The organism is Mycolicibacterium peregrinum (assembly GCF_001665625.1).
GTDB classification, from domain to species: domain Bacteria; phylum Actinomycetota; class Actinomycetes; order Mycobacteriales; family Mycobacteriaceae; genus Mycobacterium; species Mycobacterium peregrinum_B.
In genome coordinates this window covers 1-47,497 of sequence record NZ_LZSY01000017.1, presented here as the reverse complement: position 1 = coordinate 47,497, position 47,497 = coordinate 1, and the positions used below count along the sequence as shown (strand labels likewise).

At 67.4% G+C, this 47,497-nt stretch carries 38 protein-coding genes; 15 read left to right on the top strand and 23 right to left on the bottom strand.

The features are described 5' to 3' along the window. Positions 1 to 344 precede the first annotated feature (344 nt). On the top strand, positions 345 to 716 hold the full coding sequence (locus A5779_RS02240) for a J domain-containing protein (RefSeq protein ID WP_064878500.1): 372 nt from the start codon (positions 345 to 347) through the stop codon (positions 714 to 716). A 34-nt stretch (positions 717 to 750) separates the two neighbouring features. Beyond that, complete coding sequence (locus A5779_RS02235) at positions 751 to 978, top strand: hypothetical protein (RefSeq protein ID WP_064878499.1); 228 nt, start codon at positions 751 to 753, stop codon at positions 976 to 978. Here the strand turns inward: A5779_RS02235 and A5779_RS02230 are convergent. Beyond that, positions 959 to 1,357 carry a hypothetical protein gene (locus tag A5779_RS02230; protein WP_064878506.1) on the bottom strand — a complete coding sequence of 133 codons (399 nt, stop codon included), beginning with the start codon at positions 1,355 to 1,357 and terminating at the stop codon, positions 959 to 961. The two genes, A5779_RS02235 and A5779_RS02230, sit on opposite strands and share 20 nt — an antisense overlap. A gap of 100 nt (positions 1,358 to 1,457) precedes the next feature. On the opposite strand from A5779_RS02230, the gene A5779_RS02225 reads away from it, so the two are divergent. Next, positions 1,458 to 2,534 (top strand): asparaginase, encoded by a 1,077-nt coding sequence (locus tag A5779_RS02225; RefSeq protein ID WP_110776800.1) that lies wholly within the window; start codon positions 1,458 to 1,460, stop codon positions 2,532 to 2,534. 1 nt (position 2,535) lies between these two features. Here A5779_RS02225 and A5779_RS02220 read toward each other — a convergent pair whose 3' ends face one another. Both A5779_RS02220 and A5779_RS02215 read right to left on the bottom strand, forming a co-directional pair. Continuing rightward, positions 2,536 to 4,161: an AMP-binding protein gene (locus A5779_RS02220; RefSeq protein WP_064878502.1), complete on the bottom strand. Its 1,626-nt coding sequence runs from the start codon at positions 4,159 to 4,161 to the stop codon at positions 2,536 to 2,538. Between the two features lie 8 nt (positions 4,162 to 4,169). Continuing rightward, on the bottom strand, positions 4,170 to 5,867 hold the full coding sequence (locus tag A5779_RS02215; RefSeq protein WP_064878497.1) for an AMP-binding protein: 1,698 nt from the start codon (positions 5,865 to 5,867) through the stop codon (positions 4,170 to 4,172). A gap of 59 nt (positions 5,868 to 5,926) precedes the next feature. Here A5779_RS02215 and A5779_RS02210 point away from each other — a divergent pair, with 59 nt between their 5' ends. The 4 genes from A5779_RS02210 to A5779_RS02195 all read left to right on the top strand — a co-directional run bounded on the left by A5779_RS02210 (position 5,927) and on the right by A5779_RS02195 (position 9,739). After that, complete coding sequence (locus A5779_RS02210; protein WP_064878495.1) at positions 5,927 to 6,766, top strand: LuxR C-terminal-related transcriptional regulator; 840 nt, start codon at positions 5,927 to 5,929, stop codon at positions 6,764 to 6,766. Between the two features lie 112 nt (positions 6,767 to 6,878). Continuing rightward, positions 6,879 to 7,997: an epoxide hydrolase family protein gene (locus A5779_RS02205; RefSeq protein WP_165609735.1), complete on the top strand. Its 1,119-nt coding sequence runs from the start codon at positions 6,879 to 6,881 to the stop codon at positions 7,995 to 7,997. A 17-nt stretch (positions 7,998 to 8,014) separates the two neighbouring features. Continuing rightward, positions 8,015 to 9,325 (top strand): DUF1214 domain-containing protein, encoded by a 1,311-nt coding sequence (locus A5779_RS02200; RefSeq protein ID WP_064878491.1) that lies wholly within the window; start codon positions 8,015 to 8,017, stop codon positions 9,323 to 9,325. 6 nt (positions 9,326 to 9,331) lie between these two features. Next, complete coding sequence (locus A5779_RS02195; RefSeq protein ID WP_064878489.1) at positions 9,332 to 9,739, top strand: FixH family protein; 408 nt, start codon at positions 9,332 to 9,334, stop codon at positions 9,737 to 9,739. 89 nt (positions 9,740 to 9,828) lie between these two features. Here A5779_RS02195 and A5779_RS02190 read toward each other — a convergent pair whose 3' ends face one another. Genes A5779_RS02190 through A5779_RS02180 form a run of 3 tightly spaced genes read right to left on the bottom strand, consistent with a single transcriptional unit; the run spans position 9,829 to position 15,497 of the window. Further along, positions 9,829 to 11,673, bottom strand: a complete 1,845-nt coding sequence (locus tag A5779_RS02190; protein WP_064878487.1) for an ABC transporter ATP-binding protein — start codon at positions 11,671 to 11,673, stop codon at positions 9,829 to 9,831. Beyond that, positions 11,670 to 13,568 carry an ABC transporter ATP-binding protein gene (locus A5779_RS02185; protein ID WP_207549012.1) on the bottom strand — a complete coding sequence of 633 codons (1,899 nt, stop codon included), beginning with the start codon at positions 13,566 to 13,568 and terminating at the stop codon, positions 11,670 to 11,672. Before A5779_RS02185 ends, A5779_RS02190 begins: the two co-directional genes overlap by 4 nt. 36 nt (positions 13,569 to 13,604) lie before the next feature. After that, positions 13,605 to 15,497, bottom strand: a complete 1,893-nt coding sequence (locus A5779_RS02180; RefSeq protein ID WP_064878483.1) for an ABC transporter ATP-binding protein — start codon at positions 15,495 to 15,497, stop codon at positions 13,605 to 13,607. A 97-nt stretch (positions 15,498 to 15,594) separates the two neighbouring features. Here A5779_RS02180 and prrA point away from each other — a divergent pair, with 97 nt between their 5' ends. Together prrA and A5779_RS02170 are read left to right on the top strand one after the other, a co-directional pair. Beyond that, on the top strand, positions 15,595 to 16,314 hold the full coding sequence (gene prrA / locus A5779_RS02175) for a two-component system response regulator PrrA (RefSeq protein WP_082449097.1): 720 nt from the start codon (positions 15,595 to 15,597) through the stop codon (positions 16,312 to 16,314). Positions 16,315 to 16,327: 13 nt separating this feature from the next. Continuing rightward, positions 16,328 to 17,668, top strand: coding sequence for a sensor histidine kinase (locus A5779_RS02170; RefSeq protein ID WP_064878480.1), 1,341 nt, complete (start codon positions 16,328 to 16,330; stop codon positions 17,666 to 17,668). Positions 17,669 to 17,756: 88 nt separating this feature from the next. Here the strand turns inward: A5779_RS02170 and arfC are convergent, their stop codons facing one another. The 4 genes from arfC to A5779_RS02155 form a co-directional block, all read right to left on the bottom strand. After that, positions 17,757 to 18,374 (bottom strand): channel accessory protein ArfC, sunset domain variant, encoded by a 618-nt coding sequence (arfC, locus tag A5779_RS02165; RefSeq protein WP_131811552.1) that lies wholly within the window; start codon positions 18,372 to 18,374, stop codon positions 17,757 to 17,759. Continuing rightward, a complete protein-coding gene (arfB, locus tag A5779_RS33950) occupies positions 18,371 to 18,520 on the bottom strand; it encodes a channel accessory protein ArfB (RefSeq protein WP_003884620.1) in 150 nt (49 codons plus the stop codon). Before arfB ends, arfC begins: the two co-directional genes overlap by 4 nt. Before the next feature lie 11 nt (positions 18,521 to 18,531). Further along, positions 18,532 to 19,587, bottom strand: coding sequence for a channel-forming protein ArfA/OmpATb (arfA, locus tag A5779_RS02160; RefSeq protein ID WP_064878476.1), 1,056 nt, complete (start codon positions 19,585 to 19,587; stop codon positions 18,532 to 18,534). Positions 19,588 to 19,703: 116 nt separating this feature from the next. Beyond that, positions 19,704 to 20,066: an FKBP-type peptidyl-prolyl cis-trans isomerase gene (locus tag A5779_RS02155; protein WP_064878474.1), complete on the bottom strand. Its 363-nt coding sequence runs from the start codon at positions 20,064 to 20,066 to the stop codon at positions 19,704 to 19,706. Positions 20,067 to 20,097: 31 nt separating this feature from the next. Here A5779_RS02155 and A5779_RS32720 point away from each other — a divergent pair, with 31 nt between their 5' ends. Next, positions 20,098 to 20,346, top strand: coding sequence for a DUF2630 family protein (locus A5779_RS32720; protein ID WP_064936130.1), 249 nt, complete (start codon positions 20,098 to 20,100; stop codon positions 20,344 to 20,346). Positions 20,347 to 20,361: 15 nt separating this feature from the next. Continuing rightward, complete coding sequence (locus tag A5779_RS02145; protein ID WP_064878470.1) at positions 20,362 to 21,918, top strand: phytoene desaturase family protein; 1,557 nt, start codon at positions 20,362 to 20,364, stop codon at positions 21,916 to 21,918. A 10-nt stretch (positions 21,919 to 21,928) separates the two neighbouring features. Here the strand turns inward: A5779_RS02145 and A5779_RS02140 are convergent, their stop codons facing one another. Beyond that, positions 21,929 to 22,705 carry a TetR/AcrR family transcriptional regulator C-terminal domain-containing protein gene (locus tag A5779_RS02140; protein WP_064878469.1) on the bottom strand — a complete coding sequence of 259 codons (777 nt, stop codon included), beginning with the start codon at positions 22,703 to 22,705 and terminating at the stop codon, positions 21,929 to 21,931. Between the two features lie 79 nt (positions 22,706 to 22,784). On the opposite strand from A5779_RS02140, the gene A5779_RS02135 reads away from it, so the two are divergent. Continuing rightward, positions 22,785 to 23,195: a hypothetical protein gene (locus A5779_RS02135; RefSeq protein ID WP_064878467.1), complete on the top strand. Its 411-nt coding sequence runs from the start codon at positions 22,785 to 22,787 to the stop codon at positions 23,193 to 23,195. 12 nt (positions 23,196 to 23,207) lie between these two features. On the opposite strand, the gene A5779_RS02130 is transcribed toward A5779_RS02135, so the two are convergent. Both A5779_RS02130 and A5779_RS02125 read right to left on the bottom strand, forming a co-directional pair. Then, positions 23,208 to 23,636 (bottom strand): MarR family winged helix-turn-helix transcriptional regulator, encoded by a 429-nt coding sequence (locus tag A5779_RS02130; RefSeq protein ID WP_064878465.1) that lies wholly within the window; start codon positions 23,634 to 23,636, stop codon positions 23,208 to 23,210. Further along, positions 23,626 to 25,080, bottom strand: a complete 1,455-nt coding sequence (locus A5779_RS02125; RefSeq protein ID WP_082941488.1) for an MFS transporter — start codon at positions 25,078 to 25,080, stop codon at positions 23,626 to 23,628. The genes A5779_RS02130 and A5779_RS02125 overlap by 11 nt, the downstream gene beginning before the upstream one ends. A 170-nt stretch (positions 25,081 to 25,250) precedes the next feature. On the opposite strand from A5779_RS02125, the gene A5779_RS02120 reads away from it, so the two are divergent. Further along, positions 25,251 to 25,715, top strand: a complete 465-nt coding sequence (locus tag A5779_RS02120; RefSeq protein ID WP_064878462.1) for a YbaK/EbsC family protein — start codon at positions 25,251 to 25,253, stop codon at positions 25,713 to 25,715. Between the two features lie 79 nt (positions 25,716 to 25,794). Here the strand turns inward: A5779_RS02120 and A5779_RS02115 are convergent, their stop codons facing one another. Continuing rightward, entirely contained in the window at positions 25,795 to 27,099 is a 1,305-nt protein-coding gene (locus A5779_RS02115) for a citrate synthase (RefSeq protein ID WP_064878460.1), read from the bottom strand. Between the two features lie 287 nt (positions 27,100 to 27,386). Here A5779_RS02115 and A5779_RS02110 point away from each other — a divergent pair, with 287 nt between their 5' ends. Together A5779_RS02110 and A5779_RS02105 are read left to right on the top strand one after the other, a co-directional pair. After that, complete coding sequence (locus A5779_RS02110; protein WP_131811551.1) at positions 27,387 to 28,502, top strand: DUF4878 domain-containing protein; 1,116 nt, start codon at positions 27,387 to 27,389, stop codon at positions 28,500 to 28,502. Between the two features lie 27 nt (positions 28,503 to 28,529). After that, a complete protein-coding gene (locus tag A5779_RS02105; RefSeq protein WP_064878456.1) occupies positions 28,530 to 29,510 on the top strand; it encodes a DUF8017 domain-containing protein in 981 nt (326 codons plus the stop codon). 6 nt (positions 29,511 to 29,516) lie between these two features. On the opposite strand, the gene A5779_RS33945 is transcribed toward A5779_RS02105, so the two are convergent. Genes A5779_RS33945 through A5779_RS02060 form a run of 9 tightly spaced genes read right to left on the bottom strand, consistent with a single transcriptional unit; the run spans position 29,517 to position 47,325 of the window. After that, positions 29,517 to 30,608 carry a sensor domain-containing protein gene (locus A5779_RS33945; RefSeq protein ID WP_064878454.1) on the bottom strand — a complete coding sequence of 364 codons (1,092 nt, stop codon included), beginning with the start codon at positions 30,606 to 30,608 and terminating at the stop codon, positions 29,517 to 29,519. A 1-nt stretch (position 30,609) separates the two neighbouring features. After that, positions 30,610 to 31,599, bottom strand: coding sequence for a sensor domain-containing protein (locus A5779_RS02095; RefSeq protein WP_064878452.1), 990 nt, complete (start codon positions 31,597 to 31,599; stop codon positions 30,610 to 30,612). Continuing rightward, entirely contained in the window at positions 31,600 to 32,754 is a 1,155-nt protein-coding gene (locus A5779_RS02090; RefSeq protein WP_064878450.1) for a TRAFAC clade GTPase domain-containing protein, read from the bottom strand. It lies immediately after the preceding gene. After that, positions 32,751 to 33,677, bottom strand: coding sequence for a hypothetical protein (locus A5779_RS02085; protein ID WP_064878449.1), 927 nt, complete (start codon positions 33,675 to 33,677; stop codon positions 32,751 to 32,753). Before A5779_RS02085 ends, A5779_RS02090 begins: the two co-directional genes overlap by 4 nt. Continuing rightward, positions 33,677 to 36,163, bottom strand: coding sequence for a GAP1-N2 domain-containing protein (locus tag A5779_RS02080; protein WP_064878447.1), 2,487 nt, complete (start codon positions 36,161 to 36,163; stop codon positions 33,677 to 33,679). The genes A5779_RS02085 and A5779_RS02080 overlap by 1 nt, the downstream gene beginning before the upstream one ends. Next, entirely contained in the window at positions 36,160 to 38,262 is a 2,103-nt protein-coding gene (locus A5779_RS02075) for a SaeA-related protein (RefSeq protein ID WP_064878445.1), read from the bottom strand. Before A5779_RS02075 ends, A5779_RS02080 begins: the two co-directional genes overlap by 4 nt. 2 nt (positions 38,263 to 38,264) lie before the next feature. Beyond that, positions 38,265 to 40,931, bottom strand: a complete 2,667-nt coding sequence (locus A5779_RS02070; protein ID WP_064878443.1) for a hypothetical protein — start codon at positions 40,929 to 40,931, stop codon at positions 38,265 to 38,267. Positions 40,932 to 40,933: 2 nt separating this feature from the next. Then, positions 40,934 to 44,482 (bottom strand): tubulin-like doman-containing protein, encoded by a 3,549-nt coding sequence (locus tag A5779_RS02065; RefSeq protein ID WP_064878441.1) that lies wholly within the window; start codon positions 44,480 to 44,482, stop codon positions 40,934 to 40,936. Then, positions 44,482 to 47,325: a VWA domain-containing protein gene (locus A5779_RS02060; RefSeq protein ID WP_064878439.1), complete on the bottom strand. Its 2,844-nt coding sequence runs from the start codon at positions 47,323 to 47,325 to the stop codon at positions 44,482 to 44,484. Before A5779_RS02060 ends, A5779_RS02065 begins: the two co-directional genes overlap by 1 nt. Between the last annotated feature and the right edge of the window lie 172 nt (positions 47,326 to 47,497).

The window sequence follows — 47,497 nt, the reverse complement described above, 5'->3', positions numbered from 1 at the left end:
GCGGTCTGGTACTGAAACGCGTTGACGGGCAACGGCGGTGATATCCGGCCGATGTCTCGGCTACGCCATCGACGCCGGTGTCGCCCACACCTGTGAAGAGAGTGCGGCGTCACCGCGAACCGACATCGACGCCGGATGTCCGGTTCGCGCACGCACCGCCACCGCACGTGGCACACCCGACCGTGGCGCGTACACACGGCGTCGTGGCACCCTCATCCCCGACCAGTGCGGGAACCAACCCCGCCCCGCACCGGTCGGGGTGGCTCAAGTCCATTTCCCGCGGTGGCTCCCGGATTCGCCCGAAAGCCCGGGGGTCACCGCCCCACACCTGTGAGGGAGCATCGATGGGGTGCGCCCAGACCGATCCCTACCGGGTGTTGGGCGTGTCGCCGGCGGCCACCCAAGCCGAGATCACCCACGCCTACCGCACCCGGCTACGCGCCCAGCATCCCGACACGCGCCCGGCATCCTCCCCACACACCGCCGATCAACAGCTGCAAGCGCTACTGGCTGCCTATGCCCTGCTGCGCGACCCCGCTCGACGCGCCGACTACGACCGCGCCACCGCCCGTACCACCACACCAGCGCAATCCACCCCCGGCGACCGCTCCACCACAGGCCCTGTGGGGATTCCGGTGACCCACCGGCACACTCCCGCTGCTGCAAACAACCCGGTGCCCCCATTGCAGGCCGGGCCTGTGCGCTATCACCGCTAACCCATTGCGCCAACCGAATACCCACCCACAGGCAGTGGGGAGCCTTCACGATCACCACCTGCAGCAGCGCTGCGGGACCGACGACAACCCCACTGGCAGGGTATTCGCGGTGGCGAACGGTGACGAATCGGCGAAACTGGCCGAAACGCTCGGCGCCGCTGTGGTTTCCAGCGCGGATACAGAGTGGACGAACACCGCCCTGATCAAGGATCCGCAAGGCGCGCCGTTGGTCCTGAGCCAATTCATCCCGCCGCCGGGCTGATCACCGAACGGTGCCGGGTGCGCATGGTCAGCACCGCCGCTGCGATGAGGACTTCCGCCAGCGCCAGCAGTGTCGCGGTCGACATCATCGCCGAGGCCTGGGCGGGGGCCGTGACGCCATGGTGATGCATGGGCATCGGGGTGTGCAGCGCGATCATCGCGAGGCTCATCAGCGCGATCGTGCACCAGACGCCCGAGGTGCCACGCCGCCACAGATGACCGGCGCAGTACAGGCAACCGACGATCATCGCCGCGAGCACCGCAGCGGCCACCGGATTGGCAGTGGCGCCGAACATCGCCACATGCAGCCCGGCCGAACTCACGGCCAGAAGCGCACACGTGCGCCGCCCGAGAACACCGCAGGCTTGTGCAGCCGACATGACCACCATCGTCGCAGCAATCGCGGGCGACCGCTGCCGAAACCCGGGTGAGCTGCCAAAACACCGGTGCGTATTCGCCTCTCGCCGTAGCGTCTGCCGTATGACGAACTTCGCAGCCCGTCCCGCCCGGTCGCGACTGGCGATCGGCACATTTTTTCTCGCCGTCGCGCTGACAGCATGTTCGACGAACACCAACTCGACCGAAGCAACGACAAACCCGGACAGCGCCAAGGGCGAATCGGCACCGGGGCGGGTCGTGGTGATCACCACCGGCGGGACCATCGCGACAAGCACCGATGCCAACGGCGTGCGCCGTCCGACGGTCAGTGGATCCGACCTGGCGGCAGGCCTCGACGTCGAGGTCATGGATGTGATGAAGAAGGACAGTTCACAGCTCACCCCGGCCGATTGGGACGTGATCGGGGCGGCGGCCAGGAAGGCGGTGGCCGACGGGGCGTCCGGCGTGGTCATCACCCACGGCACCGACACGATGGAAGACACCGCGATGTGGCTGGACGTCACGTACAACGGGCCGGCGCCCATCGTGCTGACCGGGGCGCAGCGCAGCTCCGACGCCCCGGATGCCGACGGGCCGACCAACCTGCGAGACGCACTCACCGTCGCCTCCAGTCCCACCGCCCGCGATCAGGGCGTGATGATCATGTTCGCCGGGGACGTCTTCCAGGCATTGGGGACCCACAAGGTGAACACCCAGGATCTCCACGCGTTCGGCGGCACCCCACCGATCGGGTCCGTCGCCGACAACACCTTCACACTGGACCACCCCGCGCAGCGGCCGTTCCTCGGTGAGGTGCCTGCTATCAGCGCCCCGCGCGTCAACGTCGTCGCGGCCTACCCCGGTGACGGCCCCGGCCCCATCGATGCCGCGGTGGCCGCGGGAGCGCGCGGAATCGTCGTGGAGGCACTGGGATCCGGCAACGCGGGCGACGGCGTGGTCGACGCCGTACGCCGCCACGCACCGGCTGGGGTGTCCTTCGGAATCTCCAGCCGTGTCCCGACCGGGGACGTCATCGCCGAATACGGCCCCGGCGACGACATGGTGAAGGCCGGCGCGGTCATGGTCCCCCATCTTCGGCCGAGCCAGGCGCGGGTGCTGATCATGGCGGCACTGGCCACCGGCAAGCCGGTGGCCGAGGTGATCAAGCGGTGGGGCTGAGTTATCCCGGTTGTCCCGGGTCGAGCCCGAGCAGCTTGACACTCTCGTCGCGCATGTCGACCTTGCGGATCTTGCCGGTGACCGTCATCGGGAACTCTTCCACCACATGCACATAACGCGGGATCTTGTAGTGCGCCAGCTTGCCCGACGCGAATGCCCGCACCGCCTCGGCATCCACCGGCGCGCGGCCCGGCTTCATCCGGATCCACGCACAGATCTCCTCCCCGTACTTCGCATCGGGAACCCCGATCACCTGCGCATCGTCGATGTCAGGGTGGGTGTAGAGGAACTCCTCGATCTCGCGCGGGTACACGTTCTCCCCGCCGCGGATCACCATGTCCTTGATCCGGCCGACCACCGTGCAGTAGCCGTCCGCACGCATCACCGCCAGATCCCCGGTGTGCATCCACCCCTCGGAGTCAATGGCTTCGGCGGTCTTGGCCTCCTCATTCCAGTAGCCCAGCATCACCGAATACCCGCGGGTGCAGAACTCTCCGGACTGCCCGCGCTCGACGGTCTCACCGGTATCGGGGTCGACGATCTTGACCTCGAGGTGCGGATGGACCCGGCCGATGGTCGCGGTGCGACGCTCCAGATCGTCGTCGACCAGGGTCTGACACGACACCGGCGACGTCTCGGTCATGCCGTAACAGATGGCCACCTCGGCCATGTGCATGTCGGCCACCACCCGTTTCATCACCTCGACCGGGCACACCGAACCCGCCATGATCCCGGTGCGCAGCGAGGACAGGTCGAAACCGGCGAAGTCGGGATGACCGAGCATCGCGATGAACATCGTCGGCACGCCGTACAGCGCCGTGCACTGCTCGGATTCGACGGTGGCCAGGGTGATTCCAGGATCGAATCCGGGAGCGGGGATCACGATCGCCGCACCATGGGTCAACGCCCCGAGATTGCCCATCACCATGCCGAAGCAGTGATAGAACGGCACCGGGATGCACACCCGGTCACCGCGGTCGAAGTTGATCAGCCCGCCGACGAAGAACCCGTTGTTGAGGATGTTGCGATGGCTCAGCGTCGCTCCCTTGGGGAAACCCGTTGTCCCCGAGGTGTATTGGATATTGATCGGATCCGTGTTGGACAGCTGGGCGATCCGCGCGCGGAACTGCTCCTCGCTCACCTGCTCGGTATGCAGCTGGTCCCAATCCAGAGTGCCCAGAAAGATGATGTCCTTGAGCGCCGGGCAGTCGTCCTGCACCTCGGCGACCATGGTCACATAGTCGGAGGACTTGAACGCGGTGGCCGACACCAGGGTCCGAATGCCGGATTGCTTGAGTACGTAAGCCAGTTCGTGGGTGCGGTAGGCCGGGTTGATGTTGACCAGGATCGCCCCGATCTTGGCCGTCGCGAGCTGTAGCATCACCCACTCGGCGCAGTTGGGTGCCCAGATTCCGACGCGATCGCCCTTGGCCACACCCAGCGCCATCAACCCCCGGGCCACCGCGTCGGCCTCGGCGTCGAGTTCGGCATAGGTCCAGCGCCGTCCGGTGGCCACCTCGACCAGCGCTTCGGCGTCCGGCCCGGCCGCCACCATGCGCTCGAAGTTCGCCCCGATGGTCTCTTCGAGCACGGGCACATCGGTAGGGCCGTGATCATAGGACTTCATCGCTGTGTTCATTCCACAAGATCCTCGTATCGGTATTCGGTGGAAATCGGTTGGCCCGCTTCGTGAGCCGCATCCTCGCGCTTGCGCAACTCGACGCGGCGGATCTTGCCCGAAACGGTCTTGGGCAGGTCGAAGAACTCGACCCGGCGCACCTTGAGATATGGCGCGAGGTGATCACGAGCGTAAGCCATCACATCTTTTGCCGTCTGCGCGTTGGCTTCCCAACCCTCGGCCAGCGCGACGTAGGCCTTGGGCACCGCGAGCCGGGTGTCGTCGGGTTGTGGCACCACCGCGGCCTCGACCACCGCCGGATGCTCGATCAGCACGCTCTCAAGCTCGAACGGCGACACCTTGTAGTCGCTGGACTTGAACACGTCGTCGGTCCGGCCGATGTAGGTGATGTAGCCGTCCTCGTCGCGGCTGGCCACATCGCCGGTGTGGTAGTAACCGCCGGCCATCACGGCCTCATTGCGTTGCGGGTCACCGAGATACCCCGTCATCAGGTTGCGCGGACGCTGTGCCAGGTCCAGACAGATCTCCCCCTCCTCGGCAGGCGTACCGGTGATCGGGTCCACCAGCACCACCGGCACGCCCGGCATCGGGCGGCCCATCGAGCCGGGTTTCACCAGCTGCCCCGGGGTGTTGCCGACCTGCAGAGTGGTCTCGGTCTGGCCGAACCCGTCGCGAATCGTCAGCCCCCACGCCTTTTCCACCTGGGCGATCACGTCCGGGTTCAACGGCTCACCGGCGCCGAGGATCTCGCGCAGCCCCTCGGGACGCTCCCCCAGGTCGGCCTGGATCAACATGCGCCACACCGTCGGCGGGGCACAGAACGTGTTGACCCCGGCCCGGCGCAACTGGTCCAGCAGCGCCACCGCATCGAAGCGCGCGTAGTTGTAGACGAAGATCGTCGCCTCGGCGATCCACGGCGCGAAGAAACAACTCCAGGCGTGTTTGGCCCAGCCCGGCGAGCTGATCGCCAGGTGCACATCGCCGGGCCTGACCCCGATCCAGGCCATCGTCGTCAGATGTCCGACGGAGTAGCTCACCTGGGAATGCTCGACCAGCTTCGGCTTGCTGGTGGTTCCGGACGTGAAGTAGATGAGCATCGGGTCGTCGACCGTGGTGCATACGTCGAACCGGCGCGGTGGCACGTCGTAGGCGTCGGCGTATCGGTGCCAGCCGGGCACCGGGGCGCCCACCGCGATCCGCACATAGTCACCGGGCACGTCGGCGAACTTGGCGGTGTCGGTGGGATTGGCGATGACGAACCGGGCGCCGCCGCGGGTGATGCGGTCGGCCAGATCCGCCGGGCCCAGCGCCCCGGTGGTCGGCATGATGACCGCGCCCAGCTTGGCGATGGCCAGCATGGCCTCCCACAACTCGACCTGATTGCCGAGCATCAACAGGACCCGGTCACCCTTGCCCACCCCGAGCCCGTGCAACCAGCCGGCGACACTGTCGGACCGCTGCGCCATCTCGGCAAACGTGACCTGCTGCTCGGAACCGTCCTCCTCGACGATCCACAGCGCTGTGCGGTCGTTGTCCCTGGCGATGGCGTCGAACCAGTCGATCGCCCAGTTGAAAGTGCCGGTGATCTGCGGCCAGGCGAATTCCTCGACGGCCCGCCCGTAGTCCCCGAGGGTGGCAACCAGCTGGTCACGGGCATCGCGGTAGCGACTGGTGTTGCTCGCAGCGACATTCATGACAGTTATGCTCTACGTCACACTCACCCCACCGCTACCCCCGAAAGTGGGTACCTGCAATGCGCCCCTCGCTGCTGCGGCCTCGTGACGCCGACGCGGTGCGCGCAGAGCTGCGCCGAATGGCCGCCGACACCGGCCTGCCGCTGGCCTTCGGCGGGCAGGTACACGAGGACACCCTGCTGCTCAGCGAGTTCTTCGGTACCCGCACCGGGGCGATGCGCGGGCTTGCGGTGCTGCCCCGCGCCGGGTTGGGCGGGGCCAGCGTGGTGTCTCGTCGCCCCATCTCGGTGCCCGACTACCGGCGCGCCTCGACCATCACCCACGACTACGACGCGCCGGTGTTGTCGGAGGGCATCCGCTCGATCCTGGCGGTGCCCGTGGTCGTCGACGGCCAGGCTCGGGCCGTGCTCTACGGCGCGCATCGCACCAGCGCCCCGATCGGCGGCCGCACCGCCGCCGCGATGGTGGCCTCGGCGCAGCGATTGAGTGAGGAACTACGGGTGCGCGACGAGGTGGACCGGCGGATGCGGATGCGCGAGGCGGCCCTGACCACCTTCGCCGACCGGCCAGCCGACACCGAGCAGATCCGCGAGGTGCACGCCGACCTGCGCCGGCTCGCCGCCGACACCCCCGACCTGGCCGGGCCGCTGCGCGAGCTCGCCGACCGGCTGGCAGTGGCACTGCGCGGCGACCCGCCTGCCAGCGCTCCCCTGACGGTCCGCGAGATCGACGTGCTCGCGCAGGTCGCCCTGGGTTGCACCAATGCCGAAGCTGCCCAGCGCCTTTCACTCAAGCCGGAGACGGTGAAGAGCTATCTGCGCAGCGCGGCGGCCAAACTCGGGGCGCGTAACCGCCACGAGGCGGTGTCCAAGGCCCGGCGGCTACGGCAGATTCCCTGAACCGTCGGATCGTCGGAAACACCTGCGTTGAAGATCGCGGTCACCAGGCGGCCACGATCTTCAGCGCAATACTCACCACAGCGCGCCACCCCACGCTGAGAGGATGGCCTACATGACCCTGAGTGACCCGTTGATCAAGCCGTTCCGCATCGCCATCCCCGACGCCGACCTCGAAGACCTCAAACAGCGACTGAACCGGACCCGCTGGCCTGAGGCCGAGTGCGTCGAGGACTGGACCCAGGGCATTCCGCTGGAGTACACGAAGGAACTGGCGGCCTACTGGGCCAACGAGTACGACTGGCGTGCCCGCGAGGCCGCACTGAACCGGTTCGACCACTTCACCACCGAGATCGACGGGCTGGACATCCATTTCATCCATCAGCGATCCGGACGCGAGGACGCGTTCCCGCTGCTGATCACCCACGGCTGGCCGGGATCCATCGTGGAATTCCACAAGGTGATCGAGCCGCTGACCGAGGCCGGATTCGACGTGGTGTGTCCGTCGCTGCCCGGTTACGGGTTCTCCGCCAAGCCCAGCGCGGCGGGGTGGGGCATCGAGAAGATCGCGCAGGCCTGGGACACCCTGATGACGCGGCTGGGCTACGACCGCTATGGCGCCCAGGGCGGTGACTGGGGTGCGGCGGTGACGACGCAGATCGGCCGCAACGTCGGCTCGTGCGTAGGCATTCACGTCAACATGCCGATCGCCCAGCCGCCGGCCGAGGGCATCGGCGAGATGACCGAGGACCTGCAGAAAGCACTGGCCCGCATCGACTATTACCGCAAATGGGATTCGGGCTACATGAAGCAGCAGTCCACGCGGCCGCAGACCGTCGGGTACGGGCTGGTGGACTCCCCCGTCGGTCAGCTCGCTTGGATCGTGGAGAAGTTCTGGTCCTGGATGGACTGCGACGGCAACCCCGAGAATGTGGTGTCCAAAGACGAGATGCTCGACAACGTGATGCTCTACTGGCTCACCGCATCGGCGGCATCCTCGGCTCGGCTGTACTGGGAGAGCCACAACACATGGGGCGGAGGCGAATACGTCAACCTGCCCACCGGAATCGCGTCGTTCCCGCTGGAGATCCTGCGCGCCCCGCGTAGCTGGTGCGAGACGGGCTACAACGTCACGCACTTCACCACGATGCCGCGCGGCGGTCATTTCGCGGCGTTCGAGCAGCCCGAGTTGTTCGTCGAGGATGTGAAGACCTTCTTCGACACCGTGCGCTGAGGTACTAGCGTCAGGGCATGGACCCATTGGTACATGCCCGTGCCGTGCAAGCCGTGATCTGGGGTATGCCCGCCGTCAACTTCGAACTGCTGCGTGAGGCGGCGGCGGGCCTCGGCGCCACCGACAACCAGGTGGTGTTCTGGTCGAAATTGCTGGACTGGAAGAACCAGACCCTGACCCCCAACCCCGACACCCTGTACTTCTTCCCGTTCTACAACACCCAGGACGGGCCCGTCGTGCTGGAAATCCCACCGGCAGAAGGCGGTTCGATCACCGGTTCAGTCGACAACAGCTGGCAGGAAGCGCTCGAAGACGTCGGACCGGCGGGGGCCGACAAGGGTGACGGCGCCAGGTACCTGATCCTGCCGCCCGGATTCGACGGCGCGATTCCCGACGGCTACATCGCGCTGCCGTCGGCGACGTACATGGGGTTCGGGGCGCTGCGGGCGAACATCGCGTCCAGCGCCGACGCCGACGTCGCCGCGGCTGCCGAGTACGGCAAGCGCATCAAGTGCTATCCGCTGACGCAACCCGGCCAGGGGGCCACGTTCGTCGACGCGTCGGAAACCTTGTACGACAGCACAATTCCCTACAATCTGCGATTCTTCGAACTGCTCGACCAGTTCGTGCAACGCGAGCCGTGGCTGCAGCGGGACCGGGTGATGATTTCGGTGCTGGCCTCGATCGGCATCGAGCAGGGCAAGCTGTTCGAACCGGACGACGAGTTGAAGGGAGTGCTCGAGGCGGCCGCCGCCGAGGCACACGAGTGGTTCGACGCCAACTATCCGCGCTTCTTCACCCCGCCGTACTTCGACGGGACCCACTGGGCCGTGCCCGCCTCACCCGAGGTGGTGCAGGGCATGCAGAACGGTTTCGCCGACCCGACCAGCTATCCCGTCGACGATCGCGGTCTGCTGTACTCGTTCATCTACTTCAGCGCCAAACACCTTGGCCAGGGCCAGTTCTATGTGATGACCATTGCCGACGCCAATGGTGAGGCCTTCGACGGCGCAGCCACCTACCGGTTACGGGTGCCTGCCGATCCACCGGTCTCGCTGTACTGGTCGGCGACGGCGTACGACCGCGCCACCCATGCCTTGATCCGGGATCAGCCGTACGGTAGCCGGTCGTCACACCGGCCCGATCTCGGCGTGAACCCCGACGGTTCCGTCGACGTGTATTTCGGCCCGGTCGCCCCAGAAGGCCGAGAGTCCAACTGGATCCCGACAAACCCGGACGGCCAGTTCGAGGTGTTGTTCCGGCTGTACGGGCCGAAACCAGCCCTGTTCGAAAAGTCCTGGGCACTGCCCGACATCGAAAAGCTGTAGCGGATCATGAAACGCCTGCAGTGGGTGGGCATCATCGTGATCGTCGCGGCGGTGGGGGCCGGCATGCTGTGGCTGTTGTGGCCGCAACCGCGACCCCCGATCGTCGCCGAAGCCACCGCAGGCCCGTACCTGGTGCGCTTGAAGGACGAGCCGCCCAAGGTGGGAGTCAGCCCACTCACCGTCGAGGTCCTGGGCAGCGCGGGCGAAACCCCGACCCCGGATTCAGTGCGGTTCGAACCACGCATGCCGCAAATCGGCCTGAGCGCGCCGGCCGTCGAGGCCACGCCCATCGGTAGAGACGACTACCGCGGCGTCATCGACCTGTCCACGCCGGGACGGTGGGACATCACGGTGCGCATCGGCTCGGGCCCGCAGAGCTACGACGCCGTCCTGCGCGTCACCGCCACGCGATAGCGCCTGTACGAGCAGACGTGAAAGTACCTTATTACCAATGATTTAGGGTACTTTTGCGTCTGCTCGCGGAAGGAAAGTAGGCCGGACGCTCAAGCCAGGGAATCCACCCAGGCCCGATGCAGCGCCGCATACGCCCCGTCGGCCCGGCCGATCAGCTCCGCCGGTGCCCCGTCCTCGATGATGCGGCCATGCTCGAGCACCAGCACCCGGTCGGCGATCTGCACCGTGGAGAGCCGGTGCGCGATCACCAGGGCGGTGCGATCGGCCAGCACGGTTTCCAACGCGCGCTGCACCATTCGCTCGCTCGGGATGTCCAGTGAGGACGTCGCCTCGTCCAGGATCAGCACAGCTGGGTCGGCCAGGAACGCCCGGGCGAAGGCCACCAGCTGACGCTGGCCCGCCGAGAGCCGGCCACCGCGCTTCGCCACGTCGGTGTCATATCCGTCGGGCAGCGCGTCGATGAAGCGGTCCGCACCGACCGCCGCGGCCGCCTCCCGAACCTGCGCGTCGGTGGCCTCGGGACGCCCGAAGCGGATGTTGTCGGCGACGGTCCCGGAGAACATGAAGTTCTCCTGGGTGACCATCACGACATGCCGGCGCAGTTCGGACTGGGCCAGCTCACGCAGGTCCACACCGTCGAGCGTCACCGAACCGGCTGTCGGGTCGTAGAACCGGGCGATCAACTTGGCGATGGTGGTCTTGCCCGCGCCGGTGGTGCCCACCAGCGCCACGGTCTGCCCAGCAGGCACCGCGAGCTCAAGCCCGGGCAACACCGGCCGGCCGGATGCGTACTCGAACTGCACATCGTGAAACCCGATGTCACCCTTGGGCTCCGACGGGGAGACCGGCTGCGCCGGATCCGCGATCGCGGGCTGTTGCGCCAGCACGCCTGCCAGCTTCTCCAACGCCGAGGACGCCGACTGGAAGGTGTTGAAGAACTGCGAGATCTCCTGCATCGGCTCGAAGAACATCCGCAGGTACAGCAGGAACGCGGTCAGCGTGCCGATGGTCATCTCACCGTGCAGCACGCGGTAGCCGCCGTAGAGCAGCACCACACCGGTCGTCAGGTTGCCGACCAGCTTGACCCCGGGCATGAAGACGGCCAGCAGCTTGAAGGTCTTCTCGTTGATGGCACGGTACTCGTCGGCGACGTCGTCGAAGATCTCCTGGTTACGCGGCTCGCGCCGATAGGCCTGCACGGCCTTGATACCCGTCATGGTCTCGACGAACTGCACGATCACCAGGGCCGCGCTCTCACGCACGAGCCGGTAGGTCTTACCCGACTCGTTGCGGAACCACCACACCAGGGCAACCAGGATCGGGAACGCCGCCAGGCACATCAGGCCCAGCCGCCAATCGAGCGCCACCAGCAGAACCGCCGTGCCGAACAACGTCAGCACCGCGGTGATCAGGCTGTCGAAGCCCGTTTCCAGCATGTCCTGGATGGCTTCGACGTCGTTGGTGGACCGGCTGACGACCCGGCCCGACGTGTAGCGATCGTGGAACGCCACATCGAGCCTGCCGAAATGGCGGAACACCCGGCGGCGTAACTCCAGCAGCACCCGCTGGCCGATGCGGCCGGAACGGCGCAGGAAGAACATTCGGCTGACCGCCTGCACGATCACCACCACGCACAGAGTGCCGACGACGAGCATCAGCTCACGGGCCGGGCCGCCCTCGAGAATCGGCGGGATGCCGTGGTCGATGCCGCGCTGCACCAGGATCGGAACCGACAGCCGGGCAGCGTTTTCCACGATGACCACCAGAGCCAGCGCCGCAACCGTCCAACGGTAGGGCCGCAGCAGTGACATGAGGAGCTCACGGGCCTCACGGCGCCGGGGCACGCTTTCGTCGATCGGGAGGTTGGACGTGCCGGAGCTGCCGGCTTGATCGTCGTCATCGGTGACCTGTCCGCGCCACTCGGTAGTCGTCATCGGCGCTGCACCTCCGCACCGAAACGCCCCGGCTCGCCCACTTCGTCGATGGCCGTGCGTTCATCGTGCCCGCGCTGCAGCCGGCCCAACTCCTCTTCGTCCTCCCATTCGCAGTTGCGCTCACACGCGTCGTCGAGTTGGTCATCGGCGGCCAGCAGGTAACGGTATTGCGGTACCTGCGCGAGCAATTGGGCGTGGGTACCGATGTGCGTGATGGTGCCGTCCTGCAGCAGCGCCACCTTGTCGGCCAGCAGCACGGTCGATGCCCGGTGCGCGACGATGATGCCCGTCACCCCGCGCAGTACCCGGCCCAGCGCCTCGGTCACGACGGCCTCGGTGTGCACGTCCAGGGCCGACAACGTGTCGTCGAGCACGAGGATCTTGGGTGCGGCCAGGATGGCGCGGGCCAGCGAAAGACGTTGGCGCTGACCACCCGACAGGCTCATGCCCTGCTCGCCGATCCGGGTGTCCAGGCCGAACGGCAGGTCATAGACGAACTGCGCCGCCGCGATCTCGACGGCCTGCGCCAGCTGCTCGTCGGTGGCATCTGCCCGGCCGAGCCGTAGGTTTTCCGCCACCGACATCGAGAACAGCGTCGGATCCTCGAACGCCGTGGCCACGGTCTGCCGCAGCGCCTGCAGGCTCAGCTCGCGGATATCGCGGCCGTCGATCAGGATCTGACCTTCGGTGACGTCATAGAGCCGCGAGAACAACGCGGCCAGTACCGATTTGCCCGAGCCGGTCGCGCCGACCAGCGCCAGCGTCTGCCCCGGCTCCACCACGGCATCGACATGGCGTAGGGCCCATTCATGATCCCCGTCGGGAAACTTGAAGCCCACATCACGCAGCTCCAGCCGGCCACCGCGCGGCGGCTGCGACACCGGGCCGTCGGCGATGTCGACCGGGGCGTCGAAGATCTCGGCGATCCGGTTGGCCGCGGTGAACGACTCCTGCGTCATCGACAACAGAAAGCCCAGCGACGCGATGGGCCACACCAGCGACAGCATCATCGTGATGAACGCGACCAGGGTGCCCATCGTGACGTGGCCATGGCCCGCCGCGTACGCACCGAAACCCAGCACCACGATCAGCGTGAGGTTGGGGATGACCTCAAGCAGCGTCCAGAACTTCGCCGAGACGGTCACCCTCGCGAACTGGGTGTCATAGAGCTGCGTGGCCTGCTCGTCGAACCGGTCGAACACATAATCCTCACGGCCGAACGCCTTGACCACCCGCAGCCCGAGCGCAGCCTCCTCGACATGGGTCGCCACGTGGCCGGTCTGGTCCTGCGCGAGCCGCGACAACCGGGTGTACTCCCGCTCGAAATGCAGCACGGTCAGCGTGATCGGCACGATGGACACCAACACCACCACACCGAGCGGCCAGTACATGGCCAGCAGGATCGACGTCACCACCACGATCTGCAGGGCGTTGAGGATCAGGAACACCAGCCCGAAGGACAGGAACCGGCGGATCGTGGACAGGTCGTTCATCACCCGCGACAGCAGCTGCCCCGACTGCCAGCGGCTGTGGAAACTCATGGGCAGAATCTGCAGCCGGGCGTAGAGATCCTTGCGGATGTCGGCCTCGACACCCATGGTCGCGCGGGCGACCATCCAGCGCCGGATGAACCACAGCACCGCCTCGGAGATTCCGACCGCGACGGCGGCCGAACCCAGCACCCACAGCCCGTGTTGATCCTGGTGACGGACCGGACCGTCGATCACGGCCTTGGTCATCAGCGGAATCGCCACCGTGGCAGCCAGGCTGACCACTGCGACCACGACCATCACGATCCAACGGGCCCGGTATGGCAACAAGTAGGGCAACAGCCGCCACAGATCTGAACTGGTCCGGATCCGCTTCGGAGACGGGGCGATCGCGGGTTGGCTCACTGAATCAATCTTCCCATCACGGGCAAACGAATAACCTCACGCAGCGGGAACCTCCTCGGAGAACTGCGTGTCGTACAACTCGGCGTACCGGCCGGCGCGGGCCAACAGATCGCGGTGGGTGCCGCGTTCGACGATGCGCCCGTCCTCGATGACCAGGATGAGATCGGCGGCCCGGACCGTGGACAACCGGTGGGCGATGACGATCGAGGTGCGGCCGTCCAGTGCCTCGGCCAGGGCTTGTTGCACGGCGGCCTCCGAGGCCGAGTCCAGCGACGCCGTCGCCTCATCGAGCACCACCACCCGGGATCGTCCCAACAGCAGCCGAGCGATGGTCAACCGCTGCCGCTGCCCTCCGGACAGACGGTATCCGCGCTCACCGACAACCGTGTCCAAGCCGTCGGGCATCGCCGCGACCACGTCGTCGAGCCGGGCCCGGCGCAGCGCGTCCCACAATTCGTCCTCGCCGGCCGATGGCGCGGCCAGCAGCAGATTCGACCGGATCGACTCGTGGAACAGGTGCCCGTCCTGGGTCACCATGCCCACGGTGTCCTTGAGCGACGCGAACGTCACGTCGCGCACATCGGTGCCGTTCAGCGTGATGGATCCGGAGTCGACGTCGTAGAGCCGGGCCAGCAGCGACGCGATGGTCGACTTGCCCGCGCCCGACGAACCGACCAGCGCCACCATCTGCCCGGGCTCCGCGGTGAACGAAATGCCGTGCAGCACCTCGTCCCCACCGCGCTCGTCCAGGGCAGCCACCTCCTCCAGCGAGGCCAGCGACACCTTGTCCGCGGACGGGTAGGAGAACCGGACGTCTTTGAATTCAACGGAGGTCGAGATTCCGTCTTCCCCGTCCGGCACCGCAACAGCATCGGGTTCCTCGGCGATCAACGGCACCAGATCGAGCACCTCGAAGACCCGCTCGAACGACACCAGCGCACTGGCGATCTCGACCCGCGCATTGGCCAGCGCGGTGAGCGGCGCATACAGCCGGGTCAGCAGCAGCGCCAGCGACACGACCGCACCGGCCTGCAGCTGCCCGCCGATCGCCAGCACCCCGCCCAGCCCGTAGACCAGGGCGAGGGCCAGCGCCGACATCAGGGTCAGCGAGTTCATGAACGTCGACTGCAGCATCGCCGTGCGCACGCCGATGTCACGCACCCGGTCGGCGCGCACCGCGAACTCATCTGACTCGCGTTCCGGGCTGCCGAACAGCTTGACCAGGGTGGCACCCGGGGCGGAGAACCGCTCGGTCATCTGGGTGTTCATCGTCGCGTTGTGGGTGGCAGCCTCCCTCGACAGCCCGGCCATCCGGGTACCGATCCGACGCGCGGGCAGCACGAACAACGGCAGCAGGGCCAACGACAGCAGCGTGATCTGCCACGAGATGCTGAGCATCACCACCAGCGTCAGCGTCAGTGTCACCAGGTTCGCCACGATGCCCGACAGCGTGTCGGAGAACGCGCGCTGCGCCCCGATCACGTCGTTGCCCAACCGGCTCACCAGGGCTCCCGTGCGGGTGCGGGTGAAGAACGCCACCGGCATCCGCTGCACATGGTCGAACACCGCCGTGCGCAGGTCCAGGATCAGACCCTCGCCGATGTTCGACGACAACCACCTGGTCAACAGGGCCACCGCGGCCTCGGCGACGGCGATCGCGGCGATGGTGCCGGCCAGCAGCATCACCGTCGACGCCGGGCCGCCTTGCGTGATCACGTCCACCACGCGGCCGGCCAAGACCGGCGTCGTCACCGTCAGCAGCGCACTGACCACACTGATCGCAACAAACCAGCCCAACCTGCGGTGGTGGCGTGCAGCGAACCGCCAGATCCGGGACAACAACCTCCGGTCGGCCAGTGCGCGCAGGTCACCGTCGCGGGCATGCGTCTGCCGATACAGCGCCTGTCTGGCCACTGTTTCCATACTCATAGGCATCACCGTAGAACCTGAACAATTGTTGAGGTCAAAAACATCCCCGAGGACTTCCCTGGGAGCCTGCGCGATCGGTGGTACTTCATCGGGCAAGATGGCGGGCATGGATAGCGCTACCGGTGGCACAGCTTCGCCCCGGGTCCTCGTCGTAGACGACGACCCCGACGTGCTCGCCTCGCTGGAACGCGGGCTGCGGCTGTCCGGGTTCACCGTATCGACGGCCGTGGACGGGGCCGAGGCGCTGCGCAGCGCCACCGAGACCCGGCCCGACGCGATCGTGCTCGACATCAACATGCCCGTGCTCGACGGCGTGAGCGTGGTGACCGCACTGCGCGCGATGGACAACGACGTCCCCGTCTGCGTCCTTTCGGCCCGCAGCAGCGTCGACGACCGCGTCGCCGGCCTCGAAGCCGGCGCCGATGACTACCTGGTCAAACCGTTCGTGCTGCAAGAGCTGGTCGCCCGGGTCAAGGCCTTGCTGCGGCGGCGCGGCGCCTCGGCCACCTTCTCGTCCGAGACCATCCAGGTCGGCCCGCTCGAGGTAGACATCCCGGGCCGGCGCGCCCGGGTCAACGGTGTGGACGTGGACCTGACCAAACGCGAGTTCGACCTTCTGGCCGTCCTGGCCGAGCACAAGACCGCGGTGCTCTCCCGGGCCCAGTTGCTGGAACTGGTCTGGGGATACGACTTCGCCGCCGACACCAACGTCGTCGACGTGTTCATCGGGTACCTACGCCGCAAACTCGAAGCCGGGGGCGCGCCCCGGCTGCTGCACACCGTCCGCGGGGTCGGCTTCGTGCTCAGGACCCAGTAGCCCCCGGGTAATCATGAGACCGCTGACCCGGATCTTCCGCCGCACCCCCTCGCTGCGGACCCGGGTCGCGTTCGCCACCGCCATCGGCGCGGCCATCGTCGTCGTCATCGTCGGCACCATCGTGTGGGTCGGCATCACCAACGACCGCAAGGAACGGCTGGACCGGCGTCTCGACGAGGCCGCCGGCTTCGCCATCCCCTTCCTGCCCCGCGGGCTCGGTGAGATCCCCCGCTCCCCCAGCGATCAGGACGCGGTCATCACCGTGCGCCAGGCCGGAAACGTCTCGTCGAACTCGAACGTGGTCCTGCCCGAGCTGCCCGACGGCTATGCCGACACCTACATCGACGGTGTGCGCTGGCGGGTCCGCACCGTGCAGATCCCCGCCCCCGGCCCCATGTGGGTGGCCGTCGGCGCGACCTACGACGCCACCATCGCCGACACCAACAACCTGCATCGCCGGGTGCTCATCATCTGCGTGTTCGCCGTCGGCGCCGCCACCGTGCTGGGCTGGGTGCTGGCCGCATTCGCGGTCCGACCGCTCAAACGGCTGGCCGAGCAGACCCGCGAGATCGAGGCCGGCGACGAGGCTCCCGACGTCGAAGTCCGTGGCGCCAGCGAGGCCGTCGAGATCGCCGACGCCGTCAACGGCATGCTGCAACGCATCTGGAAAGAGCAGGACCGCACCAAGGCCGCGTTGACCTCGGCCCGCGACTTCGCCTCGGTGTCCGCCCACGAGCTGCGCACCCCGCTCACCGCGATGCGCACCAACCTGGAGGTCCTGTCCACCCTCGACCTCGCCGACGACCAGCGCAAGGAAGTGGTCAGCGATGTCATCCGCACCCAGTCACGGATCGAGGCCACCCTCGGCGCCCTGGAACGGCTCGCGCAGGGCGAGCTGACCACCACCGACGATCACGTCACCGTCGACATCACCGAACTGCTCGACCGCGCCGCCCACGACGCCATGCGCGTCTACCCCGACCTCGAGGTGTCGCTGGCGCCGTCACCGACCGTCATCATCATCGGGCTGCCTACCGGGCTGCGGCTGGCCGTGGACAACGCGATCGCCAACGCCGTGAAGCACGGCGGCGCCACCCGCGTGCAGCTGTCGGCGGTGAGCTCACGCGAGGGTGTGGAGATCGCGGTCGACGACGACGGCGTGGGGGTGCCCGAGGAGGAACGCGAAATGGTGTTCGACCGCTTCTCCCGAGGGTCGACTGCATCGCGGTTGGGTTCCGGTCTCGGACTGGCCCTCGTGGCGCAGCAGGCCGAATTACACGGCGGCACCGCCACTCTGGAATCGAGCCCACTGGGCGGCGCGCGACTGTTGTTACGCCTGCCCGGTCCGCACTAGTTTCCCGCGAGTAGTCTCCCGCGAGCAGACACAAAACTGCCCCAAATCCGTTGATTTGGGGCAGTTTTGCGTCTGCTCGGCGAGAGGGTTACTTCTTCTCGCGCTGGGACTTACCGCTGTCCCACCGGTTGAAGCCCGCCTTCTCGGCGGATTCCACGTCGGCGAACCAGATCTCGGCGATGGTCACCGAGTAGGACGGGCTCTCCGGCGAGTGATAGAGCATCGAGTCCTCGTTGCCCTTGATCAGATAACCCGTCGGCGTGCCCGCACCCGAGACCCGGACCGAGCCGGCACCGTACGGCGTCTCCTCGACGACCTTGACGTCGTCATCGGCCGCCTCGTGGGCGCCGCCACCGGAGGCGAACTTGGCCGCCCCTGCGGCGCCGGCTGCCGCCGCACCCGCCGCCGCGGCACCAGCGCTGGTGACCCTGGGCAGCTTCGTGGTGGGCTCGTCTCCCGAACCGACCTTGGGCAGCTTGGTCGTCGCGTCATCGGCGACAGCCGTTGCACCAGCTGCAGTTCCGCCGGTGGCCGCGGCCTTGGTAGCGGTGCCCCCGCCGGTCGCCCCGGCGTCGGGACGTCGGCCGAGAGCGCCGTACACCGGCACCTCCCGCTTCACCCGACGCAAGGTCAGCGCGAGCGTCAATACCAGCCCGAGCACGAAGGCCAGAGCCATCAACCACCAGTTCACATCGCTCATCGTCATGCTCCAATCTCGCGTGAGCCGGGAAGTTCGGCGAACGCCTCTTCCTCACTGGTGGGCTTGACGGTCACGACCGAGATCAACCAGGCCACCAATGACCCCACCACGAACGCGAGCAGATACCACAACCATTGGATTACGAAGTCCATGTCGAATCTCCCTAGTTGACCGTGATCTCGACGCGGCGGTTCTGCGCCTTGCCTTCGGGGGTGTTATTGCTGGCAATCGGATTCGCCGAACCCGCGCCCGACGACCTCACGTGATCGGCTGCCAGACCCTGCGAAACCAGATAGTCGGCAACAGCTTTCGCGCGGTTACCGCTCAGCGGGACGTTGATGGCGTCATTGCCCGAGCTGTCGGTGTAACCGGTGACAACCACCTGCGCGCCCGCACAGGACTTGAGTTTGTCGGCCACCTGCGACAACAACTGCTGCGAGGCCGGCGCCAGAACGAACCCATCGGTGCTGAAGTTGATCGGGGTGCGCAACAGTGCACTCACATCGCCCTGCAGGACTGCGCAGGGTCCGGGCGTACCTCCCTGAGTTCCCGGTGCACCCGGAGCTGCAGGCGCCGGAGGCGCAGGGGCAGCCGGGGCCGCAGCGACCTGAATGTTGTTGACGAGCTTGATGTTCGGCCATGCCGACTTGGCAGCAGCCTCCACCGCGTCGCGCACCTGCGCCGATGGCGCGGTACCGGTCAGGGTCAACGTGTCACCGTCGACGCTGAAGTTGAAATCCGGAATGCCCTCGGCTGCGGCGTCGAACACCTTGCCCAGCGCCGCGACATCGGGGGTACTCACACCCGCGCGCAGATTCAGGTTGTCGATCAGATTGACGTCCGCACCGAACTTTCCGCGCAGCCAGTCCAGTAGCGAGGCCTTGGCATTCGCATCGGGCAGATCACCGGTGAGGGTGAAATCGTTGCCGTTACGCGCGATCGACAACGGTGCGAACGAAAGGTTGGGCAAATTGACGTTGGGCGCGTTGACGTCCGGGGCATTGACGTCCGGAGCGGTCATTGTCGCCGTGGGATTGACATCGGGAAGACTGAGATCGGAGTTCTTGTGTGAGCGGTCGAGCCCGCCCCATCCGATCAGCCCCAGCAACAATGGAACTGCCGCCAGCGCCAACAACCAACCCAACCCGGGTGGTCGCCGATATAACTTGGAGGCTGTTTGCCAGCCTGTGATTGTCCGAGATTCGTCCGAACCCGACATTTGGGAACTCCTGAAGTCGACGAACAGTTATCGATAGCAACGAAACAGGTTGACGTTAGCAGCAAATCGAATTCGATGGTTAGGTTCGGCTAATACTGACCGAACCCACCGCGACGTCAGCGAGTGGCGAGCAGATCGATGACGAAGATCAGCGTCTTTCCCGAAAGCCGATGCCCTGATCCCTCCGGACCGTAGGCCTGGGCCGGCGGAATGACGAGCTGGCGGCGACCACCCACCCGCATCCCGGGAATTCCGTCCTGCCAGCCCTGAATTAGGCCCCGCAACGGAAACTCAATGGATTCTCCACGATTCCATGAGCTGTCGAACTCCTCACCGGAGTCGTATTCGACGCCCACATAGTGCACCTCGACAGTGCCACCGGGCACTGCCTCGGCGCCGTCGCCCACCACCAGATCCTTGATCACCAATTCGGTAGGGGCAGGTCCGTCCGGAAACTCGATCTCAGGTTTTGTACTCACCAGATCAACGGTAGTCGGGCAGACTGGTTGTGTGGCCAAAGATCAGGACATCCTCGCCGAAGTTCACCGGCTCGTTGCCGAAGAGCAGGAGCTCCGGTCGAAACTGCAGCGCCGGGAAATAGACGAATCCGAAGAGCAACAACGACTGAGATCGCTGGAAGTCGCCCTCGACCAGTGTTGGGACCTGCTGCGGCAGCGCCGCGCGCTCCGCGAGACCGGGCAGGATCCCGGGCTGGCCCACCCCCGTGGGGCCGACGAGGTCGAAGGTTACAAGGGCTGACCGGACGGGTATGACGTGACCGAAGGCACGTTGGACGCCGTCATCGTCGGCGGCGGGCACAACGGCTTGGTGGCTGCTGCGTATCTGGCCCGCGCCGGGCGCCGGGTGCAGGTACTCGAACGCAGCGACCACGTCGGTGGGGCGGCAGTGTCGGCGCACGCCTTCGATGGTGTGGATGCGCGGCTCTCGCGGTACTCGTATCTGGTCAGCCTGCTGCCGCAGCGCATCATCACCGATCTGGGTGCCCGGATCCGGTTGTCACGGCGCCGATACTCCTCCTACACACCAGATCCGGTCACGGGCGGGGCCACCGGCCTGCTGATCGGTCCGCAGTCGACGTTCGACGCGATCGGCGCAGCCGACGACGCAGCCGCGTTCGATGCGTTCTACCGCCGCTGCAGGCTGGTCACCACCCGCATCTGGCCGACGCTGCTGCAGCCGCTGCGCACCCGGTCACAGATGCGCGGGGAGGTGCTCAGCGCACAGGACACCGAAAGCGCCGCGGCCTGGCAGGCGCTGATCGAACAGCCCATCGGCGACGCGATCAGCGCCGCGGTATCGCACGATCTGGTGCGCGGCGTGATGGCCACCGACGCCCTGATCGGCACCTTCGCCGCCGTCGACGATCCGTCGCTGATGCAGAACGTGTGCTTCCTCTACCACCTGATCGGAGGCGGCACCGGCGACTGGGATGTACCGGTGGGCGGGATGGGCGCGGTCACCGGGGCTCTGGCCGCCGCCGCGGCCGGCCATGGTGCCGAAATCGTCACCGGCGCAGACGTTTACGCGGTCACCCCGGACGGCGAGGTGTGCTACCGGCACGCTGGATCAGCGCGACGGGTGCATGCCGAGCGGGTACTGGCCAATGTCACCCCGGCGGTGCTGGCCGAGCTGCTCGGCGAGCCGGCACCCGATTCCGCCCCAGGCGCGCAGGTGAAGGTCAACCTGATGCTGCGCCGACTCCCCCGACTCCGCGACGAACGCGTCACGCCCGAGCAGGCATTCGGCGGTACGTTCCACATCAACGAGACGTTCAGCCAACTGGCCGGGGCCTATGCGACCGCCGCCACCGGGCGCGTTCCCGACCCCCTGCCGTGCGAGATCTACTGCCACTCCCTGACCGATCCCAGCATCCTGTCCGAGGACCTGCAGACCTCGGGTGCGCACACGCTGACGGTCTTCGGTCTGCACACCCCGCATTCACTGACACTGAGGGATCCCGACCGGATGCGGGACCGACTGACCTCGGCGGTGCTCAACTCGCTCAATTCGGTTCTGGCCGAACCGATCCAGGACGTCCTGATGGAGGACGCCGCCGGCCGGCTGTGCATCGAGGCCAAGACCACCGCCGACCTGGAACAAGCCCTGGGAATGACCGCGGGCAACATCTTCCACGGAGCGCTGCGCTGGCCGTTCGTCGAGGACGAGGCCACGTTGGAAACGCCGGCGCAGCGCTGGGGTGTGGCCACGGCTCACGAGCGGATCCTGTTGTGCGGCTCGGGATCGGTGCGCGGCGGCGCGGTCTCGGGAATCGGCGGGCACAACGCCGCGATGGCGGTCCTCGAAGGCTGACGCATTCCACTCACTTCGCATCGATGAGAACGGCCAAGCCGTCCAGAACGCGGGCCAACCCGAACTCGTAGGCATGCGTGGCGCTGTAGGCGGCGTCGAACGTCTGGCCCGCCACCGTGCCGACCCGCGAGGCCAGCGGATAGCTGTCACCGTCGAACGCGCGCTCCAGTAACGGGCCCGCGCGCTCCCACCACTGCCCGTCACTCATGCCGCTGTCGGCTGCGGCCCGGCCCGAATCGATGGCGATCCGGGCAACCGAGTTCACGAAGCCGAGAACGTACGTCAGGGCGGAATCCATGTCCAGGTCGCTGAGTCCGAGACCGTCGAACGCCCCCAGCTCGTGGTCGTACTTCGCGATCATGCCGGGCCCCAGCGGCGGGCGCGTCGTGGGCAGATAGGCCATCCACGGATGGCTGTCGAACATCGCGAGATTTTCTTCGGCGATCATGGAAACCTTTTCCCGCCAGGGTTTCTCATCGAAGTCACGGCGCGGCATCTGCCGGTAGACGGTGTCGAGCATGAGGTCCAGCAGTTCGGCTTTGCCCGGTACATAGGTGTAGGTCGCCATCGGGGTGACCCCGAGTTCCACGGCGACCGCCCGCATGGTGAGCGCTTCGAGACCGTCGGCGTCGGCAATCCGGATGGCAGCGGCGACCACGGCGTCCACCGTGGTGCGTTGCTTCGGGCCGCGGTTGCGGGCGCCCTGACCAGGCTCCCGCCACAGCAGCTCGAGGGTACGCACCGGATCACCGGCGCTGCTGCGGTCCTTACCTGCACGTTCTCTCATGCCAGCATCCTATCTGTACGATGTACAGTGTACTTTGTATAGAGTGCAGTGAACCGAATAATCCAACGCGAGGAGATTCATGGTCACCATGCCGCAGGCCGCCGAGTTCAGCCCCAGCGCCGCCGATGTCGACTCGGTGCTGGCGTGGTTCGCCCGCTACGACGCCCTTGCCGTGGCCAAGAACATCGATGCAATGGCCGACGAGGCGATGTTTCCGCTCAACGAAGTCACCGACGGCAGCGCGGAGTCCGTGGACCGCGCCGGCTTCATCGCCCAGATGACCGAGCAGTTGAGCACCGGCACCGATTTCGCCATGGAGTCCACCCGCACGCCGCATTTCATCAACGAGAACCTGGTGTTCGTCGTCACCGACGCGACATTCACCGCCGACGGGTTCAGCCGGCAGGTGCGCTACGGCGATCTGCTGGTCAAGTGCGGCGGCGATTGGAAGTTCCAGACCATGGTGCAGGGCGGGTGGGGCGAGAGCTGACCCGGATCGCAGCTAAGGTGCGCTGACCTTGCGCAGAATCGCCCGCAAGGCTTCGAGATCCTCGACGTCGAGCGCAGCCAGCGCGTCCGGCGCCGGGTCCTCGACGCGGTCGATGCGCGCCAGCAGCGCCCGCCCGGCCTCGGTCAACGAGACCAGCTTGGATCGCCGGTTGGCGGGGTCGATCTCGCGCACGACGAGCCCGAGCTCCTCCAGGTCGTTGACCGCGACCGTGGCGGCCGGGGCGTCGACAGTAGCGGCGTAGGCCAGCTGCTTGACGGACAACGGTTGGCGCGCCAGCCGTTTCAGGACGCGGACCCGGCTGAACGGCAATCCGGTCTGTTCGATCACCGCCCGCCTCCAGCGGTCGCGGTGATCGAACACCAACGCGGTCAGACCACGCCATACCTCGTCGGCCAACTCCGCCTGCCGATCACCGGACATGACTCACCTCCGGGGCATGGTGCTGACCGATCAGGGGCGCCAGCTTCTGCGCCGACCGCAGTGCCCAGGGCGTGGTGGAGATGACACCCAGCACGAAGATCATCAATCCCAGTGCGGCACAGACGAACCACAGCGGGCGCGCAGCCGCGGCGAAATCCACCCCCGTGTCCGCCAGCGCCGCACCGGCCACCGAACCACACAGCGCCACACCGACACTCACACCGACCTGACGGCTGGTGGAGGCCACCGCCGAGGCCGCACCGGCGCGGTCCAACGGCATCCCGCTGACCGCTGTGGTGGTGATCGGCGCGTTGACCATCGAGAAGCCGATGCCGAACACCGCGAACATGACCAGCAGCTGCCACACCGGAGTCTCACCGGTCAGCCGGGTCAACAGGAGGGTGGCCAGGGTGATCGTGGCTCCCGCCACCAGCAGCGAGGGCCGGCTGCCGTACCGGCCGACCAGGCGGCCCGACAGCGGCGAGAAGATCAGCGCGCCGATGGCGACCGGCAGATAGATCAGGCCGGTGTGCATCGCGGAGTAGCCCCGGTCCGTCTGCAGGTACAGCGACATCATGAACAGGAACGCACCGTAGGCAGCGAAGGCACAGACCGCGATCAGCGTGGCCGAGGCAAACGGCACGCTGCGGAAGAAGCGCAGATCGATGAACGGGTCCCGGCGGCGCGACTCGTAGCGCAGGAACGCCACCAGCGCCAGCAATGCGATCGCCGCGACGGCCAACGTGCGTGGGTCGGTCCAGCCGAACCCGGGCCCTTCGATGAGCACGAACACGACGCCGAACAGGAACGCCACCCCGAGCGCCTGGCCGACCGGGTCGAGATCCCGCATGGTCGCCGACTTGGACTCGGGAACGAAGACCGCGGTGAGCAGGACGGCCAGGGCGCAGATCGGCAGGTTGATCCAGAAGACTGCGCGCCAGTCGACGTACTCGATCAGCGCCCCGCCCACGATCGGGCCGAGTGCCATCGAGATGCCGACCACACCGCCCCAGACCCCGATGGCCCGGGCGCGCTCGACCCGGCCGGTGAACACCTGGGTGATGATCGACATCGCCACCGGGTTGAGCATCGAACCGCCGATGGCCTGGAGGAAGCGGGCCGCGATGAGAGTTTCGATGTTGGGCGCGAGGCTGCACAGCAGCGAGGCCACCGCGAAGATCGTCAGGCCCAACTGGAATGTCCGTCTGCGGCCGAACCGGTCCCCGGTGGCGCCCGACAGCAACAGCAGCGAGGCCAGCACCAGCGTGTAGACGTCGACGATCCACTGCAGCTGCGACGGCGACGCACCCAGATCGTCGCGGATGCTCGGGAGCGCGACGTTGACGATGGTGGCATCCATCGACACGATCAGCAGGCTCAGGCAGCACGAGACGAGGATGATCGCCTTGCGCCGCGCGCTCAGCATGCCAACGGTTGCATTCACACAACCATTGTGAAACTACAACTATCTATCAGGCAAGTCGAAATCGCTCCACCGCGTCACGGCCGCCGATCCCACCATCGGAGACCCACCAGTCGAACATCAAGCTGACGCTGATGAACGGTGTTGTCCGACACGAGAAATAGCCTTGCCCGGCCCAGGACAATGGGACTGTGAACGAACGGAACTCCCGTGTCGCCGACGCGGTGGCCGCTGCCGGAATCGAACCGGCCATCAGAATCCTCGACGCCGACGCCAAGACCGCCGCTGCGGCAGCCGAACAGCTGGGATGCGAAGTGGGGGCGATCGCCAACAGCCTGGTCTTCGAATGCGACGGTGAGCCGCTGCTGGTGATGGCCAGCGGCGCCGCCCGCGTCGACACCGGCGTCGTTGCGAGTCAACTCGGGGCCAACCACCTCCGCAAGGCCGACCCGAAACTCGTCCGCAGTGCAACCGGACAGATCATCGGCGGGGTCGCGCCAGTCGGGCACCCCGAACCGCTGCGCACCGTCGTCGACCAGACACTGGCGTCCTACCCGGTCATCTGGACCGCGGCGGGCACCGCCGATTCGGTGATGCCGCTGACCTACGCGCAACTACTGGCACTCACCGGGGGCCTCGCGCTGCCGGTGCGCTGACAAGGATTGCCGAGCAGACGTAAAACTGCCCCTTTTCATGTGAAAAGGGGCAGTTTTACGTCTGCTCGCGGAACGAAACTCAGCGCTTGTTGATGTCTACGTAGCCGCGCTCGGTGTAGCCGGTGTAGATCTGGCGCGGACGGCCGATCTTGTTGGGCTCCGAGTGCATCTCACGCCAGTGCGCGATCCAGCCCGGCAACCGGCCCAGCGCGAACAGCACGGTGAACATGCGGGTCGGGAAGCCCATGGCCCGGTAGATCACGCCGGTGTAGTAATCGACGTTCGGGTACAGCTTGCGCTCGATGAAGAAGTCATCGGTCAACGCGATCTCTTCGAGCTGCTTGGCGATGTCGAGCAGCTCGTCGTCGCCACCCAGCTTGCCCAGGATCTTGTCGGCCTGCTCCTTGACGATGCGCGCCCGCGGATCGTAGTTCTTGTACACGCGGTGACCGAAGCCCATCAGCTTCACGCCGTCTTCGCGGTTCTTGACCTTCTTGACGAAGGTCTGCACATCGTCGTCGCCGGTGCGGATCTTCTCCAGCATCTCCAGCACGGCCTGGTTGGCGCCGCCGTGCAGCGGTCCCCACAGCGCGTTGATACCACCGGAGATCGAGGTGAACAGGTTGGCCTGCGACGAGCCCACCAGACGCACCGTCGAGGTCGAACAGTTCTGCTCGTGATCGGCGTGCAGGATCAACAGCATGTCCAGCGCGCGGACGATCTCGGGATCGACCTCATACGGCTCGGCCGGGAAGCCGAACGTCATCCGCAGGAAGTTCTCCACCAGCGTCAACGAGTTGTCCGGGTACAGGAACGGCTGACCCTCGGACTTCTTGTAGGCATAGGCGGCGATGGTCGGCAACTTGGCCAGCAAGCGGATGGTCGACAGCTCGACCTGCTTCTTGTCCAGCGGATCCAGCGAATCCTGGTAGTAGGCGCTCAACGCGTTCACCGCACTCGACAGCACCGGCATCGGATGCGCATTGCGCGGGAAACCGTCGAAGAACCGCTTCAGATCCTCGTGCAGCAGGGTGTGCCGCTGGATCTGGGTGGTGAACGACTCCAGCTGCTCGGCCGTCGGCAACTCACCGTAGATCAGCAGGTAGCTGACCTCGATGAACGTGGAGTTCTCGGCCAGCTGCTCGATCGGGATACCCCGGTACCGCAGGATGCCGGCATCACCGTCGATGTAGGTGATCGCCGACTTGGTCGACGCGGTGTTGACGAAGCCACCATCGAACGTGGTGTAGCCGGTCTTGGCCAGCAACGGGCCCAGCGCGATGCCGTCACTGCCCTCGGTGGCATGGACGATATCGAGATCAATCTCGCCACCGGGGTACTTGAGAGTGGCAAGCTCCTGCCCACTCGACGGGTTTTCGGCCACGGGAATCCCTTCATCCTCGTTAGGAAGTCGTTGGGAACCAACTAACTGCTCTACAAAAGGTAGTCGCAATCGATCCGCGCTGCCCGCGGGGGGTTACCAACGGGTCACCACCGACCGCCGGGCGCCTAGCCACAGGCCCGGTCCACAGCGCCCCGATTTGCCAGAGAGCCCAGCTCAGCGACCATTCCAAATTGACGCACCGACGCCCGTGGCCGCCCACTTATACTGCTCACGGCAACCCCGTGCGCGATACCGACGTGGTGCCGCACACAGGCAAGGAGGGGGCCGTGGCCGATTGGTCCGGGGGCCAGTTCGGCGTCGGCGGGCAGTCGCCCGCGCCAGGTTGGCCAACGACGAATCCCGGTTTTTCGCCCGCTCCGTCACCCCATTTCCCCGACTATCCACTGGCAACACCGCCACCGGTCTTCGGGGCGCCGGCAGGAGCGCCCCCGCCCAAGCGCCGCAAGGGCATGGTCATCGGCCTGGTGGTGGCTGCGGTGGTGACGGTGCTCGCGTTGCTGGCGGCGCTGGCCGTCGTCATCACCCGGTCGGATTCGGGCGGCAGCGGCGCAGGCGGCGAAAGCGCACAAGCCGCGGTGGTGGCATACCTGGAAGCACTGGCCCGCGGTGATGCGGCCACCGCCCTGTCATACAGCAAGTCCCAGCCGGTCTCCACCGAACTGCTCACCGACGACATCCTCGGCCGGCAGATCGCGAAGTGGCCGATCACCGGCATCCGCGTGCTCGACACCACCGACAACAACTACGTGTCCCAGGTGCATGTCACGGCCAAGTTCGGCGACGAGGTGTCCGAGGCCAAACTCCTGGTGGAAAACCAGGACGGCTGGAAACTCACCAACGCCTTCATCAAGATCGACAAGTCCCAGATCGGACAGAAGGACGCCGAAACGCTCACCGTGTTCGGCAAACCCATCGATCAACCGCGCTATGTGTTCCCCGGTTGGGTCGACGTCGGAAGCAGCAGCCCGTACCTCAGCGTCACGTCGAAACCGATGGTGCTGCCGCAACTGGCCGCCGGAGCATCGGTGATGTCGATGAGTTTCAAGCTCAGCGACGCCGGGGAGCAAACCATCCGCACTGCGATAGCGGAGTCGTTCACGGCATGCACCAATTCCAACCTGATCAGGCCACCGAACTGCCCAGTTCGGGTCAACGCCCCGAACTACGTTGACGGCACAGCGCAATGGGGCCCGATCGAGGGCGCCGAGACGTTCAAGATCATTCCACTGACCAGCGCGATGACGGCCTCTCTGGTCGGCACACTCACCGCGACGATCACGGCGCAGCAAACCAACGGCCTCACCCCGACGAACACCGTGACGGTGTTGGTATCCGGGACCGCGGACCTGTCGACAAGCCCACCCAAGCTGACCTGGAACTAAAGACCTGCACGAGCGCGGAGGACACCGATGACATACCCACCACAGCCACCGCCGGAGTGGAACCAGCCCTCGGGCAGTCCATTTGGCTCCAACGAGCCGTTCGGGCAGCCCCCGCAGTGGCCGAATTACGGCCAGCCGCCGACGTTTTCGGGGTACGGAGAGGCACCGCCCACCGACTTCAAGCCACCCAATAGGAACAACACCGGGTGGATCCTCGGCACGATCGCGGGAGTGGTCATTGTCGCGCTCCTGCTCGGTGGTCTGCTGTGGAAGCTGAACTACGGCGACAAGAACGACACCAAGAACACCGCCGATTCCACCACCACGACCTCGTCGGCGACCAAGGCGCCGCCGAGCACCACTGCTGCTCCCACCTCGACGGCACCGGCCGCCCCGCCGAAAGCAGCACCCGCAAGCTGTGAGGGCCGCACCGCCGCTCCCGGCCCCCAGACCCCGGCCGGCTGGTCGACGGTGACCACTCCTCGGGGGCTCGCCTATGACGTGCCCCCAGACTGGACCGTCGAGGGATGTACCACCGTTGTCGGCTGGGAAAAACCTTGTCCCGATGGACCGTTCGGCTACTGCCCGGTGCGGGTGCTGAAAGGCGCGGCCACCATGCCCAGCAGGGCGTGCCCGAAGAGCAGCAGTGCCCTCAGCGGAACCACGGTGGTCACGGATCTCACGGACGTCACTGAATCCGCGACGCTGGAGGCAAAGTTCGCGACCAAGATCTTCACCTCGGACAAGGGTGCGGTGCCGTCGGTCTCACTCGGAGCACCACGCAACCTCACCGTCTCCGGAGCGCCCGCAGCCCAGGTCGTCGCGACCGTGACCGGCATCCAAGACAACTGCGCCGGCAACTCGGCGGTGTATTCGGTGGTGTCCACCACCGTGCCGGGTCAGTCCGGCACCGTGAACTTCATCGTCGACCTGGAGCAGGGCGCTGACGGCGCGGTCGATCCGGGCGTGATCGACCAGATCGTGGGAACGCTGCGCCGGATCGACTAGGACCGGTTATCCCGGTATCCGCGACAGGATCTCGACGGCGGCCGCTTCCGCGCGGCCGCCCGGATCCGGCGCGAAGACCACCAGGTCGACCACCACGTTGGACTTCACCGCGATGGCACGCGAGCTGCGGCTGCCGACCATCAGCTTCGGCCCGTCCTGCACCGTGCTGCTCAGCAGCACGATCGAAGGGTCGGTCGCGGACCGGGTCACCTCACCCACTTCGAACACAACCGAGCCGCTCGGCCCGTTCTGGGTGATATTTCCGTGACATCCCTGCCACATCTTCTCGATCGCGTCGACCTGTCGGCTCGCCGCGGGCGCATCAGCGTACAACGTCGCTCGTTCATCGAAATTGCCCAAGGCGAACATCGTCTTCACGTCCAGGTTGGTGAAGGATCGGGACAGTGTCGCGGTATGACCGCTGTTCCCATAGCTGACCGGTAATCCAGGGGCGATGGCCGAAAAACACTCCGGTGGCGTCATCGTCAGATCGGGAACGTTACGCAGGGTTGTCTCTTCGTACGGGCTGTATCCGTCGTTCAAACCGACGAGCCGGATGGAATCGTCGAGGTTGAGCAGCAAACCGGGCAGCTGCGCTTCGGTGACCAGCGGCAGCGGTGGGGGTTCCGGCGTCGTTGGAGTGGTTGCCGTCGGGGAAGGTGTCGGCACAGCGCTGCCTGTTGCCGGCGCGGTTGACTTCGCCTCCGTCGTCGTGATGTTCGACGAACTCGGGATCACCGCCCAGATCACCAGCGCCGCAACAGCAACCACGATCAACGTGTAAGACAGGCTCAGGCCTACGAGAGCACGATCCCGACCTCGCTGCCCGGTGCGCTTGATCTGCGACAGTCCCAGATGGCCCAACACCGCGCCCGCCGGCGCGAACAGGAACGCGAACACCACCGACAACGTCGCGAAGGTATTGGCCTCGTCGCGCGGCGGTGTCGGCGGCGGACCTGACGGCACAACCGGCGGAGCCGGATACGGCGGCTGACCCGACGAGAACTGCTGATTCGACGGATACTGCCCAAACGGGGCGTCTCCAAACGGCGAGCCGCCGAACGGATCCTGCGGACCTCCAAAACCGCCCTGCGTCATATCAACCCGGAATTCTGTCGAAGATTCGTTGGACCACGGTGACCGCCTCATCGGTCAGCCCGACACCCAGAACATGCACGTCGACCAGAACGTTGGCCTTGGCGCCGATCGCGCGCAGCATCCACGACTTCGATCCCTGATTGCTGCTGCGCAACGCGACGATTCCGCCGGCCTTTTCCTCTGGACCACCCAGGACGAAGTGCGTGTACTGGCCGTCCTGGACCGTCCAGGTGAACGTCTTGCCGGCACACCCGCGCCACAGTTCGAGATTGCGGGCCAGTGCCCGCTGCGCCGCCGCGGCGTCAGCGAACATCGCCACGCCCTCGTAGGCCTGCAGGTCGGGATTGGGGCTCTGGTACTGCGAGGTTCCCGCGGTCTTGACGTAACCGCTGTTCTCGTACGGCAGTGGCATGAACATGCTGAACGAACTGGCGCATTCGACCGGGCTGTACGTGTGGCCCGCCGGTAAGCCGATGTCCTGCGGCTTCCCGTCGGTGGTCAGTTGCGGGTTCTTCGTGATCTCCTGCACCTCGGCCAGGCTCGGGAGCAGTCCCGCCAACTGAGCCTCGGTGACGAGCGGCGGTGGCGCCGGAGTGGTCGTCGTTGTCGTGACGGGAGCCGTGGTCCTCGTCGTCGTCTCAGCCGTCATGGTACTCGAAGAACTCGGGATCACCGCCCAGATCACCAGCGCCGCAACGGCAACCACGATCACCGCGTATGACAGGCTCAACCCCACCAGGGCGCGGTCACGACCCCGCTGGCCGGTGCGCTTGATCTGCGACAGTCCCAGATGGCCCAACACCGCGCCCGCCGGCGCGAACACGAACGCGAACACCACCGACAACGTCGCCAACGTATTGGCCTCGTCATTCGGCGGCGGACCCGCCGGGATCATCGGCGGACCTCCGTACGGGGGCTGCCCCGGGGGCGGATACCGGCCAAACGGATTCTGTCCGAACGGGTTGCCCCCGAACGGATCTTGAGTGGTCACCTACAACACCCCGAAGCTCGAGGTGACCCACCGGATCGGGTCGGCGCACCGGAACGGCGCGATCCCCCGGGAATGCAGCTTGTTGCCGCTGGGCGGCTGCCCGAGCGCAGACACCACAAAATAGCGGTGCGGCAACACTATTCCCGTCGACGGATTCTCCACCGCGGCCACGATCGCGCCGCCGTGCAGCCGGGTCAGCAGGCTCCGGACCTCTTCATGCAACAGTTGTCCGCCGAGCTCGTCATAGCGCGGTGAATCGGAGGTATCGCGAAGATACGCCGCGCCGGTGTTGGACATGATCATGCTCCACTCGGAGCCCTCGACATTCCGCAATGTCCGCAGCGCATCGAACTTCGACAGGATCACCGCAAGCTTCGGCTGCCCCTGCCCCACCGCCATCAACAGGTTGTTCAGCACCGACCGGGGATCGCCGCCGCTGAACTGCTGCGCCGGCAACAGGTCTCGCAACTGATCACGGATCGTCTGGACCCGCAGAGGATCGAACATGAAGAACACCGCGTCGGCGTTGGCGAAGAACCGGAACGGCGGCGTGTGCAGGTCGCCGGATTCCATGTCCTCCCCGGCCACATCGCGCAGCACCAGGAACCGCCGAATCCCGTGCCAGCCGCCGATCGAGAACACCAGCGGCTCCCGCTGACTCGATGCCTGGGTGTGCATCGTCGGCGTCGGAGGGATCAACCCCCGCTGCACGAAAAGCGGAGTCTCGTAATTCGCCTCGTAGGCCTGTGCGGTGGCCCGGGTGACGGGTTCCATTGACACCCCGAGCCGTTCGCACAGCAGCTCCAGCTGTTTGACCAGAACCGCTATGTAGAGGCTCTTGCCGGTGGCGCGAGCCCCCGCCATCGCGATGCAGATCGCATGCCCGTGCCGCCACCCCTCGGGCAGCGTGTAGTGGCACACCGTGCAGATCTCGACCGCCGGCCCTTGCAATGCGCGGCTGGCGTCCGCCGTCGTCGGTGGCGGACCGCCGTGGCCCTGATTGGTCCAGGTGTAGAGCGGACCGCACTCGGCGGGCGCGCCGAGAAAGGCCGACGCCACGTCATCACGGTAGCGAGGCGCGCCCGGCTGCGGAATCAACGTCCACAGGAAGTGGTTCGGATTCAGCACCGAGAAGCAGCGCGGGCACTTCGTCACTTCAGCGCCCGCACCAACGCCGCTGTGATCCGGTCCAGCACCGGCGGATGCGCCAGCAGCTCGGCCCCGGCCTCGTTACCCGGGCGGGGCGATGGCAGCCGCGCACCGTCCGCGTCGAGGCGCCGGTCGTTGGACAGCGCCAGTACCGGAAACTGCTGTCGCACAGCCAGAGTGGGGAAGTCGGAACAGATGACGGTGCGCGCCGAGCCGGCAGGCAACCGCGACCACCGGGCACCCGCCGACCATCGAGGTTCGGCCTCGCGCAGGGCCTCCACCAAAGCGGCGGCATCGCCGGCCGGTACCGGGGTCACCTCGGCGCCGACCAACACCGCCGATACGTCCCGTAGCCCGAGCGCATCGGCCACCCCGACCACGATGTCGGCCGCCGCGAACGTACTGCCGTCGGCGAACCATCGCCGCATCGACGCCGACGTGTCGAGAGCCAGCACCACCGAGCCGCCGGAGTTCCCCGGGCCCCGGCCGGTGACCTTGCGTGCAGACGTCCGGGCCGCGGATGCCAACGGGCTCATCGGCGTATCGGCCACCGCGCTCACGGCCACCTCGATCTGGGTGCCGTTCGGGGTGAGCGCAGCGAAGGTGACGACCGTGTCGCCGCCGACATCGACAGGATCGAACATCACCTGCACCGGGTCGACATCACCGGGGTTGTCATGTGCGATCGCCAGGTGGATGAGCGTGCCGGAATTGAATCGGTCCGCGCCGACCGGGCGCACCACGATCGTGACCGGCCCGGTCAGGCTCGGCAGCACCGCCTGGTGAGCCGTCGAACGCACCACCGGCTGGTCCGGCCCACCCTGCACTTCCAGCGCGGCACCTCCGACCGCGCCGGTAATCGACACTGTCAGTGCCTGATTCGGAATCTGGACACGCTGGTTGCGTGCACCCACTACATAGATCGGCATCAGCGGCTCCCCCGCAGTCGGGCTGCCAGCGACGGTTGTGCATCAGCGCGGCGCGTCAACAGCCTGCTCACCATTTTTCGGTATCGGCGCAGCGCGCCGTCGGACATGTCTCCGGACATCTGCGCCATCAGCGCCGCCACCCCTTCGACCTCGTGGTCGTCATTCTGCAGCGGTGCTGCCACCTGCTCGGCCAGTTGCGCCAGCACCGCCTCGACACCGCTGACCGGAATCTCGGTGTCCTCGGCAGCCACGGTGTGCAGCAGGCTGACGGCCAGCACCACGTGCGGCGCGATCTCGTATCCGTCCACCAGCGGGAGCACTCGGCGTACCGCGTCGGCGGCGAGGTCCGGATCGGCAGCCAGCGTGTGGCAGCTGTCCGGGAAGGGCTGGCCGGCAATGGTTCCCAACACCGCGAAGGTCAGCAGACCGGCCAGGAAATCACGGTGTACCTCACCCGGCCGGGCCGTGGTCAGTGTCTGCTCCCAGAACGGGAGGTAGGCCCGCTGATGGGTGTCCACATAGCGCTGCTGCATCCACTGCTGCGGGGTGATGTGCCGGACCGCGGCATGCGCGACGGCAGCACTGTCGTCATTGCCGTCGATCACCTTGGCGGCCAACTGGTTCAGCTCGGGAGAGTCGGGGGCGCCCAGCAGCGTACGGACCGCGGCTGCGCCGGGCAGTGCGCCGTCGCCCACGACGGCCAGCAGATCTGCTGGATCCCAGACGGTGTCGCCCGCCACCTGGACGAACCGGGGCGAGCCCGACACACCCAGCCACCAGAGCTCGGCCACACGATCACCCGGGGCGGACGGGCCACGCCGCACCGCACGCACTCCGCGCACCGCCGCGCGGGTCCAGCCCAAATCCCACGGCTGCGCCCGGGAAAGCTCTGCGGCGGTGGGAAAATCGACTCCCTCGACCAGCCAGTCCAGCAGGCCGTCGCCGATGGCCCCGGCCGCCACGTCGCCGCCCGAGGTGCGAAGCAGCGCGGCGGCCAATGTCAGCTTGCCCTCGGCGCCGAGGCGTCGGGTCAGGTCGGCGGCGCGCGACGGATCATCGAGCTGCGCCACCACGTCACCACGCAACGCCGGCACCAGCCGGTCGTCCCGCACACCGGCCCGCAGCAGCATGTCCACCACTTTCAGCACGCGCTCGGGTCCGGTGTCGCGGGCCCGCTGCAGCGCCTGCCCGATCGCCCCCTGCACCTCGACCGGCGTCACCTTTCCGTGAAACGCCCTCGGCCCCAGCGGAATCGGTCCGGGCTGCGCCAGCCAGGCGTCGTCACCGAGCGCCCGGCACAGATAGCTGACGTCGGCAAAGTCTGCGGCGGCACCACCTGCGAGGTTCTGCACCGCCTGCCAGGCCTCGGCGGTCGTCGTGCCCACCACCTCGCCCAGGACCCCGGCGATGGTCCGGGCCGCGGCAGATCCCGCGGGCACCCCCGGCGGCGAATACGTGGTGATGACGTCGTGTGCCTCGTCGATCGCGTCGGCGAACTCCGCGTTGGCCGTCACCGCCATCGCCATCGGCCACGCCGGATGCAATCCGGCATCGGACACCTCCGCGGCGAACCGGTCGATGTCGTCGAGCAGGGTCCGTGCCGACGCCGGATCCAGCAACACGACCTGTGCCATGGCCGACCACGGGGTGACCTCGATGGTCTGCCCGGCCGCGGTGCGGTGCGGCTCCCCGCCCAGTTCACCGAGCGAGATCAGCTCGGTCTCCCCGATACCGACGACTCCCGGTGGAACCGCGCCCAGGTCCCCGATCGGCACCGCGGTCAGATGCTGGCCGCTCTGCAGCGCCAAGGCCAGCTGATCGGCTCGGTCGAAGGTGGAGAAACTCAAGTCCGCTGCGGTCCCCGACGACATCAGGAAGCTGACCAACCCGATCCACTGCGCGGCCGATTCGGGTGACTCAGCCCCGAACACCACCGCCGGACCACCGGCGAGCGCGGCGACGACGGCATCCAGCAGCCCGAACAAGGTGGTCAGGCGCCACGTGGCCGGATCGAGCGCGAACGCGATCACGCTGTCCTTCGTCACCACCGCACCCGGCTCCGGGGCGCGCGGCGGCAGGACCGCACGGGAAACCGCCGCAGGTCCGTACGGCCGCAGCCATTGGGCCGACCGCCACCATTCGATCGGCCGGCGCGCGGCATCGGGGTGACGGTCCAGCAACACGTGCGCGAACACGTTGCCCGGCCGGCCGGTGCTGTCGGACCCGGCCGGAATCGAATGCCAGTAGCCGACCGCGCCGCTGTCGAGCGGGCGGTAGGCCAGCCGGCGCGGACCGCTCTCCAACTGCTCGGGTGTCGGGTACGCGGGTAACGGCTCCACCGGATGGAACACCGTGCGCACACCGGCGATCAACTGCTGTGTCTCGTCGGCGGTCAACGCTCCAGTGGACTCCTTGACCTGCCAGCCCCCGGCGGACCCGACCTTGTCGAACGACGTGTAGGCCAACTGGCCGTAGCGAGTGGTCATCGCGCCGGCGGGGTGAGTCGCAGGGTCTCCACCGGCGGGTCGAGCAGAGCGATGACGCGGAGCCGCGCGGGCGTGGGGGTGTTCACGAACAACCTGATCCATCCTTGCAAGCCACGCACGTCAGCGGCCCACAGCTCGCCCGTGCCGGTCGTCGTGAGAGCTGTCCAGCGCAACTCCTTGGAGGGCCGGTCGCCGATCTGGCCCTGCTCGGTGAGCGGCGCCACGTCGACGGCCTGGCCGTCATGTACGCCGAGCGGAATCCGCTGCGGATTGTTGACCAACACGAAAGCCGGAGATCCCGGCAGGTCATGTTCGGAGCGCATCGCGATCGTGGCGGAAACCGGAAAACCGTTGGGGTCACGGACAACCTGCACGGCGTACTGCAGCCGGAGCAGCCCGGCGTACTCGGTGCTGGTGACCGTGCCGGTGACACGCCGGCCGCCGGAGAACGCCACCGGTGCCAGGTGCAGCGAGCAGCCGCCCACAGGCAGTTGCCCGGTCAACTGCATGCCGCCGTACTTCTCGTACTCCTGTAGCGAGATCTCGAACGACTTGCCGGTGAGCCCGTCACGCGGATCGTGGCCCTTGGGAGCCAGATACATCACGACGCCGGCGGCGCCGTCAGGCCAGTCGAAGGTCAGCACCTGTTTGTTGCAGTACTCGGCCAGCTCGATGTCGGTGATGGTGCCGGTGCGCACCGAGGACAGCGTCTTGCCCAGCAGTGCACGCCCGCCGAGCAACGTCACCGGGGTCAGGTAGGCACGGCTCCAGTCGGCCGGCCACGACACCGCGACCAACACCGACTCCGGCCTGCCGTCCGGGGTGTGCCGCGTGACCACCGGTTGCGTCAGCTGCAGCTCGGGCGTGAGCCCCACCTGTTCGAGGGCGTCCTCGGACAGTTCGGCGGAATCGGCGCCGGCGTTGGGCCCGTTCTCGCTGCGGTAGATCACCACACGCCCGGCGGGCGGAGGCGTCCAGGTCAGGTCGAACACCGAGCCGTCGCCACCGGCCACCACCGCCAGGTCGGTGACGGGCTCCAACACCGCAGAGACCGCGACATCGACCTCGACCGCTTCGGACAGTCGCAGCACGCCGTCCACGGTGGCCGCGCACCGGGCCCGGTACAGATAGCGTTGCCCGCGAACGGTATCGGTGTCGATGAACCCGGAAAGGTTGGCGCTGTCGGCCAGGATCCGGTACTGAGGGCCGTCGCGGCCCGCTTCTTCGGCCGGGATGCGGTAGACGAACACCGCGCTCACCCCGGTCGGCACCGCCCACTGCCCGATGACCCGTCCGGAATCCTCCCGGATGTCGAAGGCGGTGAGCGGGCTGACCAGTACCCCGGCGGCGTACAGCACCGGTTGGGCGGCGAGCGCATCGGCACGCGACGACCCGACATTGACCCACACCTGGAAATGCCTGGCTGCAGAAGTGGCGGGCCGGGCGTCCTCGGCGTACGGGGTTGCGGTGGCGGCCACCAGGTCAGCCCGGTCCGGCGCATACGGTGCGTCACCCTCGGCGCTGACCAGGCGGTACAGCACCACCGGTTCAGCCGACTCGTACGGCGGCCAGCTCAGGTCCAGCGCAGCGCCATCCGGGCGTCGCCGCAACGCGATGTTGTGACTCGGCGGCTGCTGGGCGCCGAACGCGAACGGCGCGAAATCGGCTGCACTCAAGGGCATATCGACCGGCGCAGGAGGCGGCGGCACGGTATCGGCCGACGGAGCCGGCGCGGGAGACACCGGCGGGGCGGGCGACGAAGCCGGCGGGGCCGGCGTCTCGACGGTTTCGGTCACGGACTCGGTTACGGATTCGCCGGAGCGGTGCCGCCCCGAAGCGGCGTCGGGCCCACGGCCTGCATCACCCAACTCGGCCAGCACCCGGGCCATGTCCTCGGCATGCTCGGCCACCGACCCCGGCAGCATGGCCCGGATCCGTTCGACATCGGTGCAACCCGACCGCAGCACCAGGCGCACATGGGCTTCCTTGAAGCTGCGGGCAGCCACGACCCCGGAGTCGAGCAACTGCTGACGCCAGGCCAGCAGCGGCGCCAACCGCGGATCGTCGTCGTTGTCGGGAGCGGGACGTGGATCATTCATCGCTAGAACACCATGTCCTCCCCGGGCGGCACACCAAGGTCGGCCCGGCTGATCATCGTTGTCGGCTCGTCCTCGACGCCGGGCATGACCGCCACCGGAGTCTCGAACAACGCGAAGTCATACGGCGGCAAACCGTCGCTGGCCTGCACCACAACCGCCCGGTAGCCCAACCCGCGCCGGTTGACGGTCACCTTGTCCACCGCGACCGCCGAACGGCCCGCCGTCACAGCGGCATGCGTGAACAGCGACGCGTCGAACGGGGCCGCATGACCGGGCCGGTGATCGGTGATGCCGGCGCTGAACTGCTGGGCGGGCACCTGCCGACCGATGGTGGGCACCAGGACGTTTCGGGTCAGCGTGTCGCTCACCCCAGTCCCGCTGTCGTTGAACATGTGCTCCACCCGGGCCCACAGCGCGTCGGCGCCAGTGGGTTTCACCCGGCCGCCGATCACCGCCTGAGACCACTGGTCGAGACCCGAGGACGAGCCGACACCTGGCTGCTTGAACAACGCCGTCGGCTCCTCACGCAGCCGCGCGGCCGCCTCGCCCACCATGTCCTCCCACGGTTTGCTCAGCCAGCCCAACGCATAGAGCCGGCTCTGGATGCCGTGAATGGCGTTGTCGGCCTGCTCCGTTGACGCCATCGCCACCCCGACCTGGGTGGACCGCGGCAGCCCCGCGACGAGTTGACCAACCGGCGGGCGTGCCGGCGGTGGCGCACCGAAGGGCGCCCGCAGCACCGTGCCCAAGGTCCTGCACCAGGCCAGCAGCTGGCCGTAAGCCGTCGACAACCGGCCCACGTCCTGCAGGGCGGTACGTAGGTTCGCCTGCAGGGCGTCCAGTTCGGCCGCCTGCGATTTGCGCATGTTCATCTCGGCGAACAGATCTCTCTGACCGAGCAGGAACAACGCCATCGACACAACGATGTACAGGCCGATCAGGGCTCCGCCGGTGGCCAGGGCGAACTTCCAACGCACCCAGTCCATGGCGGCCACACCGATCAGGATCACCAGCACGGCCAGCAGCGCCCAGGTGAACGTCTTGAGGATGGTGCTGATGGCCTGCTGCCGCGCCTTCAGCCGCTCGTCGACCGCCCCGCGGTTCGCCAGAGTCTGAATCTGGGACACCAGATCCGCCACTTCGGCACGGCCCCGGTGCATGAAATCGGCCAGGATCGAGCTGACCTGCCAGGCATAGCTTTTCGTGACGGACGCCTGCCAGCGATCGAGCTCGGTGCCGGTGTTCCGGGCTTCCACACCGGCAGCCGGGTCGGAGTACGCGCGCTGCAGCCGATCCCGAAGGTTGGCCGCACCGAGCACGTCGGCGCCCTCCACCGAGCTGACGCCGATCACCGCCGCCAGCGACGTCGGAATGCCCTGGAAACGCTCAGCCGCACTCGGCACCACGTCGGCGGCGTTGTAGACCACCCCGATGGCCGCGCCGACCTGGACAGGCTCCAGCCCGCCGGCGCGGCGGCCTCCATCGGCCAAAGTCAGTGCGCCGTTGACGAAGTCGGTCCACAACCCGCTCATGTCCTGCTGGGCGAAATGTTCCGGCTGCCCGCCCAGGGCGTTGCTCAGGGTTTCCGCGCTGCGCCCCAGGTCCTGCCAGTCTGATTGGGTGGTGTCGGCGACCACGGCGAACGCAGAGTCGGTACGGCCGAAGACGGTGCTCTGCACCGTGGTGACCACCGCCGAGGTGACCGTCCCCATCACGGCCGACCACCACGCCGCGGGCGCACTGCGCACGGCCGCACCCATGAACTTGAGGAACATCTTCATCGCGGCCCAGATCGAGATGGCGTGCTCCGGGCCTGCGGTCGCCGCGATCCTCGGACCGCGCAGCACGTCACGGTGTTTCGTCCACAACGCGCGCGCCATCGACTGGGCGGCGGTCGGGACATCCTCGACGTAGACCACCGGCACCTGGCCGCCGCGGGGCAGCGGCAGCCGCCCCGTCGGGTCGAACAGGTGCGCCCGAAGGCCTTCCTCCACGCCGTCGGTGTCGAGCCACCGGTAGAACGCCCGCACCGCGCGTACCGTCTGCCCGGGCAGGATCTCCAACGTGTCGAAGGGGCCTTGGTCCACCCCGGCCCACAACCCCGTCACGCCGGCCACCACCGGAGCGGCGAACTGCGCCACGTCCAACGGATCGGTGAGCCGACCCCAGGCCACCGCACCCAGACCGGGCGCCGCCGAATCTTCCGGCGCGATCAACAGGTTGTGCCAACCCTCGAGCACCAATGCCAGATCGGGAGTGGTGGGGATGGCGTCACCGCGGGTGAACAACAGCCGCAGCAGGTTGATCGGGGCACCCATCGAACTGCTGCGGACGGTCTGCTCCACCGCCTGCTCGACCGCCAGCGGGACCCGATCGGTCGCCGGCACGTCGACCGGGACGAGCACTGCGATCCGGATCCGGTCATAGCGCTCACCGGTCAGCATCTGCTGCAACACCACCGGCTCGCCCTGTCCGTCGCGAACCAGCGTTCCGTGCGTGGAGCTGTCGCCGACCTCGGCGGCGTCGACCCACACGAACGGCCCGATCAGACCGACCGCGGAGTAATCCACCAGGACGGACAGGATCTCCTCGGTCTGTGGGCGGGGTGCCAGCAGCACCGTCAACGCCCGCTGCGGCGCGGCGGTCGGAGTTGTCCCGGGCAGCGACATCGTCAGAACGTCCCCCCGTCGGGGATGACGACCGAGCCGCCGTCATCGAAGAACGCGCCCGCACCGGCCGTCTCCCCCTGAGCCAACGCCGCACCCTCGCGCTGCAACAGCTTGATCAGCGACTCGGTCGCCCAGAAGACATCGGGCGCCAGGTCACGGAAGATCGGCGTCTTGGCCGCCTTGGACCGGGTGGCGACGGTCGTGAACGCACCATCGGGAGTGGCCCCGGGGGTGTCGGCCGGCAGGTACTGGGCCGCGACGTCGCGGACGTTGCCCAACCACGTTTCGGCGGCTGCCTGCCGATCCTCGGCGGTCTGCGCGGCCGCGATCGGCCCGACCCGGGAAGTGATCCCCGGACCGGACGTTCCGGACTTGAGGAACTCCCGCACCAGTGCCGCCGCCGACAGTTCGACGATGCCGCTGGCCGGGTCCTGGCTGTGCGAGTCATAGAGCGCACGCAGCACCGTGTACGGCCGCAGCGATCGCATCACCGGCGGTTCATGTGAAGTGGCGATGGCCAGCAGGCTCGACTCCAGCACGGCGGGCAGCCAGTCGTAGGACGCGGTGAACGCCGACGGTGGAGTCAGCAGCGGGTTCGGGAAGCTCAGCCACTGGTTGTCGTCGCCGTCGTAGATGCGAACCGGATCGGTGAACGGAGACGCCGGGATCTGGATCCGTCCGAGCATCTGCCCGAGGAACCACCCCGCGGTCATGGTGCGCCGTTCGGCGTCGGTCATCGGCAGCGACGCCGACAACGGCCGCGAACGGCGGTACCGCCAGAACGCCCCCCGGCCCGGACCGGCGGTCTGCGCCCATTGCTGCGCGGCCGGCTTGAGCACCGAATCGAACACCAGCGGCGAGTAGTTCGGGTAGGACCCGAAGATGTCGATGCGGGTGACGCTGTCCTCGTCGGACAGGGACCGGCCGTAGTTGTCCTTGGTGGCCTGGTCGATGCGCGGGTTGGCGCGCAGCACCTCGGCCAACGTTTCGGCCACGGGTTGGCCGGCGAACGGGATCTCGGAGAACTTGTACCGGTACTCGACCTGCTGGCCGGGGTGCACCCGCTGCAACGCCTGATCGTTGACACTGGCCAGCGGCCGCGCCAGCGACAGGGCCTCCGCGAACTTGGTGTCGATGTCGCGACGCCGATTGACCAGCTCCGATTCCGAGGCGCCCGCGCCCTGCACGTAGTCGCGCAACGAGACCTTGCAGAACTCCTCGAACGACTCGCCGGGCCGCCCCACGTAGAGCCGGGCCCGCGCGAGCAGTTCGGCGGGCCGGGTGTGCACGTCGAACTGCGCCATCGACGGCACCCGCGGCCGCCCGTTCTCCGGATCGGTCCCCAGTGCCCGGGTCACCCACGTCGCGGTGCGTTCGATGAGCCCGCCCGGCGCTGCCGTGCCGCCGGTGGTCTGCCACAGTCCGAGGATCACCCGGGTGGTGGCGTCGTCGACGGCGGTGCGCAGCGGAATCATCGCGTTCGAACCGCCCACCGCCTTGGGCAGATCGGTTTCGTAGCGCTGCTTGAACGCCGAGGAGCTGATCAGCAGCACCTCGTTGTTGGCTTCGGCGAACCGTGAGGGCACGAGCTCATCGGCGTCGGACGGCCACGCCACGTACTGGTCGGTGGACAGGCGGGCCAGGCCGACGTCTGACGGCGGCTCGGACCGGGCCTTCTCCAGCAGGATCATCGCCTCGCCCAGCGCATCGCGCAGCGGCGCCAGCAATTCGGCGCCCATCACCCGCAGCACGTCGGCCATCCGGGCCGCGGCGTCGGCGTAGAGCTGTCGGCGCACCGTCGACCGGAAACCGTCCAGTGCGATGCCCAGCACCTGGTCGGCGTTGGTCATCACGCCGCGCAGCGACCGCAGGGCGGCGTCGACCTGCGGAGGGATCGCGACGATATCGGGCGGGCCCATGGCGCCGAGTTGCGCGATGCCGGGCGCCAGCACGCTGTCGAGGTGCAGGCGCAGCCGGTCGATCAGCTCGCGGGCGTAGGGCAGGCCGAGCGAGGCAGCCGCGGTACCGACCATCTGCTCGACCTGGTCGGCGAACTCCCGGTGCCAGGAGAACACCATCGCGTACGCGGTCTCGGAGCAGGCCCGGGCCAGGTCGGCGCGTCGGTTCATCACGGCCTGACGGAACACCGGCACCCACTGCTCGGCGGACATCCCCTGGGGGTTGGGCAGGTAGCCGCGCAGTTGCCGCTCGATCAGCCCGTTGACGGTGGAGGACACCGCCTCGTGCGGGAAGGCGCCGTTGGCGATCCAGTTGCCCAGGATGCCGACGCGTGCCTGCTCGTCGCCGGCCGCGGCCGGCATCCGCAGCTCGTTGCAGTGCGCCTGCCACTGGCTGCTCAGCAGCGTGTCCAGCTGTTCGTTGCTGGACGCCGGATTGCCTGCCTGCAGGTGCCCGAACGACAGCTTGTCGGCACAGCTGCGCGCCAGGCGCTGCGCGGCGTACTCGGCGTAGCGGTCCCGTCCCATGCTCAGGCTGGAGAAACCGTAGGTGCCCCACGGCAACACATCCCACGACGAGATACCCCAACCGAGCACGTCGCGGTCCCCGGTCGGGGACGCGGTGTTGCCGAGGTCGTAGGACACGAACTGGTCGCTGGCCTTACCGCTCATCATCAGGCCCGCCAACCCACGGGCCAGACCGCGGTACACCGCGTACTGGGAGCCGTCGCCGAACAGCGTGCGGTCAGCACCGATGTAACGGCCCACCGGGAAGACGCGGGCGAACGGGATCGGCTCGCCGTCACCGTGATGCTGGCCCAACGCCCGCAGGATGCGCACGTCGTGTTCACGGGCCGCGCCGGTCTGGCTGGCGACGATCTCGCCCAGCATGGCCAGCGCGTTGGCCCGGACACCGATCCGCGCGCTCTCCGGCAGCGACTCGAAGATGTCGGGGGTCACCATGAAGACGCCCATCAGCTTCGGGTCCAGGCCGGTGACGAGGGTCAGCAGTCGGCAGATGTCCAGCGCCATCGACGCGCCCGCACCGCCGGCCATCGACGACACCACGAGCACCAGCGGCGGCTCGTTGGGGTCGAACCGGCCCATGCCGGGCACGCTGACCGTCGACATCTCCGAGATGGTCTCGACCCGGAACAAGGCGTCCCAGGCCGCCTGCAGCCGGGCATGGATCTCACTGGCCTTGCTCAGCGTGATCATCCGGCCGATGGCGCGGTACTGCCCCGCGCCTGCCGAGATCGGGTTCGTCACCTCTTGCGGATTGCGCGGCGCCCAGGTGGCGATGGCGTCCAGCGCACCGTCGGCGGCCAGCCGCTGCGACAGCGCGCCGTCGAGGATCGCGTAACTACTGCCCTGCGGGCCACAACCGATGTAGCTGCCACCCTGCGCGGGCACGTTGGCGAGACCCTCAGGGCCCGATTCGGCGGCGCTGGGCACGTCGATGTGCACGAACTGCCAACCCGACAGCACCTTGTCGACGCCGGCTGCGTGCAGCTCGGAGCGAAGCTGGTCCATCATGAACGCCAACGTGGCGCCACCCGAACCGCCGCATCCCACTACCAGGAATCGTCGCATCAGGCTCCTTCTCCAAACGGATTGAACGGATCGCTGTCATACCGCTGTGGTTGAGCCGGCCCAGGCCGACCGGGTCCGGGCCCCGACGGCGGCGGGCCCATCGGCGGGGGTCCCGAAGGCGGCGGACCCGAGGGCGGTCCCATCGGAGGCGGCCCCATCGACGGCGGTCCCGACGGTTGTGCACCGTCGGCGAACGGGTCATAGCCGACCGGCGCTCCCACGGCGGTGTCACCGAACGGGGATGCGCCCGGCCCGGCATCGTCGTGCGGTGACGCCAGCCCGGCCTGGACGGCCCGCAACCGCAGGCCGTTGAGGACCTCGGGCAGCCGGCGCGCCACCTCTTCGTAGAGCTTTTCCCGCGCCGCGATATCCGTGTTGCCGCTGACCAGCAACAGCACTTCGGCCTCGGTGGACGGCCCACGCGGGTCGTGCAACACCACCCAGGTGTTGTGCACCGCCAGAGGCAGCACCGCGTGCAGGCCCGTTGCGTCGGTGGCCGGCAATTCGGAACCGGTGGTGACCAGGTGGCCTGCGTCGACGCTGACGTGACCCGCGCCGAACGGGCTGCGGCCCAGCACCACGGTCAGCGTCGTTCCCAGCACCGAGAGTCGACGCGTACCGCCGGCCAGCCCGGGTACCGGGTTGACCAGATCGGTGTCGACCATCGCGAACGGTTCACCGTCCCGCAGCGCGATGTCCGAGCGCACCTCGGCCCGGATCCGTTCGGCCAACAGCGGGATGTCGGGGATCTTGCTCACCCACCACTTCGACAGGTACAGCAACCCCAGCGGGATGCCCGGGCCGAGCAGGAGCGCGGCGATGAGCACCAGCACGAAGTTGACGGTGCTCAACGGCTTGATCAGCGATGCCGTGAACGGCACCTGGACCGTCTGCGAGTCGTCCGGGTTCTCCAGCGCCGCGACGTGCAGCGGGACCGTGCCGTTGAGGCCGCCGTGCCCGTCCTGCTCGGTGCGCAGGGTGACCTCCAGCTTCCCGGTCTGCCCCTCCTGCAGCTTCAAACAGTTGCCCGGCGAGTTCGCCGCCGAGGTCACCTTCGGTGTGCCGATACCCTCCGGGCCGGCCTCCACCGTGACGGCATCGGAATCGGCGATCCACACGCAGCCCGGGCCGGTGATGTTCAGCGACGCCGTTGCTCCCTCGGTGGCCTGGACGCTGCCGAAGTCGATCCGCTCGCCCGGCGACGGCAGGCCCAGCTTCGGCAGGATCTGCAGATTGACGTCGACGTTCTGCGGCGACAACTGGGTACCGGGCGCGACCTGCACACCCGTCAGGTCCACTGCTGGTGCGGTGGTGACCACCAAGGACATCTTCAACGTGGCCGGGCCGGGTTCGACCTGGCTCAGATCGACCTTCACGGGTTTGCCGATGTCCTCCTTCGGGACATTGGCGAGCAGTTCGATGGGTGCGGCCCCGGCGGGCACCAACTGCGCCGACAGCGTGGCCGAACCAACGAGATCGGTGGGCGTCATCGGCTTGTTCTGCCCGTCGACGAGGCCGAAGGTCACCCCGTCCAGGGTCTGACCGCTGTGCCACGTGACGTCAGGCCCCTTCTTCCCGTCGCTGCTGACCAGTGCCGGGAAGATGTCGGTGGAGATGTGGATGCTGACCTTCGACACCGCGTCGGGGTGCTTACCGGCAGTGTCGACGTAGACGATGCCCCACTGGCCGATCCACTCGCCGCCGCCGGTGTTCTGCATGACGATGTTCTGCCCGGTCTCGGACAGCCACTCGTAAGTCACTTTGACGCCCGCGACGTCGATGTCGGTCGAGCCGTCTTTGCGCGGCAACTCGACCGTCTGTCCCGATGGTGACACCAGGTAGGGCACCACCCCGGGCACGTCGCCGGAGCCGAGGATTGTCACCGACTTGATCGAGCGGTCCAGCACGAAGTTGTGCTTGGCCTCCGGGCACACCTGCAGCTGACACACCGCACCCTGGCCCTCGATACCCGGGTCCGGGTTGAGCGCGTCGAACGCGAACAGCATGTCGTCGATGTCGGCCACCGAATAGAAGTCACCCGGCACCGGATCGGTCTTGTCCCCACAGGTTTTCCCCGCGAGACCCTTCCCGGTGCTGATCGCACTCATCACGTCGAAGTCCGCAGGCGCCGTGGTGGCCCCCAGCCCGATGCCGAGCATCACGATCCCCGACGACCGCACCTGATCGGCCACGCCGCCGGACCGGCAGATCGACTCGATCGCGCGCTGCCGTGCCTGGTCGACCCCTTCCTGGCTGCTCAGATCGACGCCTTCGGCGTACGGCTTCGCCACGTCGCGTGCGGTGAAGTCGATCTTGCCGTCGGAGAACCACGCGATCGCCTGGCAGCGTTGACCGCCCTCGGTGTTCTTGGCGCGGGCCGCCAACGCCTGACGCGCCCCGTCCAGAGCTGTCCAGTAGTCGGTGTCGATGCCGGTGTTCTTGGACTCCAGGCTGCCCAGTTGCTGCGCCAGTTCCCCGGCGTTGGCGTCGGTGAGGCGGGTCCAGTCGTGTTCCGGGGTGTAGGTGTCGGAGAAGCCGGCCGAGGCCACCTCAAGGTCCGCATCCACTCGTCCGACATAGCGTCCCAGGGTCTGCAGCAGGTAGCGGGCCGCCTGCACCCGAGCGCCCTGTGGGTCGCTTTGCTGCAGGCTGCTCGACTCGTCGAACAGCAACAGCAGGTCACCGGTCTTCTGTGCGGCCAGGCACGCGCCAAACCGCTTCGCCCCGCCGGCCGATTCCTGCGCCGACGCCGTCGGGAGGCTCAAGCCCAGCAGGCCGGTCAGCGCGACCAGCACCATCGCGGCGACGACGCGCACAAATCCCCTGTGCAATCCCCTCGTCATCGCTCTAGACCGTATGGGGAGGCTGGGGCCTCACTGCATGTGAACGTGGGTTGCCGTCAGGAATCGGGTCCTGGCCGGTAGAGCCACAGATGTAGGAGGCCCCAGTGTTAGGTCAGCGTACGAGTGTTGGTTTGGATGTGCACGCACGATCGGTGGTGGCGTGTGGGTTGGA

Coding starts and splice junctions, on each gene's coding strand:
- A5779_RS02065 (WP_064878441.1), bottom strand. CDS start 44,482: ATGCGACGATTCCTGGTAGTGGGATGCGGCGGTTCGGGTGGCGCCACG.
- A5779_RS02205 (WP_165609735.1), top strand. CDS start 6,879: ATGACCCTGAGTGACCCGTTGATCAAGCCGTTCCGCATCGCCATCCCC.
- A5779_RS02180 (WP_064878483.1), bottom strand. CDS start 15,497: ATGAGTATGGAAACAGTGGCCAGACAGGCGCTGTATCGGCAGACGCAT.
- A5779_RS02230 (WP_064878506.1), bottom strand. CDS start 1,357: ATGTCGGCTGCACAAGCCTGCGGTGTTCTCGGGCGGCGCACGTGTGCG.
- A5779_RS02060 (WP_064878439.1), bottom strand. CDS start 47,325: ATGACGAGGGGATTGCACAGGGGATTTGTGCGCGTCGTCGCCGCGATG.
- prrA (WP_082449097.1), top strand. CDS start 15,595: ATGGCGGGCATGGATAGCGCTACCGGTGGCACAGCTTCGCCCCGGGTC.
- A5779_RS02080 (WP_064878447.1), bottom strand. CDS start 36,163: ATGACCACTCGCTACGGCCAGTTGGCCTACACGTCGTTCGACAAGGTC.
- arfB (WP_003884620.1), bottom strand. CDS start 18,520: ATGGACTTCGTAATCCAATGGTTGTGGTATCTGCTCGCGTTCGTGGTG.
- A5779_RS02215 (WP_064878497.1), bottom strand. CDS start 5,867: ATGAATGTCGCTGCGAGCAACACCAGTCGCTACCGCGATGCCCGTGAC.
- A5779_RS02225 (WP_110776800.1), top strand. CDS start 1,458: ATGACGAACTTCGCAGCCCGTCCCGCCCGGTCGCGACTGGCGATCGGC.
- arfA (WP_064878476.1), bottom strand. CDS start 19,587: ATGTCGGGTTCGGACGAATCTCGGACAATCACAGGCTGGCAAACAGCC.
- A5779_RS02130 (WP_064878465.1), bottom strand. CDS start 23,636: ATGTCCGGTGATCGGCAGGCGGAGTTGGCCGACGAGGTATGGCGTGGT.
- A5779_RS02210 (WP_064878495.1), top strand. CDS start 5,927: ATGCGCCCCTCGCTGCTGCGGCCTCGTGACGCCGACGCGGTGCGCGCA.
- arfC (WP_131811552.1), bottom strand. CDS start 18,374: ATGACGATGAGCGATGTGAACTGGTGGTTGATGGCTCTGGCCTTCGTG.
- A5779_RS02070 (WP_064878443.1), bottom strand. CDS start 40,931: ATGTCGCTGCCCGGGACAACTCCGACCGCCGCGCCGCAGCGGGCGTTG.
- A5779_RS02135 (WP_064878467.1), top strand. CDS start 22,785: ATGGTCACCATGCCGCAGGCCGCCGAGTTCAGCCCCAGCGCCGCCGAT.
- A5779_RS02190 (WP_064878487.1), bottom strand. CDS start 11,673: ATGACGACTACCGAGTGGCGCGGACAGGTCACCGATGACGACGATCAA.
- A5779_RS02195 (WP_064878489.1), top strand. CDS start 9,332: ATGAAACGCCTGCAGTGGGTGGGCATCATCGTGATCGTCGCGGCGGTG.
- A5779_RS02240 (WP_064878500.1), top strand. CDS start 345: ATGGGGTGCGCCCAGACCGATCCCTACCGGGTGTTGGGCGTGTCGCCG.
- A5779_RS02105 (WP_064878456.1), top strand. CDS start 28,530: ATGACATACCCACCACAGCCACCGCCGGAGTGGAACCAGCCCTCGGGC.
- A5779_RS02220 (WP_064878502.1), bottom strand. CDS start 4,161: ATGAAGTCCTATGATCACGGCCCTACCGATGTGCCCGTGCTCGAAGAG.
- A5779_RS02085 (WP_064878449.1), bottom strand. CDS start 33,677: ATGCCGATCTATGTAGTGGGTGCACGCAACCAGCGTGTCCAGATTCCG.
- A5779_RS02140 (WP_064878469.1), bottom strand. CDS start 22,705: ATGAGAGAACGTGCAGGTAAGGACCGCAGCAGCGCCGGTGATCCGGTG.
- A5779_RS33945 (WP_064878454.1), bottom strand. CDS start 30,608: ATGACGCAGGGCGGTTTTGGAGGTCCGCAGGATCCGTTCGGCGGCTCG.
- A5779_RS02170 (WP_064878480.1), top strand. CDS start 16,328: ATGAGACCGCTGACCCGGATCTTCCGCCGCACCCCCTCGCTGCGGACC.
- A5779_RS02200 (WP_064878491.1), top strand. CDS start 8,015: ATGGACCCATTGGTACATGCCCGTGCCGTGCAAGCCGTGATCTGGGGT.
- A5779_RS02075 (WP_064878445.1), bottom strand. CDS start 38,262: ATGAATGATCCACGTCCCGCTCCCGACAACGACGACGATCCGCGGTTG.